Origin of the sequence: Cystobacter fuscus (assembly GCF_044360685.1) — a bacterium.
Classification (GTDB): domain Bacteria; phylum Myxococcota; class Myxococcia; order Myxococcales; family Myxococcaceae; genus Cystobacter; species Cystobacter fuscus_C.
This window is the reverse complement of sequence record NZ_CP043491.1, coordinates 6,034,077-6,091,747: the sequence shown is the minus strand read 5'-3', so window position 1 is coordinate 6,091,747 and position 57,671 is coordinate 6,034,077. Positions and strand designations below refer to the sequence as shown.

At 68.4% G+C, this 57,671-nt stretch carries 44 protein-coding genes (2 of these 44 cut by a window edge); 20 read left to right on the top strand and 24 right to left on the bottom strand.

The genetic code is table 11. The annotated features are described in order from the left end of the window. Together F0U63_RS25030 and F0U63_RS25025 are read right to left on the bottom strand one after the other, a co-directional pair. Positions 1-157, bottom strand: partial view of an imm11 family protein gene (locus F0U63_RS25030; RefSeq protein WP_395833114.1) — the beginning only. Its footprint begins 407 nt before the window's first position; 157 of the gene's 564 nt are visible here — the first part of the coding sequence; its start codon is at positions 155-157; the stop codon falls past the left edge of the window. Between the two features lie 31 nt (positions 158-188). After that, entirely contained in the window at positions 189-1,481 is a 1,293-nt protein-coding gene (locus F0U63_RS25025) for an AHH domain-containing protein (protein WP_395833112.1), read from the bottom strand. Positions 1,482-1,782: 301 nt separating this feature from the next. On the opposite strand from F0U63_RS25025, the gene F0U63_RS25020 reads away from it, so the two are divergent. Continuing rightward, a complete protein-coding gene (locus tag F0U63_RS25020; RefSeq protein ID WP_395833110.1) occupies positions 1,783-2,514 on the top strand; it encodes a hypothetical protein in 732 nt (243 codons plus the stop codon). 1,193 nt (positions 2,515-3,707) lie between these two features. Here the strand turns inward: F0U63_RS25020 and F0U63_RS25015 are convergent. From F0U63_RS25015 to F0U63_RS24975, 9 genes are all read right to left on the bottom strand, one after another. Further along, positions 3,708-4,889, bottom strand: a complete 1,182-nt coding sequence (locus F0U63_RS25015) for an ATP-grasp domain-containing protein (RefSeq protein WP_395833108.1) — start codon at positions 4,887-4,889, stop codon at positions 3,708-3,710. A gap of 43 nt (positions 4,890-4,932) precedes the next feature. Beyond that, positions 4,933-5,667 carry an HlyD family secretion protein gene (locus F0U63_RS25010; protein ID WP_395833106.1) on the bottom strand — a complete coding sequence of 245 codons (735 nt, stop codon included), beginning with the start codon at positions 5,665-5,667 and terminating at the stop codon, positions 4,933-4,935. Between the two features lie 139 nt (positions 5,668-5,806). Further along, positions 5,807-7,345, bottom strand: a complete 1,539-nt coding sequence (locus tag F0U63_RS25005; protein ID WP_395833104.1) for a DHA2 family efflux MFS transporter permease subunit — start codon at positions 7,343-7,345, stop codon at positions 5,807-5,809. 2 nt (positions 7,346-7,347) lie between these two features. After that, entirely contained in the window at positions 7,348-8,586 is a 1,239-nt protein-coding gene (locus F0U63_RS25000) for a hypothetical protein (RefSeq protein WP_395833102.1), read from the bottom strand. A gap of 264 nt (positions 8,587-8,850) precedes the next feature. Then, positions 8,851-9,822 carry an isopenicillin N synthase family dioxygenase gene (locus F0U63_RS24995; RefSeq protein ID WP_395833100.1) on the bottom strand — a complete coding sequence of 324 codons (972 nt, stop codon included), beginning with the start codon at positions 9,820-9,822 and terminating at the stop codon, positions 8,851-8,853. Between the two features lie 23 nt (positions 9,823-9,845). Then, positions 9,846-10,781 carry an ornithine cyclodeaminase family protein gene (locus tag F0U63_RS24990; protein WP_395833098.1) on the bottom strand — a complete coding sequence of 312 codons (936 nt, stop codon included), beginning with the start codon at positions 10,779-10,781 and terminating at the stop codon, positions 9,846-9,848. A 19-nt stretch (positions 10,782-10,800) separates the two neighbouring features. Further along, a complete protein-coding gene (locus F0U63_RS24985) occupies positions 10,801-12,027 on the bottom strand; it encodes an aminotransferase class I/II-fold pyridoxal phosphate-dependent enzyme (RefSeq protein ID WP_395833096.1) in 1,227 nt (408 codons plus the stop codon). Next, complete coding sequence (locus F0U63_RS24980) at positions 12,027-12,932, bottom strand: alpha/beta hydrolase (protein ID WP_395833094.1); 906 nt, start codon at positions 12,930-12,932, stop codon at positions 12,027-12,029. Before F0U63_RS24980 ends, F0U63_RS24985 begins: the two co-directional genes overlap by 1 nt. A gap of 14 nt (positions 12,933-12,946) precedes the next feature. Next, positions 12,947-13,861, bottom strand: a complete 915-nt coding sequence (locus F0U63_RS24975; protein ID WP_395833092.1) for a hypothetical protein — start codon at positions 13,859-13,861, stop codon at positions 12,947-12,949. A gap of 202 nt (positions 13,862-14,063) precedes the next feature. Here F0U63_RS24975 and F0U63_RS24970 point away from each other — a divergent pair, with 202 nt between their 5' ends. The 5 genes from F0U63_RS24970 to F0U63_RS24950 all read left to right on the top strand — a co-directional run bounded on the left by F0U63_RS24970 (position 14,064) and on the right by F0U63_RS24950 (position 20,749). Then, entirely contained in the window at positions 14,064-16,973 is a 2,910-nt protein-coding gene (locus F0U63_RS24970) for a polyketide synthase (RefSeq protein ID WP_395833090.1), read from the top strand. Beyond that, a complete protein-coding gene (locus F0U63_RS24965) occupies positions 16,970-17,506 on the top strand; it encodes a YiiD C-terminal domain-containing protein (protein ID WP_395833088.1) in 537 nt (178 codons plus the stop codon). Before F0U63_RS24970 ends, F0U63_RS24965 begins: the two co-directional genes overlap by 4 nt. After that, positions 17,503-18,495, top strand: a complete 993-nt coding sequence (locus F0U63_RS24960) for an aldo/keto reductase (protein ID WP_395833086.1) — start codon at positions 17,503-17,505, stop codon at positions 18,493-18,495. Before F0U63_RS24965 ends, F0U63_RS24960 begins: the two co-directional genes overlap by 4 nt. A 129-nt stretch (positions 18,496-18,624) precedes the next feature. Then, positions 18,625-19,542, top strand: a complete 918-nt coding sequence (locus tag F0U63_RS24955; RefSeq protein WP_395833084.1) for an NADPH:quinone oxidoreductase family protein — start codon at positions 18,625-18,627, stop codon at positions 19,540-19,542. Further along, positions 19,514-20,749: an acyl-CoA dehydrogenase family protein gene (locus F0U63_RS24950; protein ID WP_395848420.1), complete on the top strand. Its 1,236-nt coding sequence runs from the start codon at positions 19,514-19,516 to the stop codon at positions 20,747-20,749. The genes F0U63_RS24955 and F0U63_RS24950 overlap by 29 nt, the downstream gene beginning before the upstream one ends. Positions 20,750-20,751: 2 nt before the next feature. On the opposite strand, the gene F0U63_RS24945 is transcribed toward F0U63_RS24950, so the two are convergent. Then, on the bottom strand, positions 20,752-21,333 hold the full coding sequence (locus F0U63_RS24945; protein ID WP_395833083.1) for a GNAT family N-acetyltransferase: 582 nt from the start codon (positions 21,331-21,333) through the stop codon (positions 20,752-20,754). A gap of 544 nt (positions 21,334-21,877) precedes the next feature. Between F0U63_RS24945 and F0U63_RS24940 the strand changes: the two genes are divergently transcribed. Together F0U63_RS24940 and F0U63_RS24935 are read left to right on the top strand one after the other, a co-directional pair. Continuing rightward, positions 21,878-23,065, top strand: coding sequence for an RCC1 domain-containing protein (locus F0U63_RS24940; protein ID WP_395833081.1), 1,188 nt, complete (start codon positions 21,878-21,880; stop codon positions 23,063-23,065). Between the two features lie 177 nt (positions 23,066-23,242). After that, positions 23,243-23,737, top strand: a complete 495-nt coding sequence (locus F0U63_RS24935; RefSeq protein WP_395833078.1) for a putative adhesin — start codon at positions 23,243-23,245, stop codon at positions 23,735-23,737. A gap of 185 nt (positions 23,738-23,922) precedes the next feature. Here the strand turns inward: F0U63_RS24935 and F0U63_RS24930 are convergent, their stop codons facing one another. Continuing rightward, complete coding sequence (locus tag F0U63_RS24930) at positions 23,923-24,879, bottom strand: NmrA/HSCARG family protein (protein WP_395833076.1); 957 nt, start codon at positions 24,877-24,879, stop codon at positions 23,923-23,925. Between the two features lie 40 nt (positions 24,880-24,919). Beyond that, positions 24,920-26,221 (bottom strand): SET domain-containing histone-lysine N-methyltransferase, encoded by a 1,302-nt coding sequence (locus F0U63_RS24925; RefSeq protein ID WP_395833074.1) that lies wholly within the window; start codon positions 26,219-26,221, stop codon positions 24,920-24,922. A 1,084-nt stretch (positions 26,222-27,305) separates the two neighbouring features. Here F0U63_RS24925 and F0U63_RS24920 point away from each other — a divergent pair. Beyond that, on the top strand, positions 27,306-27,845 hold the full coding sequence (locus F0U63_RS24920; RefSeq protein ID WP_395833072.1) for an RNA polymerase sigma factor: 540 nt from the start codon (positions 27,306-27,308) through the stop codon (positions 27,843-27,845). A gap of 85 nt (positions 27,846-27,930) precedes the next feature. Here F0U63_RS24920 and F0U63_RS24915 read toward each other — a convergent pair whose 3' ends face one another. Further along, complete coding sequence (locus F0U63_RS24915) at positions 27,931-29,586, bottom strand: PHA/PHB synthase family protein (protein WP_395833070.1); 1,656 nt, start codon at positions 29,584-29,586, stop codon at positions 27,931-27,933. 116 nt (positions 29,587-29,702) lie between these two features. Next, a complete protein-coding gene (phbB, locus tag F0U63_RS24910; protein ID WP_395833068.1) occupies positions 29,703-30,431 on the bottom strand; it encodes an acetoacetyl-CoA reductase in 729 nt (242 codons plus the stop codon). A gap of 222 nt (positions 30,432-30,653) precedes the next feature. Here phbB and F0U63_RS24905 point away from each other — a divergent pair, with 222 nt between their 5' ends. Together F0U63_RS24905 and F0U63_RS24900 are read left to right on the top strand one after the other, a co-directional pair. Then, positions 30,654-31,817 carry a patatin-like phospholipase family protein gene (locus F0U63_RS24905; RefSeq protein ID WP_395833066.1) on the top strand — a complete coding sequence of 388 codons (1,164 nt, stop codon included), beginning with the start codon at positions 30,654-30,656 and terminating at the stop codon, positions 31,815-31,817. A 30-nt stretch (positions 31,818-31,847) separates the two neighbouring features. After that, positions 31,848-32,174 carry a hypothetical protein gene (locus F0U63_RS24900; RefSeq protein WP_395833063.1) on the top strand — a complete coding sequence of 109 codons (327 nt, stop codon included), beginning with the start codon at positions 31,848-31,850 and terminating at the stop codon, positions 32,172-32,174. 73 nt (positions 32,175-32,247) lie between these two features. Here the strand turns inward: F0U63_RS24900 and F0U63_RS24895 are convergent, their stop codons facing one another. Beyond that, positions 32,248-33,957 (bottom strand): hypothetical protein, encoded by a 1,710-nt coding sequence (locus F0U63_RS24895; protein WP_395833061.1) that lies wholly within the window; start codon positions 33,955-33,957, stop codon positions 32,248-32,250. A gap of 179 nt (positions 33,958-34,136) precedes the next feature. Between F0U63_RS24895 and F0U63_RS24890 the strand changes: the two genes are divergently transcribed. Next, positions 34,137-34,448 (top strand): hypothetical protein, encoded by a 312-nt coding sequence (locus tag F0U63_RS24890; protein WP_395833059.1) that lies wholly within the window; start codon positions 34,137-34,139, stop codon positions 34,446-34,448. 109 nt (positions 34,449-34,557) lie between these two features. Then, positions 34,558-35,013: a hypothetical protein gene (locus tag F0U63_RS24885; RefSeq protein WP_395833057.1), complete on the top strand. Its 456-nt coding sequence runs from the start codon at positions 34,558-34,560 to the stop codon at positions 35,011-35,013. 127 nt (positions 35,014-35,140) lie between these two features. Here the strand turns inward: F0U63_RS24885 and F0U63_RS24880 are convergent, their stop codons facing one another. The 4 genes from F0U63_RS24880 to F0U63_RS24865 all read right to left on the bottom strand — a co-directional run bounded on the left by F0U63_RS24880 (position 35,141) and on the right by F0U63_RS24865 (position 44,149). Further along, positions 35,141-35,746, bottom strand: a complete 606-nt coding sequence (locus tag F0U63_RS24880) for a glycoside hydrolase family 19 protein (protein ID WP_395833055.1) — start codon at positions 35,744-35,746, stop codon at positions 35,141-35,143. A gap of 111 nt (positions 35,747-35,857) precedes the next feature. Further along, on the bottom strand, positions 35,858-40,585 hold the full coding sequence (locus tag F0U63_RS24875) for a CHAT domain-containing protein (protein ID WP_395833053.1): 4,728 nt from the start codon (positions 40,583-40,585) through the stop codon (positions 35,858-35,860). After that, positions 40,582-41,793: an ABC transporter substrate-binding protein gene (locus F0U63_RS24870; RefSeq protein ID WP_395833051.1), complete on the bottom strand. Its 1,212-nt coding sequence runs from the start codon at positions 41,791-41,793 to the stop codon at positions 40,582-40,584. The genes F0U63_RS24875 and F0U63_RS24870 overlap by 4 nt, the downstream gene beginning before the upstream one ends. After that, entirely contained in the window at positions 41,786-44,149 is a 2,364-nt protein-coding gene (locus F0U63_RS24865; RefSeq protein WP_395833049.1) for an MFS transporter, read from the bottom strand. Before F0U63_RS24865 ends, F0U63_RS24870 begins: the two co-directional genes overlap by 8 nt. A gap of 81 nt (positions 44,150-44,230) precedes the next feature. Between F0U63_RS24865 and F0U63_RS24860 the strand changes: the two genes are divergently transcribed. Genes F0U63_RS24860 through F0U63_RS24840 form a run of 5 tightly spaced genes read left to right on the top strand, consistent with a single transcriptional unit; the run spans position 44,231 to position 50,448 of the window. Next, positions 44,231-45,532: an OprO/OprP family phosphate-selective porin gene (locus F0U63_RS24860; RefSeq protein WP_395833047.1), complete on the top strand. Its 1,302-nt coding sequence runs from the start codon at positions 44,231-44,233 to the stop codon at positions 45,530-45,532. A gap of 17 nt (positions 45,533-45,549) precedes the next feature. Continuing rightward, positions 45,550-46,305, top strand: coding sequence for a cache domain-containing protein (locus tag F0U63_RS24855; RefSeq protein ID WP_395833045.1), 756 nt, complete (start codon positions 45,550-45,552; stop codon positions 46,303-46,305). Further along, positions 46,302-48,401, top strand: coding sequence for an MFS transporter (locus F0U63_RS24850; protein ID WP_395833043.1), 2,100 nt, complete (start codon positions 46,302-46,304; stop codon positions 48,399-48,401). Before F0U63_RS24855 ends, F0U63_RS24850 begins: the two co-directional genes overlap by 4 nt. Continuing rightward, positions 48,398-49,456 (top strand): hypothetical protein, encoded by a 1,059-nt coding sequence (locus F0U63_RS24845; RefSeq protein ID WP_395833041.1) that lies wholly within the window; start codon positions 48,398-48,400, stop codon positions 49,454-49,456. Before F0U63_RS24850 ends, F0U63_RS24845 begins: the two co-directional genes overlap by 4 nt. Further along, on the top strand, positions 49,453-50,448 hold the full coding sequence (locus F0U63_RS24840) for an ABC transporter substrate-binding protein (protein ID WP_395833039.1): 996 nt from the start codon (positions 49,453-49,455) through the stop codon (positions 50,446-50,448). The genes F0U63_RS24845 and F0U63_RS24840 overlap by 4 nt, the downstream gene beginning before the upstream one ends. Positions 50,449-50,478: 30 nt before the next feature. Here the strand turns inward: F0U63_RS24840 and F0U63_RS24835 are convergent, their stop codons facing one another. Then, the gene (locus tag F0U63_RS24835) at positions 50,479-53,184 is read right to left on the bottom strand and encodes a M1 family metallopeptidase (protein WP_395833037.1); all 2,706 of its coding nucleotides are present in this window, start codon (positions 53,182-53,184) and stop codon (positions 50,479-50,481) included. Positions 53,185-53,352: 168 nt separating this feature from the next. Here F0U63_RS24835 and F0U63_RS24830 point away from each other — a divergent pair, with 168 nt between their 5' ends. Further along, positions 53,353-54,663 carry a DUF4082 domain-containing protein gene (locus F0U63_RS24830; protein ID WP_395833035.1) on the top strand — a complete coding sequence of 437 codons (1,311 nt, stop codon included), beginning with the start codon at positions 53,353-53,355 and terminating at the stop codon, positions 54,661-54,663. Positions 54,664-54,739: 76 nt separating this feature from the next. Here F0U63_RS24830 and F0U63_RS24825 read toward each other — a convergent pair whose 3' ends face one another. Continuing rightward, a complete protein-coding gene (locus F0U63_RS24825) occupies positions 54,740-55,675 on the bottom strand; it encodes a hypothetical protein (RefSeq protein WP_395833033.1) in 936 nt (311 codons plus the stop codon). Between the two features lie 203 nt (positions 55,676-55,878). Between F0U63_RS24825 and F0U63_RS24820 the strand changes: the two genes are divergently transcribed. Next, on the top strand, positions 55,879-56,796 hold the full coding sequence (locus F0U63_RS24820; protein WP_395833031.1) for a zinc-binding alcohol dehydrogenase family protein: 918 nt from the start codon (positions 55,879-55,881) through the stop codon (positions 56,794-56,796). 29 nt (positions 56,797-56,825) lie between these two features. On the opposite strand, the gene F0U63_RS24815 is transcribed toward F0U63_RS24820, so the two are convergent. Then, on the bottom strand, positions 56,826-57,671 hold the end of the coding sequence (locus F0U63_RS24815) for a kelch repeat-containing protein (protein ID WP_395833029.1). The gene runs 4,143 nt beyond the window's last position; the window shows 846 of its 4,989 coding nt (coding positions 4,144-4,989); its start codon lies beyond the right edge, outside the window — the gene reads right to left on this strand; its stop codon occupies positions 56,826-56,828.

Sequence of the window (57,671 nt, the reverse complement as noted above, 5' to 3'; positions counted from 1 at the left end):
CATCCAGTGGAAAGCGGGGAACGCTCTCCAGCTTGAGGAAGCTGCCTTGACGGAACTGCCAGGGGTCGATCTCGTTTCCCTGTTCATCCAGCGGCCCGCCCAGGTGCCAACGAGTATGTGAGCGCCTGTTGTCCTTCAGCTCGTAGAACTTGGTCACGTTTCTGTTCCTTTTCCTCCGCGGCAATCCTTTACCGGGTCGCCAGCCGATGAAGTTTCGACCCAGGGGTGCATACCTCTTCCGCGAGTTGCCGGAGGGCCTCTACCAGCCTTGCTCTACAGTGAGAGACGGTCCGGCACTGTTCCATCGCCGTATCGAGCTTCGTATAGACGGCGTCATGATAGTCCTCGGGATGGGGGCCCTGATGGCGCTTGAGATAGACGAGGTTCTCTGCCGCATCCAAGCTCATGCCCGCCTTGGCGAAGAGCCGCTGGAACAGGGGAGTCCACGGTCCACCCCTCGCCGAGGAGATTTCATTCTTGTCCGTGGCCAGGTGGTGCCACCGATAACCCTTCTTCCGCATGGACCCATCGTCGCAGGCGCTTCCTACCGCGGAGCCCGCGGCCCCCAGGGCTGCGCCTGTCAGAACAATGGTGCCATCTGCCACCACATGCGCCGTGGCCGCGGACTGGACTGATCCTCCACCCGCGAGAGCGAAGCGCGGAGGGCCCAGCAGCGAGCCGAGTCCCCCTGGAGGCACGTTGGGCAGGGATCTGGCCACGCCGAAGCTAGCGGCGGTGACGAGCACGCGCAACGCAGTGCCTCCCATCGCGCGGCCGAACCGCTCGGCGGCGGCTTCCACATCCATCGTCGTCCTGGCGGCTTGTACCTCTCTGTAGAACCGCACGAAGGACAACGCGATGGTGCGCAGTTCCAGCAGCCCCACTACGAAGGCCAACCTTGCCGTGAGCGTGGCGGCGAATGCCTTGGAGAAGAGGGGCTCGGGCAACACCCAGGCGGAGAAGTACACCAGGATCGAGAGGGTGACGCTGGTCAGGAAGAGGGGCGAGCGAAACAGCTCGAGAGCCGCGTCGCGGATGCCCGGCGCCATGTAGCGAGGTGAGAGTCTGAGGGCCATGAAGAGTGGGCTGCGCTCCAGGGACTTCGGCAGGGGCAGCCAGCCCGGGCCGTACCGGGCGAGAAACTCCGCCCGCAGCCGCGCCTCCCCAGATGAGGCTCCACGTGTGGATGAAGCCATCGCGGGAACCACGGGGAGGAAGTATGGGTCCGCGGCGCACTCGAGGAACTCGGCAAGCAGCTGACGGGCCTCCTCTGTAGGGAGCACCTCCTGGGCTGCCCGAAGGGGAGCAGGCTCGAAGTCGAGCTGAAGCTGCTCTCCGGGCAACACGGTCGCTTGCACTGAGAAGGGCGCAGGCTGAGGTCGCTCTCCTCCGGGCAAGGTGGGGCCGGGAGTGGCACACGAGGATGCGAGGACGAAGCTTGAGGCCGTCAGCAGGCGCAGGAGGACAGAGGCGCTCTTCATGTCTCCTGCATCATGTACCAGGGGGCAAGTTACGTCCCCTCCTTCCCGTCCGTCCCCTGTCGTCCCACGCAGGTGCGAAGAGGGTGGTCGTTGGAGTGGGTTCGACTTGAGGCGGCGGGCAACATCTAGCGGAGGCGGTGAATCGACCCCGCTGCTTGGCACTCCCAGAGCGGGCCTGGCGGAGTCTCGCGGGAGCCTGGCGGTAGCGTGTGCCCTGGCGAGGAGTGGCTGGGAAGGGGCAAGCTGCGCGGCACGATTCGCGTCCAGCGGTTCGCCGTCCCTGTCTCCTGGAGTCCCATCCATGTCCCTGCGTCACCTCGTCTTCCCTGGTTGCGTGCTGCTCGTCTGTCTGTGGACCTCGTGCGGCCGTGACTCCATGTCCTCGTCGGCGGTGGCCAGTCCGTCCTATGAGGACCCCCCCCACGAGCTCCCCGCCGTGGAGGAGGGGCTGCAGGTGCGCCCGGACGTGCTGGTCATGTCCTTCACCTTCCGGCAGGAGGCCGAGGTGCTGGAGCAAGGGCTGCCGAAGCTGAAGGCGGCGGTGGACCAGTACGTACGCGACACGACCGAGGCCACGAGGGCCAGCAAGGTGGAGGTCTCGGTGAAGATGCGGGGCTTCGGCCGGGAGTACGGCAAGCGCATGAGAGGCGCCGCGGCCGTGACCAGTGGCGAGCTGGAGGTATCCCTGCCCGAGTCCATGGACTTCTGGGCCCGTGCGGCGCTGGTGGCCACGCTGACACGCGTGGGCGGCGAGCTGACCGCCGCCTCGGAGAAGGCGAACGCGGGGTCGCGCGTGACGTTCGGCTTCCCCACGGCCCAGGTGAGGGACCCCGAGGCGTTCCGGGCCGAGTTGATGAAGCGCTGGGTGGAGCGTGCGCGAGGCTTCATGGCCCTGGCGCAGTCCGAGCGCGCTCCGCTCCAGGTGGTGAACTGCGAGCCACCCGGTGAGGTGAAGCAGCAGGAGGTGTCCGTGGATGAGGTGGTGCTGTCCCTGGCGGTGAGCTGCCGCCTGGACGCCGTGGGTGCGAAGTAGCACGCGCGGCTACAGGGGCTCGGAGGGGCAGGGGCCTCGGTATCCTCTTCCAGGGCGCGCCAGAGCGCGGCGGTGCCGTCCCTCAGGATGGGGCCGCCGTGCGCGAAGCCGAGTTCCCCCAATCGGGAGCGGAGGAGGCGAGCGACAAGCCCCAGTCAGCTGCGAGGCAGGAGAGGACAAGACTAGGCAATACGGGTAATTGGCGCGAACTGCAGCGAACCGAGAGTGAGAAGGGCTCGACCTCTGCGATGGAGAGCGCCCCTTCTCCATCCAGTTACTGTGGCTGTATATCAAAATCTAGACAGGCGTCGATGCCGAAGGAACGCAGTTTGGCCCTAACCTCGTTCATTGGGCCATTTTGGCGCCAGCCATTCTCAATAGATTTGCGCACGTTCGCGGGAAGGTCGCTGAATGCGAGTCTGGAGTACTCGAAGTAAGTTGCCTCGGAGGTATCGCGGCGCCACGCAACCTCATATGTGGGGTCGCAGTGAATCTCCCCGATGTGCAACCACACATGGGTGCGCCAACGCTCAGGGGATGGTACGCCCCAACTCGACGGCAGTAAGGCAACGCCGTAGACAGCGCGCGCATCGATGCCAGCCTTGGCTAACTCTGGCAGGAGGATTAGGCAGTTACTCTCACAGTGCGACAAACTGGGCTGTCGGTAGTTCTCCGGGCAGCTCGGGTTTGGCCGGCCCGTCATGGTGGTGATGACATCGTGGATCGGCTTGGGCAGTGGAGAAGGGTGGACTTGGCGTAGCCCAACGTCGGACGGGTGACGGTAGGGTGCATCTCGCATGTGTTGTTCCTCTGCAAGGGGATGCACTACCTATAGCGAATCGATCATCGACAGCAGGATCGAGCAAGAAAAGCCCGGCCTCCGAGGTGGTGACCGGCAATTTCTCGATCACGGAATATTACAACGCCAGCGGACGGAAGCCTTCACCTTCGCCGCAGCGGTGAGGTTCTTCCCCCCAGCTGAACAGCAGGTGGAAATGAAGCTGGTGGCCCTGTGCGGCGGCCGCGTGGCCACCCCCACGCGTCATCGGGCGGGTAGAGCTGGCCTCTGCCTGGCCAAGTAGAAATGGCCGGTCGGGTGGGTAGGGCGCTGCCGAAGCGGAGCCCGCGGGAGCTTCATCCCCGCAGCGCGGATGCCCGAACTCATGCAGCGCTGACCCTGGCGCGGGGACCCCTCAAGCGGTCGTGAGTACGAGCCGCTGACTGACTTCCTGGCAGATCTCCATCGCCTGTGAGGCCGTCGGTCCCTGGGCGATGACATAGCCCGCGCGGTCCACGGACTGCATGGCCGGAGGAATGGTGGCCCCCACGTCCACCGTGAGCGAGATGTCCACGACGCCCGGAAGCCGCCGCAACGCCTGCATGCCATGGAGGTGCTTGAGCCGGCCGGGCGGCGGAGTGAAGTATTGGATGGCCGCACCGCCGCGCGGGACGGGGTCGGCGTCCAGGGGCTTCAGCGTCCCCATGGCCCACTGGAGCGTCATGTCCACCAGGTCGTACCCGGTCGTCAGCCGGATCAAGTCCCACAGCCGATCCCCGCCCAGCCGCGTGTGCGTCTCCACGATCCGAGGGCCGCGCGAGGTGTACTTCAGCTCCGTGTGCGTGGGCCCCTCCTGGATCCCGACCTCATCCAGGAAGCGGCGGATGAATTCCCGCACCTCGTGGTCGCGCTCGGGGCTCATGGGCGCCGGGACCTGATGCGCCACCTCCAGGAACGCACTGCCGATGGGGCCTGGGTTCTTCGTCTCCTCGTTGATGCCCAGGATGAAGTGGCGCCCCGAGAAGGAGAAGCAATCCACGGAGTACTCGGGACCGTCCAGGTACTCCTCGGCGATCCAGGCCGACTTGCCATTCAGCACGCCCTCGAGATCCGCGGCGGAGCGAACCAGCCGCACATCGACGCTGCCCACGCCATCCACGGGCTTGAGGATGAAGGGGTAGCCCATGCGCTCGGCGAAGGCCGTCGCATCCGCGAGCACCTTCACCGCCGCCCAGCGCACGGGGGAAAACCCTCCCGAATCAAGCACGCGCCGCATGGCTGTCTTGTCGCGCGTCTTCTCCACCAGCTCCACGGGCGTTCCCGGCAGTCCCAACGCCTGGTTGATCCTCGCGCAGGGCAGCAGGGCCTCCTCGGCGATGGTGATCGCGCTCGTGAAGGGGGTGATCGCATGCGCGGCCGCCAACATGGGGATCAAGGCCGGGTCCTCGTAGGACATGAGCAGGACGCGCTCGGATTGCTTGTTCACCCAATCCTCCGAGCGCTCCGGGTTCTGGATGATCAAGGGCCGGGCCCCCAACTGCCAGGCCCGCTCGGCGATGAAGGGCCTCGCGCCCAGGAGGATGATGTTTGCTGCCATGGTTGGTTCTCCTTTGTTTTGCTTCAGGGGACGAGCACCGCGGTCACGGTGACTCGCTGACATCCACGCGGACTTCCGCCGTCATCCCGGGCCGCAAGGTCACCTCGGGAGGGAGCTGCTCCCACGCCACCTTCACGGGGACGCGTTGAGTCACCTTGACGAAATTGCCGAGCGAGTTGTCCGGAGCCAGCACCGAGAACTTCGAACCGGTGCCTGGCTTGATGCTCTCCACCCGCCCGCGGAGCTTGACGCCAGGGTAGGTGTCGACCGTGACGGTGACCGGCTGGCCTTGCCGGATCCTGGCCATCTGGGTCTCCTTGAAATTGGCGACCGCGTACGTCGAATCCGTCACGAGCTCGGCGACGCGCTGCCCGGCCAGGACCAGCTGCCCGGGAGACAGCTCCAATTGGGCGACCGTTCCATCCTCGGGCGCGGCCACCGTGGTGTACGTCAGCGCGAGCCGTGCCAGCGTCAGCGCGGCACGCGCGGAAGTGATCCGGGCCTGGGCGAGCCGTGCTTCGGACTGCGCCGCCTGGGCCTCGGCCGCCGCCAGCTCTCCCTCGGCCTGGAGGAGCCGTGCCTGGGCCTCGGCGGAGTCGAGCTCGATCAGCACGTCCCCCTTCTTCACCCGGGCATTGTCGGCGACCCTGACGGCGGCGATCTGCCCTCCCACGCGGAAGGACAGCGGAATGACGCGGGCGTCCACGGCCGCGTTGTCCGTTTCCTCCACGGGCGCCCCCAGGGTCCTGACCGCCCCATAGACAGCCAGCACGAGCACGAAGACTCCGCCAACGGCCAGAAGCGCCCTGTGTCCGGCCCGCTCGCGCAAGACCTGGCGCGAATGGGCCGTCCGCGGCGACTGAGCAGTGGGGGAGGGCGATGAATCAGCTCTGGAACTCAGTGAGGACATATGCGTGCTAGACCTCGGGAGGTTCGACCTTCAATGCGTCCGCCGGTGCCTGTGGAGCACGGATGAACCAGACGAACAGCAGCAGCAGCGCGTAGAGGACCGCGCCGAGCATGAACGTGTTCTGGAAGGCGAGCAGCCGGCCCTGCCGGACGACCTCCGTCGCGAGCCCATGCGCCAGATCGAGCTGTCCAGGCTCGACCGCCGCCAGCCGCTCCGGCGTCAACTGCCACGTCAACGACGCCTGCGCCACCACCGCGGACCGTTCCAGCACCGTGGCCAGGACGGCGAGTCCGGTGGAGATGCCGACCTGTCCCAGCAGCGCCGCCAACCCCGCCGCGTCCCCCAACTCCTCCCTGGGTATCCGGGACAGGGACAGGGTGCTCAATGGGACGAGCACCAGGCTCATGCCGAGCCCCTGCAACACGAGCGCTCCGATCACCTGGTGGGCGTTGGACTGGAGGGACAGCTTCGCGAGCATGAGCTGTCCCAGCACGGTGATGGCCACGCCCGTAAAGACGAACACGCGGGGTGGGACACGGTTGTAGAACCGGCCCACCAGGGGCATCGCGACGATCATGACGAGCGTCCGTGGAAGTTGCGCCATCCCCGAGTGCATCGCCGTGTAATCGAGCAACTCCTGCATGAAGAGTGGCAGCAGGAAGGTACCGGACAACAGGATGGCCGTGGCGACCGCGCTCATGAGTGAGCCCACGGTGAATGTCGGGTCGCGGAAGACCCGCAGGTTCACGGCGGGGGAGGGCGCCGTCAGCTCCCGGATGACAAAGGCGATTCCCGCGAAGAGCGCGGTCACCAGCAGCACGACGAGGATGGGTGACTCGAACCAGTCATAGCGCGGCCCCTCTTCGAGCACGAACTGGAGCGCGAGCAGCGTCACCCAGAGGAGGCAGATTCCCAGCCAATCCATGTTTCCGCGCTGCTGCTCGGCGGCTTCAGCCGTCGGGCGCTCGTCCGGAGGAACGAACCGCGCCACCATCAAGAACCCGGCGAAGCCCACCGGGACGTTGATGAGGAAGATCCACGACCAGTGGAAGTTGTCGACGATCCACCCTCCGAGCGAGGGGCCGAGCGCGGGCCCGACGCCCACCGCGACACTGAACACTCCCATCGCCATGCCGTGCTCCTCTGGAGGAAACGTCTGGCGGAGGATGGCCTGCTCGGTGGGCTGCAACGCTCCAGCCCCCAATCCTTGCAGCGCACGGAACACCACGAGCCAGGCGAAGCTCTGCGCGACGGCGCACAGGGCGGACCCGACGACGAAGAGGGTCAGACAGGACAGATAGACGGTCTTCTGCCCATACACGCGGCCGAAAAAGCCCGTGAGCGGCATCACGAGCACCGTCGCCAGGACGTACGCCGTGGACAGCCACGTCACCTCTTGTACCGTCGCCCCGACCGCGCCGCGCACGTTGGAGAGCGCGACATTCATGATGGAGGAGTCAAGCGCTCCCATCATCGTCCCGAAGGTCACCGACAAGGCGATGAGCCATCGGGTCCGGACCATCCGCCCCGCGTCCTCGCGCTTCATCGTCAGGCCTTCTGGCCTCGCGCTTGACGGACGAGGGCACGACGCCCCTCCTCCGAGACGACGAAGGCCCAACCCAGCTTGCCCCCGCTCGCGATGTTGACCACCTTGGAGGTACGGCTGCCCCGCACCAGGAAGCCATTGGGCTTGCTGCCATAGGAGAACAGGCCCAGCACCAGCTTGTAGTCCACCGGCTCCGTGTCATGGGTCGCGCGCAATGCGACCGTCTCCGCTTCGACGAGACGCTGGCAGATCCACCGGTCAACGCCAGACTCGCGAAGCTTCCGCTCGAGTGTTTCCGCGGGCCAATCCACCCCCATCATCACCCCGCTTCCACCATAGGAGGCACCCGCGTCCCATTTGAAGACCAGCTCGTCCTTGTTTCGCAGGGCGGACGCGATGTTCTCCTCGCTCAACGAGAAGGCATGCGGCAGGTGGGCGCGGATGGCGGCGACCTCGTCGTCGCTGAACAGCGCCTGGTAGCCGGGCTCCCACAGCATCGCCAGGAAGCGCTTGCTCATCCGCAACTCCGGTTCGAAGCCGTTGGTCAGCACCGCCCCGCTCGCCCACAGCTTCTCGCAGAACGCGAAGTCGTCGGTGACTTCATCATAGGTGAACATGCGGTGCACGAGCGTCTTCTCGCCCTCGCCGCGCGTCAGCCACTCCTTCGGATAACGAACCTCGTCGAGCAGCTCGACTTCCAGGCCCGGGTTCGCCTCTTGAAGATGCCGCTTCAAGAGCTCCTGGCGAGGAAACCCGAGCTGCGAATGCGCGGTGGAGTCCAAAATGACGACCCGGCGCAGGCCGCGCTTCTGGCATTCCGCGGTGTAGAGCGCGGCGAGCTGCTGAAGCGGACAGCCCGTGAGCCCCACCCGGGGATAGCCGAACGATTCGAAGTACGCGTTCGCTCCCGCGTACCCCTCGCCCCCTCCCACTCCGGGGAAGATGTTGAACTCGCAGAAGAAGTACCCGTCGCGCGTCGGGACGATGTCCATCCGGCCGATCGTCGCATCGCCGCGCTGCAGGTTGTCCCAGTTGATGAACGCGGCGAGCCGCCGCGGCATCCGGAATTGATCGAGCACGCGCTCTCGCGACTGGGTCTTGAGCAGGTGCCGGATGATCTTCACCTGCGCGGAAAGCAAGGCATTCGACACACGCCCCAGCTCGTTGAACTCCGCCTCGTTGAACAAGAGCGGATGCTCGAACAGGCTCTTCTCGTACTTCGGCGAGCCAAGCCACCTCATCAGGACGGCGGACTTCTCCTGCGCCCTGGCCTCGCCGGCCGGATCCCGCCTCTCATTGAGGGCGGCGATAAACTCTTCGTTGAATTCACTGATCATGGGACTGACGCGACTGCGTAGAATGTGTTGGAGGATGGTTGAGAGGATATATCAATCACATCTCATACTTCAAGACTGCCATCAATTCATGCACGGCGCTTCGAACACGAGGGTCCGCCACCGCGTCAGTCCCGCCCGAGTGCACCGAGCTGGTCCCGGGACCGGGGCTCACCCCTGCTTCGGCACGGTGCCATCCTGGCCGAAGAGCGCGTTCATCTTCTGCAGGGAGAAGTTCTTGTAGATGACGGGCTCATACTTCGCAGGGGTGTTCTCGCAGAACTTGGGAAAGCACTCGATCAACGCGTCGTCGTTGGCGAGCTTGAAGAACACGATGGACTGACGCTCCTCTCCGGACAGCACGACGCGATGGGGAGTCGAGACATACTCGTCATTGGACCACCGGGCCATCAGGTCGCCGATGTTGACGATCAGCTGATCGCGCCCCCCCAGCCTGGGGGTGATCCAGGTCCCGCTCCTGTCCTTCACCTGGATGCCAGGCCCGGTCTGCGCCAGGATGGTCAGCAGCGTTCCATCCGTGTGTTCCCCCATGCCCTGATCATTGGCGAGCTCACGGCTGAGTCGCGGGTAGAGCAGGGAGCGGAGCGAATCATTGGAGACGGACGTCCTTCGCACGAAGAAGTCCCGAGGGAGATCCAGGGCAATGCTGAAGAGCTCGGCGAGCCGCTCCGTGAATGACTCGCACGCCTGGAAGTACGTCTTCAGCGCCGTGCGGAACCGCCGCCCCTCCGGGTCGCCGTTGAACGGCAGTGCCATTCCATCGTCGCAGACCAGGCGGCCCGTGCTGAACTTTTCGACGTAGTCGCTGGGCAGCCCCTTGCGTCCCGTATACGCGAAGGCATTCTCCTCGAGCATGCCGCTGTAGCCGTAGGGCGTGTAGTCGTCCGCGGCCATGGTGAAGCCCGAGCGCAGCCTGCACTGGTTCTTCACCTCGAAGGGCAGGCGGAAGAAGTCCCTCGAGGTCGCGTACGCCTCCTCGAAAACAGCCGGGGGGATGCCATGCCCGCTCAGGGTGAAGAATCCCACCTCCTTGCACGCACGGTCGATCTCGAACGCCGCCCGGCGCTCGGCTTCGGATCCCCGTGTGGCGGACGTCAAATCGATTCGGGGTAACTCAGTCATCTTCTTCTCCTCCATGTCATGAATCATGTCTTGCCTCGCGCCCCACCCAGCTCCCGCAACAGATGAGCGGTCGTGATGACGTCGAGGAAGGCGTGGCCCGTTGAGCTGAAAATCGTGCGGACCGCCCGCAGCGGCCCGCTTTCCTTCTGGACGAGCTGGCCCAGGGGGATGGCGTGAGCATGAACCTCCCCGGCCTCGGCGATCGCCGTCGGCAGGTCCTCCACGATCAGTGTCGACGCGCGCAGCAGCGCGTGCGGCACCTCTCTCGCGTCCACCGTGTGCCCGCCCATGCAATTGATATGCACCGTGGGCGACAGGTCCGAGAAGCTGGCCAGCGGCGTCTTCGATGACGTCGCGGTGCCAATCACGTCCGCGGTGCGAATCGCATCATCGAGGGACTCGCACACGAAGACGCGCACCGCCCCTCCCAGGGATGCGCGCACCTCCGAAGCGAACGCGGTGCTTCGGGGGGCGCTCCGTGCCCAGATCCGGATTTCCTGGATGGGCCGGACCGAGCAGACCGCCGTCACCTGCTGACGGGCCTGCACGCCCGTCCCGGCGATGGCCAGCACCCGGGCCTCCGTGGGTGCACAGAGGTCCGTGACCAGCGCCGAGACCGCGGCACACTTGAGGTTCGTCACCGCCGCGCCATCGAGCATCGCCACCAGCTCGCCCGAGCGGACCGAGAACGCCGCGACCACGGCGTTCACGGTGGGCAGCGGGTCCGTCGCGGACCGCGCGAAGATCGTCGCCACCTTGTTGATGTAGATGCCGAAGTGCTCCGACACCGCCGGCATCGACACGAACGCGGCACGCGGGGAGTCGAGCGAGACCACCTCCCGCATGGGCACCTGCATGCGCTCGTGCTGACCCTCCGCGAGGGCCAGCTTGAGCTCGCGCATGAGCCGCGGGAGGTTGCCGTGCTCGGCAACGACACTGTATGGGTAGAACGTTGCCATCGCGCGGTCTCTTTCCCCACTACAGCGTGGCGAGGACTTCCTTCAGGTTGTCGATGAACGACTGGACCATCTCGGTGGACAGGTCGCCACGCAGCATGAGCCGGATTCCGGCGCGCCCGACGGGCACGATGGGGAAGAAGACCGCCGAGCAGTAGAAGCCTCGACGGTACAGTTCGCGCGAGAGCTTGACGGCCTTGTCCTGCTCTCCCACCTCGACGACCTTGATGTGGAGCCCGTCCCCCCGCTGCGCCGTCTGGATGTGGGAGTCGAACAACGCGATGTTCTTCTTGAGCTGCTCCTGGCGCCTGGCCAGCTCGGGGCTGCGGTGCACCTTGATGCTGCCGAGCGAGGTTCCAATCGCGGCCGTGCGCAGACTCTGCGACCAGCCCATCGGACCCGTCCGGTAGAGGAAGTCGTAGTGCTTGCGCGAGCCGAGCATCGCGATGCCGCCCGTGCTCCCGAACGCCTTGGCGATGGAGGCGATGATCAGCGTCCGATCGTTCAGCTCGCGAAGCCTCGAGCGGATGTACCCCTCGCCGTTCTTGCCCTGCGTCGACAGCGAGTGGGAGTCATCGATGTACAGGAACAGCCCGTACTTCTCCTGCAGCGTCAGCAGCGCCTCGAGGTTCGTCACGCCGCCCACGGAGTAGACACCGTCGCACACGTACGCCACGCGCGGGTACTTGCGGCAGACGTCCTCCAGGAAGTTCATGTCGTTGTGCGGACTGGTCAGCACCGTCGTCTCGTCGGCGACGATCGGCTTCACGAACGCCATCGAGAAGTGCGCGAACTTGTCGAACACCATCACCAGCGGCTCGCTGTCGGTGAGGTGTCCCGAGCCGAGCACCGGCAGGATCGCCGCCGTGAGCGCACTCGAGGTGACCGCCGGCAGCACCGGTCCGCCGAACAGGTCCGCCAGCTGCTGCTCGAGCTCCTCCATCAAACCCAGGCGGATGCGGAACTCGGCCATCGACAGTCCGGTGACCCCGGCGCGCTGGAGGGCATCGATTCCCCCCTGCAGCACGTCCGGGTGACTGTTGAGCCCCAGGTAGGAGCAGGAGCACAGGTTCGCGAACTCGTGCCCGGTGTCGATCTCGCGCATGCGATTCTGACTGCCGTTGAGTTCCACGCGGATGCCGAGCATGTTCGCGTCCTGGGCCACTCGCCAGGCGTTCTCGCTCACCGGTACCATCTTCTGATTGTTGCGGTGCACGTGGGGTCCCACGACCGCGTCGGGCTGTCTCATCACTTCCGGGCTCCTGTCTTCTCGATCACGAAACGGCCAATCCGTTCGATGGCTTCACGTCCGCTGGACAGCCGCGGGTAGTGCAGGTGCCAGACGTGCACCATGCCGGGCCACTCCTCGAACGTCACATCCACTCCGTGCGCGCGCGCCTTCTTCGCGAGCGCCTCGGAGTCACTGAAGAGGATCTCCCGCTCTCCCACCTGGACGAGCAGGGGAGGGAAGCCGGTGAGGTCCGCGTGGATCGGCGAGGCGGTCGGCGCCCGGGGATCCTGCCCGTTGAGGTACAGCCGGATGACCTGGTTCACCACCTTGCGCTGCACGAGGGGATCCACGCTCTCGCGCGTGCGGTAGCTCTCGCCGGTGGCCTCCAGATCGACCCACGGCGAGAGGCACACCGCGGCCCCCGCGAGCGGCAGGCCCTGGGACCTGCAGGCCACCAGCATCGCGAGCACCAGCCCACCGCCCGCCGAGTCCCCCGCGATCGTGATGCGCTCGGGCGTGAGGCCCCGCCGCAGCAGCCACTGATAGGCGGTAACGGCGTCCTCGACCGCCGCCGGGAAGGGGTGCTCGGGCGCCCGGCGATAGTCGAGTTGCAACACGCGGCAGCGCGCGGCCCGGGCCACCTCGGCGACCATGCCTGCATGGCTCTTCAGCGAACCGAAGACATACCCGCCCCCGTGCAGATACAGGAGCGCCCGGTCCGCGTCGCTGTCCGGCGGGGTGAGCACCTGGGCGTTCACCCCCTCGATACTGACCTGCTCGATCCCGATGTCGGGTGCGATGGGCGTCCCGAGCGCGTCATAGTGCGCCCGCGCCTCGTTGACACCGTCCGGCCAGGGCCTCGTCTCGAGGTACGCGAGCAACGCCTCCATCTCGGCGGCGTTCCGCGCTGCATTCGTTCGCATCGTCAGGTCGTTGCTCACGCCGAGACCTCGATGACATGCGGAAACGGGTTGAGCTCGCCGCGGTGGTAGTGCGAGACGGTGATGTCCCCCTTGTGGTCGTCCGCCTTCAGCAGCGTCAGACCGTAGTGGTCGTACCAGCGCTTGAGGTCGTCCGCGCCCGCGACCTGGTACTCGATGTGGCGGATCGGCCGCCGGGCGCTCCGCCCGGCCTCGGCGAGCACGGGCTGGGTCGCCGCGTGGGCAATCCCTCCGGTGACCTCGTTGTGGAGGACGATCATGACGACGTCGTTCTCCAGATCGAGCTTGAGCGCGAACGAGTAGTTGGCCAGCAGCTCCCCGTAGAACTCCTGCTTCACGGCGACGTTGTAGTTGTTGGGGATGTTCTCAACGAGCGACTTCGGGTCGATACCCTTGTCCTGGCAGAACCTGCGGGTGTCACAAATCATCGGCAGCCCGCCGCTGATGTTCTGATTCGGCCCGTACAGATTGGCGATGAAGGGGGTCGCCGCGTCGAAGTGGATGCACTTCGTCGTCACGAACTCCCGGCTCTCGGTGTGGTCGCTGTTGGGCGTGAAGCTCTTGTTCTTGTGGTAGCCGTCGACATCCATCTTGGCGATGCGGTCGTAGGCGACCTCGACCGGGCTGTGCCGCGACAGATCGAATCGTGCCGTGGCCGCACGGAAGAGGCCTTCCAGGAAGCGACGGGCCAGCTCGGCTCCGGTCTCGGTGCGGATGTCCAGCTGGCGCGCCGCGAGCACCTTGTTCGCTCCATAGACGACCGCGAACCCGTTCTTCTTCTCGACGGCCTCGGCGATGGCGTCGACCAGCGCGCTGCCCGTGGCGGCGAGGTCTCCCTCCCGCCACTCCGTCGGGAAGGTCGAGACGTCGATGAGCGACTCCTTGATACGGCTTGGATCGAGATGCTTCATGGGCTCTCCTGACCGCCAATGCAATGGGTTGCCACCCGCCTCGGGATGAGAGGGCGGTGCCGTGCACTGGGCGGTCGTGATGGGTTTGAAAGCCTATACCGTGGGCAACGATTCCCGTCAATCGCAACACCAAAATCAAACACCATCCCCAGGCAGTACATGAAAGTATTGTCATCTGCATACACCACATCAAACATAACGTATGTCAACAGAAGCGGATCGCAATCAATTGCTGTCGGGGTATGGACATCCGGCAATCATTGCCCTACAGTCCCTGGCAATGTTGAGCGCACCTCCGATTCGAGCCCTCCCGGTAGCTATTGTTGGCTTTGCGTTCGCCCTGCCAGGCGCACGTACGCCCAAGGAATTGGCCGAGGTCTTCCGTCTGGGAAAGAAGACGTATGGAGTCTGGCCTCCGGACCGTATCTCTCACGCGACGTATCTCGATCCCTCGTCGTCCGTGGGGATGGCCAGGATGTACACGGCGCTGGGCGGAGTCATTGAAGAGCGAGAGCACTCCAATGACGCATCGGATCGCTCGAGGGTCCCCCACCGCTGGGTCCTGGATGCGACCCAGCGGGCCCTCGCCTCGGCGAAGTTGTCCGCTGACGCGCTCAGCGGCCAGCCAGCTCCCATCTTCCTCGCCCATTCACGAGGAGGCGGTCACGGCCTCTATGACTCCGCGGTCCTCGCCGTGGCGAAACGGCTCCTTCCCTACCTCGTTCACGGCGCGCACCCGAAAGAGTTCACCCTGCAAGAGCTGACGAGCGTCGCGGAGAAGGTGCAACGCGAGCTTCGCGACTCCTTCAAACCGCGCTTCATCACCGAGCCTCGAGAGCGTGCCATCTACCGCCTGGCGAGCGTGGTCGCGGAGGCCCTGGGCACCACGGAGAAGGCGCTGGTCGTCGATGGCAACTGCACCGGGGGGCTCATCGCCGTCGAGCTCGCGGCTCGGGAGATCGCCAGAGGTTCTCCGTGGGCGGTCGCGGGCGCGTTGTCGTACGTCGATGTCGTCAATCAGGTCCTCTATTCCAACTCACGCCTCCTGTCGGCCGAGGGCTGCTTTCCCTTCGCCAGGAAGGGCAACGGCACGGTGATATCCGATGGCGTGGTCATGTTGGTGCTCACGAGCCTGGAACGGGCCCGGCAGGAGGGTCTTCCCATCCACGGCGTGGTGCGTGGGGTGGGCGGCGGCAATGACGGCGCGACCGAGGGATACATGCTCGTGCCAAACCCGCGAGGGCATGAACATGCCATCCGGCGTGCCCTCGAGCAGGCTGGCACCTCCCCCTCGGAGCTTGGCGTGCTGTTCGCGCATGGCACCGGCACCCGTGCTGGCGATGCCGTGGAGGCGAAGGTCTTCAGCCGCGCGTTGATGATGCACGGGGAGGCCGGGCGCCCGCCGTCACCCGTGCCCGTGCTGTCGATCAAGGGACACGTCGGCCACGCCAAGGAGGCCTCGGGCCTCGCGAACCTCGCCGCGCTCCTCACGCTGTTCGAGACCGAGAACATCCCAGGCCCGGTCCAGGACGGCGAACCCGGGGCGATGCTCGCATCGGATGGGCTCGTCGAAGTCGAACGGACCGCCCGTCCATGGCCGGCCGGCGACACGCCGCGCATCGGCGGCGTCAGCGCCATCGCGAGTGGCGGACAGAACTATCATGCGGTGATCGAGGACCGGCCCACCCCCGCCCGCATGCGGGCCTTGCTTCGAGGCCAGCAGAAGGCCACGGACTGGGGGGACGAGCCCATCGCCATCGTGGGCATGGCCGGCACGTTCGCTGGCGCTCCCGACCTCGCCACGCTCTGGACGAACCTCCTCGAGGGGCGGCAGTCCTTCCAGCGGGTCTCCAATGGATTGCGCCATCCTGGCCACGAGGGCGAGCTCTCCTCCGAGTACGGAGCACCCCTCGAGCTGAACGAGGCCCGGTTCACCGACAACGCCCGCCACCATGGCGAACGCCCTTCCGACATCCTGCGTTACGATCCCCTCCATTTCCTGCTCGTGGAACTGGCACGGCGTGCAGCCGCGGGAATCCATATCGAGGCGGGAAGCAATGTTTCCGTCGTCGTGTCCGCGGAGCACTGCAGCGAGTACGGGCTGCGCCAGGTCGCGGCGGCGCGTCTGCCGGAGATCGAGGAGCAGCTCCTGCGCGCGCTGCGCGCGACGGGGAAGGAGTCCAAGGAGGTCGCGCGCACCGTGCGTGCGGTGATGAAGCAGCTCTCGAAAGACCTGCCCGAGCTCTGGGCGGGCAGCCTGTTCAACCTCTCTCCCAGCTTCATGGCCGCGCGGATCGCCCGCGCCTTCGATCTGACCGGCCCCACCTGCGCCATCGAAGCCGGAGCCGCCGCGTCCTCCATGGGTGGTCTTGAGGTTGCCTGCGGCCGCCTCGCGGCCCGAGAGGTGGACGCGGCCTTCTGGGCGACGGCGGACATGCGCCTCGGGTTCACGCGCTACGCCGATGAGCGCGCGATGGAGCATCTGTCGCGCCGGGACCGGCCGACCGCGCTCGACGCTTCCTCTGACGGGTATCTTCCCGGTGAAGGCGCCACGGTGTGTCTGCTGCGCCGGTTGTCCGATGCGCGCGAGCGCGGTGAGCGGATCCATGGGATCATCCGCTCCATCGGGAGCGCCTTCGGACAGCTTCCCGACCACGGCCTCGTCTCCGAGACCGCGATGAGCCTGGCCATTCGCCGTGCCTACTCACGGTGTGACGTGTCGGCGGATGAGCTCGCGTTCGTCGAGTGTTTTGGCAGTGGGCACCCCGCCAGTGACGTCGCGGAGACCGCCGCGCTCGGACGAACCCTCGCCGCCGCGCGCGCCAGACCCCTCCCTGTTGGCGCCATCATGCCCAACATCGGTCACACGGGAGCCGCGGCGGGTGCCGCCAGTCTGCTCAAGGCGCTCCTGATGCTGAGGACGAAGCAGCTTCCGGCGACGGTGGGCGTGACGAGACCGCTTGTCGGCGCGGACACGAATCTCCGTGTCATCACCGAGCGCCAGGAGTTGAAGGAGGCGCGATTCGCGGGAGTCAACGCGGCGGGTGCCGGTGGGACACACTATCATGTCGTGCTGGAACTCGAGCCCGGGGCGACGGAGGTGGGCTCATGAGCGCGCCCGCGAAGCACTCGTCCACCGGGCGAGAGCAGATGCTGGCCCTGCTGACACGAGGGCTTCAAGAGCAGATTCCCATGACGAAGTTCCTTGGGATCTCCTTCGTGGAGTTCGAGCCCCAGCGCATCGTCCTCATGGCGCCGCTCGGCCCCTCACTCAATCACCGGGGCACGGCTTTCGGCCCGGGTGTGTTCACCGTGGCGGGGCTCGCGCCCTGGCTGCTGCTGGTGCGGAAGACCTGGTCGGAGAGGCTCGCCGTGCGGATCCTCCTGCGCCGCTGCGAGTTCGCCCTCCACCAGCCGATCACGAGCGATTACCGCGCGCACTGCGACTCATTGCCCGCCTTGGATGCCGACGCGCTGCACCGCGAGGGAAAGGCCCGGGTCACCGCCACATCGCACGTTCTCTCCAAGGAGGGAGGACCCGCCGCGACCTACACGGCGCACTACACCCTCCTCACTCAACCTACCCCTGATGGCACGGGAGAGGGAGACCTGCGGTTGCCCTTCCCCGAGGAGTGGCGGACGTGATCTACCGCAAGCTGGGCAATCGTGAGGTGTCTGTCTTCGCCCTCGGCGCGGCGAACTTCGGTGGCATTGGAAGCGCACGTCGGCTGAAGGGGAGGGGAGAGACCGAAGCCGAGGCGCACGCCCTGATGGATCGCGCCGTGGAGATGGGAATCAACCTCATCGACACGGCGGGCACCTACGCGGAGGGCGCCAGCGAGTCCATCATCGGTTCCTGGCTGGCGTCGCGAGGAAGCGCGATGCGCGAGAAGGTGTTTCTCTCCTCGAAGGTGGGAATTCGCGGCGGTCTTGGCCGAAAGCATGTCTTCGAGGAGATCGACCGCTCACTCACTCGTCTTCGCGTCGACACGCTCGACTTCTACCTGTCGCACGTGCCTGATCCCGCGACCCCCTGGAATGAAGTGCTCGAGACCTTCCAGGCCCTCGTCAAGAGCGGGAAGGTTCGCCAGATCGGCCTGTCGAACGTGTCCGCGAGCGATCTCTGGAGCTCCGCCATCCACCGCGCGAGCGGCACCGAGAGCGTGGGGTTCGGCTGGGTGCAGAACCGGTTCAACCTGCTCGAGCGGGACGACGAGCACAGCGGGGTCCTCGAGGCCTGCCGGAAGCTGGGCCTTCAATACACTCCCTATTCGCCACTGGCGGGCGGCTTGTTGAGCGGCAAGTACACCCTCTCTGGCGAGATTCCGGAGGACACGCGGGTCGGGCAACGCCGGGACCTCTATGCGAAGGCCTGGAGTCCGGTGAACGCCTCGCGTGTCGAGTGGTTGAAGACCCAGGCCTCCGCCCACTCGCTTTCACCGGCGGGGCTCTCCCTCTGGTGGTTGGTCCATTGTGATTTCGTGACCTCGATCCTCGTCGGCGCGCGCCGCCCCGAGCAAATGGAACAGCTCGTGACCGAGGCCTTGAGGCTGCCCGCGGACGACAAACTCTGGCGAAGCCTCAGCCACTTTCAACCCCCTGGGGAGGTCGCATGCACCGGCGAACCGGGCTGAGCGCCTTTGAAACCTCCTCCACTTCTCCCAGGAGACGATGACGTGCGAGCGATCGTTTGCCGGACGTGGGGCGGACCCGCGCAGCTCACCCTCGAGGAGGCGCCGGAGCCCGTTCCGGGAGAAGGCGAGGTGAAGATCAACGTTCATGCATGCAGCGTGAACTTCGCCGATCTGCTCATGATCGGTGGAACCTATCAGACCCGGCCGCCGCTCCCTTTCATTCCGGGGCTCGAGGCGGCGGGCACGATCGCGAGCGCTCCAGCAAGCTCCGGGTTCCACGCGGGAGACCGTGTCGTGGCGTTCTTGTGGCACGGGGGCTATGCCGATCAAGCCGTGGCGGCGACTCGAGAAACCTTCCTGATACCCGCTGGTATCTCGTTCGAGGTCGCGGCGGTGTTGACCAGCGCATTCGCCAGCACCGCGCTGGCGCTGCATCGCGTCGCCTGCTTGAAACCGGCACAGTCGCTCCTCGTCCTCGGCGCAAGCGGAGGTGTGGGGCTCGCGGCTGTGCAGATCGGCAAGGCGATGGGCGCAACCGTCATCGCGGTCGCGAGCACGGCGGACAAGCTCGCCATGTCGCGCGAAGCGGGCGCGGACCATGTCATCAGCCACGGCGACCCGGACTGGAAGGACCAGGTCCTCGCCGCCACGGGGCCGTCAGGCGTGGATGTCTGCATCGACCCTGTCGGCGGTCCCCTCTTCGATCCGGCGCTCTCGACCCTTGGCTGGGGTGGACGGTATGTGCTCGTCGGATTCGCCGCGGGGCAGGTTCCCCAGATTCCAGCCAACCGGCTCCTCGTGAAGCATCGCTCGGTCCTGGGCTCCTCGCTGCGCTACTTCCGCTTCCACGATCCCTCGGCCTTGAGGGAAACGTTGGAGCAGCTCTTCGAGTGGTATGAACAGCGGAGAATCACGCCGCGAATCACCGGCCGGCTGCCCCTGAGCATGACCTCCGAGGGGCTGCGTGCGCTCGCGGAGCGACGCGCCACGGGGAAGATTGTCGTCTGCGTCCGTGACGATGGGCGCCAGCCGCCATCCGGACCCTGAGCATTTGTTGGAGCCGTGCGAACCCTTGATCACAGAGGTCCATCACATGAGAATCTTCAAGAACCCAGATGATACCCGGGAGGCCATCCGCTCGTCCGTGCGGGCTTTGTGTGCGAGGTTTCCTCCGAAGTACTGGCGGACACTCGATGCGCAGCGCGAATACCCGCACGAATTCGTCAATGCCCTGACGGAAGCCGGGCTGCTGGCCGCGCTCATTCCGCCCGAGTATGGCGGAACGGGCCTCGGGCTGCTCGAGGCCTCGACCATCCTGGGTGAGATCAATCACTTGGGCGGAAACGCCTCGGCCTGTCATGCCCAGATGTATGTCATGAACGTGCTCTTGCGCCACGGCTCGCAAGAGCAGAAGAACCGGTTCCTCCCCGAGATCGCCGCCGGCCGCCTTCGTCTACAGGCGTTCGCCGTGACCGAGCCGAATTCAGGTTCCGACACCACCGCGATCGAAACGTCCGCGGTCAAGTCCGGTGATCGCTACATCGTGAACGGACAGAAGATCTTCATCTCCCGAGTCCTTCAGTCCGATCTCCTGATCCTGCTCACGCGGACGACCCCCCGGGCGGAGGTCCGCAAGAAGACGGATGGGATGAGTGTGTTCCTGCTCGACCTCCGGACCACGAAGGGGCTCGAGGTCCGGCCGATCCGGACCATGCTCAATCACGCGACGAACGCGCTCTTCCTCGAGAACGTCGAAGTGCCGGCCGAGAATCTGATTGGCGAAGAAGGGAAGGGCTTCTCCTACATTCTGGACGGAATGAACGCGGAGCGGGTGCTCGTCGCGGCGGAGGCCATCGGGGACGGCCAGTGGTTCATCGAAAAGGCCGCGGCGTATGCCAAGGAGCGCGTCGTCTTCGGCAGACCGATCGGCGCCAACCAGGGCGTGCAGTTTCCCATCGCGAAGGCGCACACGGCGCTCAACGCGGCGGCGCTGATGACCGAGAACGCCGCGGTCCTCTTCGATTCCCACCAGGCCTGTGCCGCCGAGGCGAACATGGCGAAGTATCTGGCCGCGGAGGCCGCCTGGGAGGCCGCCAACGTCTGCATGGACACCTTCGGAGGTTACGGCTTCGCCGAGGAATACGACGTGGAGCGCAAGTTCCGGGAGGTGCGGCTGTTCATCAACGCACCGGTGAGCCGGAACATGGCCCTGGCCTACATCAGCCAGCACGTCCTGGGACTGCCACGGTCCTGAGGCTACTCCCGTGCGCCCCCGCGCAGGCCCAGCACGATGACGGCCCACTCGTCCGTGGCGTCCCGGTACGTCTCGATGTGCTCGAAGCCGACGCGGGCGTGCGCCCTCATCGAGCGCGTGTTGCGCGTGGCCACCTCCGTCACCGTGAAGTCGAAGCGCGCCCCGTAGCTCGCGCGGTGCTCGCGGTAGAGCGCGTCGAACACCCCCTGGCCCCGGTACTCCTCGGCCACGCACACCTGGCCCATGACGTAGTACTGGTACTCGCGCAACGGACGTCCGCGCCAGCTCAGCTTCTCCAGGAGCTGGAACATGGGTTCCAGGACGGGGACGAAGGTGCGCGCCTCCACCGGCATCACCAGGGCGTAGCCCGCGAGCCTCTCCCCAGCTTTCGCGATGACGCTCGGTGTGCGCGCGTGCATCCGCTCCAGCACATCCAGCGTGTGGGCCACGGTGACGAAGCCCTCTCGCGCGGCCTGAGCGGGGGAGACGTGGTCGCGCAGGTTGGCCGCCTGGAGCTGGAGGATCTGCTCCAGTTCCTCCCGGCGAGTGACGAGGCAGGTTCGAATCGGCGTTGACGAAGTCATGGTGACCGGCAGCATACCGAAGTACAATTCTCCGGCTATACTGGACCAGTTCGGAGACTCGAATGACCTGTCGCCGCGCACTGCGGGGAACTCCTCCACTGTCCCGGGGACAGGCTGCCGCGGACCCGAGTGGCAACGGCTCGCGGTGTGGACCTGCCCTGAGCGGGCCGCGATCAACAAATCAGCGTCCGCCGCGCTTGCGGGGCGCAGCCTTCCTGCCTGAAACGTTCAGCGCCACGGCCGCGCGGATGAGCGTCCTCAGGGCCATCGATCTCCTCGCCCTCGTGGATGTCGATGGATCCGTCGCACGTTCCCAACCGTGACTTCTGGCACATGTGCTCATGAAGATAGACATATAGACTGGAGGAGGCTCGATGTGTGGCTTTCCCTGGAAGACAGTCTGAGCGCTCTTCATGGACACGCCAACGTCGAACTCTTCAAGTTCCTCTCTTTATTTTGGTGATGGATTGAATTACCACGTGGAGGGGCCGTCCCTCCATCGCGGAGGAGCACGGCCGCATCCCCTTTGATCAGGAGTCATGCAATGCAAGGCAATACAGGAAGATGGATGTCCAGACTGCTGGGAGTCTGGCTCGGAGTGCTGATGGGGGTGGGCTGTGGTCAGCCCACGGTCGAGCCGGGGGAGCACGCGCGGCTCGGCGCTCCTCTGTGGGCCTCGCCGTCGCGAGCCCGTCTCTCGGCGAGCGAAAATCATTCTCTGGCATTGCGCCCGGATGGCACCGTCTGGGCCGCGGGCGCCAACTTCGCCGGACAGTTGGGAGATGGCACCACGAGCAACCGCTCGGTGGCGGTGCCGGTGCAGGGGCTGAGCGGAGCGGTCGCGGTGGCCGCGGGCGAACTGCATTCGCTGGCGGTGCGTCATGACGGCACCGTGTGGGCCTGGGGCGACAACTCCTACGGCGCGCTGGGGGATGGCACTGGGAGCAACCACAGGGTGCCGGTGCAGGCGCAGGGGTTGAGCGGGGTAGTGGCCGTGGCCGCGGGCTCCTACTACTCGCTGGCGGTGCGCTCGGATGGCACCGTGTGGGCCTGGGGCTACAACGCCGCCGGCCAGCTGGGGGATGGCACCACGAGCGAGCGCTTCGCGCCGGTGCGGGTGCAGGGGTTGAGCGGGGTGGTGGCCGTGGCCGCGAATTACCACCATTCGCTGGCGGTGCGCTCGGATGGCACCGTCTGGGCCTGGGGCGACAACTCCTCCGGCCAGTTGGGGGATGGCACCACGAGCGCGCACTTCGTGCCGGTGCAGGTGCAGGGGTTGAGCGAGGTGGTAGCCGTGGCCGCGGGCCCCCTGTATTCGCTGGCGGTGCGCTCGGACGGCACCGTCTGGGCCTGGGGCTCCAACGCCCACGGTGGGCTGGGGGATGGCGTTGGGAGCAACAGCCTGGTGCCGGTGCAGGTGCAGGGGTTGAGCGGGGTGGTGACCGTGGCCGCGGGTTTGAACCATTTACTGGCGGTGCGTCATGACGGCACCGTGTGGGCCTGGGGCGCCAACTACTACGGCCAGCTGGGGGATGGCACCACGAGCTGGCGCCGGGTGCCGGTGCCGGTGCAGGGGTTGAGCGGGGTGGTGGCCGTGGCCGCGGGCTACCACCATTCGCTGGCGGTGCGCTCGGACAGCACCGTGTGGGCCTGGGGCGACAACTCCTCCGGCCAGCTGGGGAATGGAGGAGTTCCCACCTACTCAACCACCGCCATTCGCTCGTTGCTGTAGCATGCATTGCCCCCCTCGGTGAGCCCTGGCTGTCCGCACGCGGCTCGCGCTTTCTCATCATGGCACGGCTCGTGCCGGAGGAGGGAGCTGGATGGAGGCTCTTCACAACCTCGAAGGCGGCGCGTCTTCCCGGAGCAGGGACAGTCTCTGCGTTCAATCCCCTCGAAAGGAAGCTCCATGCCGAAGTCCTTGAACGATGTCTCCAAGCTCGCCACCCCCATCCAGACGACCGCGGCGGACGTGATCATCAGCGGCCACGGCGCGTACAACCACAGCGGCGAGACGACCATCCCCGATGGCTTCGAGCTCTGGGTGCTCGGTCCTCCGGGCGCCTCCATCTCGGATCCGCTGGGCGGCGCGCTCGAGTCGGGTACGCGCATCACCAAGCTGGGCATCCAGAGCCCCACGACGCACGAGTGGAGCCCGGTGGGGCCCACCGTGTACGCCGCGGGGACGAAGGCGCCGGACTACTCGCTCTACGCGCCACGCGGCCTGCAGCTCAAGCCCGGCGGCCCCCACCTCATCGGCGTGGAGGGCGCGGGAGGCCAGAAGCTGTCCACCCTGTGGGCGCGCGTGCACACCTTCGCCCAGCCCGGTAAGACGGTGCGCGTCTTCTGGGCGGCCTGCAGCGCCATCGCCGGCGCGCAGAACCCGGTCGTCTGCCACCAGTAGTCCTCGCTCGAGGCCAGGGAGGGGCGCGGCTTCGCGCTGCTCCCTGTTGGCCCCTCCGCCGCCTTCACGACACGGACATGCCGCGCATCCTGGGTGCCGAAAGGTGCACGCCAGGATTCACGCGCGGGCCGATGCCTGGCGGGCCCGGCTCCCCACCACCGCCACCCGGGCCCTCGCCCGTGACGTCAATCGTGTGCCCCGCGGGCATGCCGCCCCTTGTTACGCGAGATCCACTCGGCGAGCGTCTGTAGTTTCGGGTTCAACTCGCGCGAGAGGACGGGATCCCGGGCGGCACAGTACTGTTGCTCGAAGTCGCGCATGAACTGGAACATGTTCGCCAGGTCGCTGGCTCCAGGGAAGTTGAACGTCCGGTACACCTCCGGCGGCATGCTGCTGTAGTCGACGTCCTGTCCGGTCACCTGTTTCAGCGTCGCGGCGATCTGCTCGCCTGTCAGGTGCTCGCTCGCGAGGCCCACCGTCCTGCCCGCCATGCCGGTGCCACGTTTGAAGATGCCGTGGATGCACTCGCCGATGTCCTCCATGGCCATGCCCGGGAGCTTCTTGTCCTCCATGGGCAGCACGAAGGTGAGCTTGCCGTGGGGGTCCCGCTTCTCGCCCATCCCGAACAGGAACAGGTTCTCCCAGGAGAAGGGCGTGAGGAGGAACGTCGTCGGCACCTGCAGGTCCGTGAAGTGGCGATCGCTTTCGCCCTTCGCGTCGAACTGCGGAACCTTGTACCTGCCCTTGAGCGTGGGCATCCGCGAGTCCTCGAGCGGGATCAGGCGGCGCGTGTCCTCCTGGGTCGACCAGATGGTGTGCTGCACGCCCGCGTCCCGGGCGGCCAGGGCCATCGTCCGGGCTTGCTTCACCTCCTTCTCCGGCGTGGACTGCTCCCAGAAGTTCGTGACGCAGAAGGCTCCGTAGGCGCCCGAGAACGCCGCCAGCATGCTCTTCGGGTCGTTCACGTCGGCCGCGACGACCTCGGCGCCGAGCTTCGCCAGCTTGCGCCCCAGCTCGGAGTTGGGCTTGCGCGTGAGGGCACGCACCGTGAACTCCCCGTGGGGGTTGGCGAGGATGGCGCGCACGAGCCCTCCTCCCTGCTCTCCGGTTGCCCCCACCACCGCGATGATCTTCTTGTTCATGAGCGTCTCCTCGTGTCGTTGTTCCGCGTTGTCCATGGGCTCACGGGCACTCGCCCTCCGCCTCGGCGGAGTCATCGGGCGGGGCGCTGCTGCGCGGCGGCAGGAAGGTCCGCGCCAGCCCGGCATACGCGAGCAGCAGCCGTTTCTCCCCCCGCAGCAACAGCAGACAGTTGCGCTTATTGCGCGAGAGGTTCTCCTCCAGGAGCAGACGTTCGTCCTCCTCCAGCGTCGTCTCGAAGCCCGCGAGCCGCGCTTCGCAGAGCTCGCCGAGGGCACCGAGGACGCGCTCCTCGGTGGCCATGCTCAGGGGCCGCACCAAGCCGAGGCCCTCCTCCATCTTGGCGGCGACGGTGAGGTGGGCGAGCTCCTCGGTCCCCGCGTACGCCACGCGCAGGAAGGAGAACATCGCCGCGGTCGCCGCGTGCTCGTAATGCAGGGGCACATCGAAGCGGCGCCGGGCGGTGGGGTTGGAGAGCGCCAACAGCTCCCGCTTCTCGGCCGCCCAGGGGTCGTCCTCGGGAATGCCCAGGTAGAGCACCAGCTCGTCGTCCGCGTTGTGCTCGGGCACGAAGCCGTAATTGAGCAGGAAGCGGTAGTTGGGTTTGACCCCGTAGCTGATGTGGATCTCCTCGCCGGCGGGCACGTCCTTGAGCGCCACCAGCACGAAGGCCGCTCCGTCCTCCGACATGCCCCACGCCGCCTCGGGCGACTGCCGATGGTTGAGCATGTCCGCCAGCGGGACGAAGCCCCGGACGAACTGGCCCTCCAGCGTCAGGCCAAAGGTGCGGCTGAGCAGCGTGAACTGTGCCCAGAGAAAAGCGTCGGGGGTGTAGCGCGAGAATCCCGGGACGCGCTCGATCAGCTGGGCGTACTTGCCCAGCAGCAGCTCCCTCCACCTCGCGACCTCCCGCAGCATGGCGGAGCCCTTCAAGAGCGAGAGCTCCTCCTCGGTGAAGAAGAGGGGCAGGTGGGAGAAGTCCTTCGGGAGGAGCTCGAGATAGGGCTTCCAGGTGGAGTCCTCCCGCTCGCGCTCCTGGAGGAGGAAGGCGGCCAGGTAGGATTCCTCGTCCGTATGGGGTGCGTGGGCCTCGATGAGGCGTCCGATGTCCGAGGCCCTGGCGCGCTCGAGCGTCAGCAGGCACTGGCGCGGCACCCGGAGAAGCTCCTCACCCGGCTCGATGTCCGCCCGGGCGAAGACGCCGCGCTCGCCTCCCTCCAGGTGGCCGATGCGCAGCTTGGGGAAGCTCGCGCCCGCCCGTTGGAGCCAGTCGAGTGCGTGCCGCTCCTTCTGGAGGTTCTCGTCTACGTGGTTGTCCAACTCGCCTTCGAGGTACGCGCTCATCAGCCCCGCCCAGCATGTGGTGGTGTGCGTGGGAGAAGACGCGGCAAGCGGACGCGCTGTGATTTTCGGCTCTTATTGTCGAGGCAGCCAACCCAACACGCCGGGAAGTGGTGACAGGGCCCCATGGGTCCATCACGGACGGTGAAATGGAGGAGCGGGCCAGTTCCTGGTCGTCAGCCCGCCCGGGAGAGGGGAGGCTTCACGCGCCGGGGCACATTCCACTCGGGACCTTCAACGGAGGCTGTCGTGAAGATGGAGCGCGGCGACCTGGGAGACATGCATCTCCCGTCCTGCCCGGCGGAGTCCATGCCCGCTTCCCTGGTGCTCCCCGTGCTGCAAGGGGAGGGACTGCCGTCTTCCGTCCGCGTGCGCACCTGCGCCTGGAAGCCCTGTCGGCTCGCCTTCTTTCTCTGCTCGCGCTGCAACCGGGGCAACCTGTACTGCTCGCGTGTCTGCTCGCAGCAGGCGCGGCGCCTGCGCCAGAGGGCCGCGGGGCAGCGCTACCAGCGCAGCCGCAAGGGCCGCTTCAAACATGCGGCCCGTCAGGCCCGTTACCGCTCCCGGTGCCGTGCTCTTCAAAAAGTGACGCATCCCTCTACACAGCCAGTGCGGCGTCTCGGCAATCTGCTCGCATCGACGGAGGGCTCGGTCCACTCACCCATAACGCCTCCCGTCATGAGAGACCATGCGGAGAAATCTCAGGCGTTTGGCGGTGAGCGAATGCGGGCCGTTGCCCGGCCCGGCGGGCAGGGGAGGTTGGAAGAGGGCTTGTCGGCGCGGGCTGGCACCGCCCTGAGTGGGTCGCCGCACCCATGGCACTGCATCCGCTGCCGGCGTTCCCTGAGCGCGCTGTAGCAGGACCCTGAAGCGCGAAGACGCCGACGAGGTCCCCCGGTTCAGCTCTCCATGCAAGCGCCTTCCTCCGGCCCGAGCCCCTCATGGGTGCGGCGGGCTGACAGGAATTGGCACATTCATGTCAAACGCTCGAGCGGATTTGCTTGTGAATACTTCATTTGGGGTGAAAGTCATTTCACAAACACGGAGCCGGTTCGTCTACAGGGGGCATCCTTCAGGCACTGGAATCGTGAACCATCCACCGAACTCGTCTCCGTTCTGGCAGGTCTGGCTGCAGCACAAGGACCATCTGCATCAACAGGGCCTCCGCCTGATGGGAGGGAACGCGGCCGATGCCGAAGACGCGGTGAACACGGCGATGCTCCGGGCCTTCCAGCGGTTTTCGTCCTCCGGCGGAGAGATTCTCAACGAGCGGGCCTGGTTGAGCCGGATCCTCCACAACATCTGCATGGACCTGCACCGGGAGCGCCGGCGCCGGGGCGAGCCCGAGGAACTGGTGGAGGGCACGGAGGCGCTGGAGGCCTCGTCCCCGGAGGCGCTGCCCGACGAGGTGCTGCTCGAGAGCGAACGCGCCGAGAAGATCCGGGCCTGCATCCAGGCGCTCCCGCCCAACCTGCGCAAGCCCTTGATGATGCGCTTCCTGCAAGACATGTCCTATGCCGATATCGCGCTGCAGTTGGAGCTCACCAACTGCAACGTGAGAAAGCGCATCCAGCTCGCCTACGGCATTCTTCGCACCACCCTGTCAGACGCGATCCTCGCGCGCTGAGCCGTTCCCCGGGCACCGCGCCGCACCTCCTCGTGGAGGCCGGCCAGGTGCCCGAAGCGTGTCGGGCCCTGGCCGGGACTTCTTCTCACTCCGGGAGGATGCGCTGCCGGACGTAACGTCCCGGCGCCGGCTCGATGGGACGCAACGCGCCGTCACCCGGCAGCCGCGCCGTCACCTGTTCCCCCGAGCGTCCGGACAGCCACACATCCCAGTCCGTCCACCACGAGCCAGGGCGTTCCTCCGCGCCCGCGAGCCAGGTGTCCACATCCGGTGCCAGCTTCTCCGGACCGGAGGAGACCCAGTGGCGGTACTTCTTCGCGGCGGGAGGGTTGATGACTCCGGCGACGTGACCGGAGCCCGCGAGGACGAAACGCACGGGCCCGGAGAAGGACCGCGCTCCCCGGTACACGGAGCGGAAGGGGGCGATGTGGTCTTCCCGGCAGGCCTGGACATACAGGGGAATGCGCACCCGGCCGAGGTCGAGGGGCGTGCCATCGAAGGAAAGCCCTCCCGGCTGGACCAGCAGGTTGCGCAGGTACATCCCCCGCAGGTAGGTGGCGTGCGCGCGCGCGGGCAGCCGGGTCGGATCCGAGCTCCAGTACAAGAAGTCGCTCGGCGGTGGCTCGCGGCCAAGCAGGTAGTTGTTCACCACGAAGGACCAGAAGAGATCCTTCGCGCGGAGCAGGTTGAAGGTGCTCATCATGTCGGCGCCATCGAGGTAGCCACGCTCGCGCATGCGGGCCTCCAGCCGCTCGAGCTGGGGCTCGTCGATGAAGGCGGCGAGGTCTCCCGGCTCGCTGAAGTCCACCTGCGTGGTGAGCAGGGTCGCGTTCTGGATGCGCTCGTCTCCCCGTGCGGCCAGCCAGGCCAGCGCCGCGGACAACAGGGTGCCGCCAATGCAGTAGCCCAGCGCGGAGACCTGCTGCTCCCCCGTCGCACGGGTGATGGCCTCGAGCGCGGGAAGCAGCCCGCGCAGCAGGTAGTGCTCCAGGTCCACGTCCGCGTGGCGCTCGTCCGGGTTCACCCACGAGAGGAGGAACACCGTGTAGCCGCGCGCCACCGCCCAGCGGATGAACGAGTTCTCCGGGCGGAGATCCAGGATGTAGTACTTGTTGATCCACGGAGGCACCACCAGCAGCGGGCGCCGGTACACGGTGGGAGTGGTGGGCCGGTATTGGATGAGCTGGAAGAGGGAGTCCTCGTGGAGGACCTCGCCCGGTGTGATGGCGAGAGTCTTCCCCAGCTCGAAGGTCCGGGTGTCCGTCATCCGCGGGGCGGGCCATCCCTGTCCGCGTTCGAGGTCCGTGAGCAGTGCCTCCAGGCCGGACAGCAGGCTGCGGCCACCGGACTCGCGTGCGCCGCGGAGCACCTCCGGGTTGAGGGCGGGGATGTTCGAGGGCGAGAGGGCCTCGGTGAGCTGGCGGGCGTAGAAGCGGGCCTGGTGCGCCGTGTGCTCGTCCACACCCGGCGCATCCGCCACCACCTGCTGCAGCCAGTCCGCGCCCATCAGGTACGAGCGGCGGACGAGATCGAAAAAGGGGTTCTCCACCCACGCGGGATCCCGGAAGCGGCGGTCCTCCCGTGCCGACGGTTCGGCGCGGGAGTCGCCCGGGGTGAACCACAGGCGCGCGGAGCGCTCCCACAGCGCGCACCCCGCGGCCATCATCCTCTGGGGGTCCGTGGCCCGCCGGAGGAGCACTTCCACGAAGGCGCGTCGCATGGGTTCCAGGGAGTCATTCATGGTCTCTTCGCCTTTCCTCGACTCGAACCATCGCGCTGTCGCCTGGCAGGCCCGGAGCAGGGTCCGTTCCAGCCGCCGCGCGTCTTCATCACGAGCATCCATGGACGCGTCCGCGCTCAGAACATGTGCTGCCCACCGTTGACGGTGAGCGTGGAGCCCGTGATGAAGCCGGCCCGGTCGGACGCGAGGAACGTCACGGCCCGGGCGATCTCCTCCGCCCGTCCGAACCGCCCCACGGGGATGCGGGCACGGATCTTCACGAGCTCCTCGGGGGGCACGGCCTTCACCATGTCGGTCTCGATATAGCCGGGGGCGATCAGATTGGCGGTGATGCCCTTGGCCGCGCCCTCGCGCGCCAGCGCCAGGGTGAAGCCATGCATGCCCGCCTTGGCCGCCGCGTAGGCCGTCTGGCCGAGCTGGCCCGTCTGCCCGTTGATGGAGCCAATGTTGATGACGCGCCCGAAGCCCCGCTCACGCATCGAGGTCATCACCACGCTGCTCATGTTGAAGCACGAGGTGAGGTTGGTCTGGATGACCTCGTTCCACTGCTCGGGCGTCATCTTGTGCAGCATGGCGTCCCGGGTGACGCCGGCGTTGTTCACGAGGATGTCGACGGGACCCCCGAGCGCCTCGACGATCTTCTTCACCCCCTGGACGCAGGCGTCGAGCTTGCTCGCATCGCACTGGAACGCCGGAATGCCCGTGCGCCCGGTGAACTGCTGCGACATCTGTTCGTTCGCCAGGTAGGTGACCGCCACGCGGTAACCCAGTTGCTTGAATGCCTCGGCGCTCGCGGCGCCAATTCCGCGCGTGCCTCCAGTCACCACTACAACGCGTCCGCTCATCGTGATTCCTCGGGTTGGGAAGAACTGCGCCTGGAGGACGGATGCGCCGCCCGGCTTGTGAAATCCCCGGGAAATGGCCCCGCGATTCACAGCCAGCCGTGCCCGGACGTTCCTTCCTCGCTGTCCCGTGGAGAGGGGAGCTGTGCAGGGTGGGATTGGGAGACGTCAGTACCCCTCTCCGCGGGGCCGCACCACCCGTGCATCACCCCCGAGAGGACACACATGACACAGCAGCAGACCACCCAGACCCGGCCACAGGTCATCACCGTCTTCCAGGGCGGGGGCGCGTTGGGCGCCTACCACGTGGGAGCCTACCAGGCGCTGGAGGAGGCCGGGCTTCACCCGGACTGGGTCTCCGGCATCTCCATTGGAGCCTTCACCGCCGCGCTCGTCGCGGGAAACCGCCCGGAGAAGCGGCTCGAGCGGCTGGAGGAGTTCTGGCGTGAGGTGTCCTGGCCCGGCAGCGAGTGGGGCTCCCTGCTCAAGGGTCCCATGCGCCGGCTCTTCAACCTCGGCAGCCACATGACCGGCCTCCTGTTCGGCCAGCCCGGCTTCTTCTCCCCACGGGTGATTCCTCCGGCGCTCGCGCTTCCCGGCACGCCCGAGGCCATGAGCTTCTACTCCACCCGGCCCATGCACTCGACGCTGCGGCGGCTCGTGGACTTCGAGTACATCAACTCGCGTGCGACGCGGCTGAGTCTCGGCGCCTCCCGCGTCAGTGATGGTCAGCTGGTGTTCTTCGACAACACCCGCGACACCCTTGGCCCGGAGCACGTGCTCGCCAGCGGCGCGCTGCCCCCCGCCTTTCCCCCGAGCCGCATCAACGGTGAGCTCTACTGGGACGGGGGGTGTGTCACCAATACACCGCTCAATGCCATCCTCGATGACCCGCCCAAGCGGCGCACGGTCGTCTTCATGATCGATCTGTTCGACGCCCGTGCGCCGGAGCCGCGCACCCTGGAGGAGGCGAACTGGCGCATGAAGTCCATCCAGTTCGCGGGCAGGTCGAGCGGCCACGTCGATCAGTTCGCGACCGTGTGGAACCTGCGCCAGACCGTGAGCCGGGTGACGCAGCAGGCGTCGGCCTCCTCTCCGGTGGCCTTCAGCGACGCACCCGAGGCGCCGCCCGCTCCGCGATTGGACATCATCCATCTCACCTACCAGCGCGGCGAGCACCAGATCGACAACAGCGACGCCGAGTTCTCCCGGGCCTCCATCGCCGAGCGCCGGGCGGACGGCTACCGCGACATGAAGAAGGCCCTGGAGACCTTCCCGTGGACGCAGCGGACGGCCCCCGAGGGGATGCCGCAGGCGTTCAGCGGCGATGACGGCGACGAGGGCGCGGTCGTCCACCGGCTCGGCGGTGAGAAGACCCACGGAAGGTGAAGCAGCCGTAAACCCAGAGGAGACGAGCCAATGGCCGAAGACACGAAGAGAGATGCGTACGGAGCCCTGTTCGACATGGGGCGGGTGTTCCTGCAGCAGGCGACCACCGCCCAGCGCTCCGTGCTGGATTACTACCGGCAGTTCACGGAAGGCGAGGGCGCCGGGCGCTCGCTGCGCGCGTACCAGGAAGACCTGGTGCACAAGACGCTGGAGGGACTGGAGCCCTTCTTCGCGCTCGAGCAGTCGACGCGCCAGCAGGTGCTGAAGGCGCAGGCGAGCCTGTTCGAGCTGTACGACGAGACCCTGCGAGGCGTCGCGCGCTCCACCGCGGAGCAGCGCACGCCCCGCTCCACCTGAGCCTCGTTGTTCCAGCGGGCGGCCCCGGGCGAGACGTCCTTCGCCCGGGGCTTCGTCTTGTCAGCCGTTGCGCTCAGCCCCGCTTCGCGCCGAGGTGGGCCACCAGGGCTTGACGGCCCCCCTCCAGGAAGAGCTGCTCCCACTGTTGGAGCTGCTCGGGGCTCACCCCCAGCTTCTGGGCGAGCTCCAGCCGGTGCGACGCCAGCTCCAGCACCGCGAACTCGAGCTCCTTGGCGTCCTGGGGCGCACGGGGCGGGGTGGGGGCCACCGGTGCCGGCGCCTCCGGGGACAGGGCGGGCAGGCCCAGGGACGAGGGGAGGGTGCGCTCGAGCGCCGGCTGGGCCAGCGGCAACTTCACCGCCGGATCTCCCAGGAGGACGTAGCCGCTCAAATCCTGGCGGAGCATCCACAGATGGGCCCGCTGCAACGGCTCCACCTGCGAGGGCCGCCCGGCGCCGCGGGCCTCCTCCTCCACGTCATACAACGTGGTCAGCTCGAGGTTCGCCTGGTTGAACCCGCGCATCAGCCAGCCCATGCCCAGGCCGGCGCGGCGGCCCCGCGCGAGCTGCTGGAGCGGCTCGAGGAAGCGGGACACCTTGCCGCGGCGGCTGTCGCGATCCTGGAAGCCATACGTCCAGGCCAGGTCCACGTGGCCAAAGACAGCCAGCGGCCCGTTGGGGTTGGCCAGCGCGGCTTGCGGCAACGCGGCGACGAAGGGGCGCTCACCGGGCTGGGGGAGCGAGGCCGTGAGGGAATCGAGCCTCCCGCTGAACTGGCCTCCCGCCTGGAGCTGCCGCAGCCAGTGCTGGAAGGCGCTCCGCGACGGGGTGCCCGCGCCGAAGCAGGCGAAGAGGAACCAGATGCCGCCGGGCAGGAAGGGCCGGTTGGCCAGGGCCGCGCCATCCAGGTGCTGTCCCTCCCCGAGGTTGAGCGCCCCCTGGAGCGCGAGCCGGGTGTCGGCATTGCGCCACCCCGCGCGCGGGCTGCCGAGCCCATGGCTCATGGAGAAGAGGATCGAGGGCTGTGCACGCGCGGCCTGCTCGAACAGCGCGCCCACCCCAGGCTCTCCGGGCCCACCGAGCTCCCTCAACTCCCGCATGGGGAAGCGGCCCAGCTCATGCGCCTGCCGCGCCGAGGCGATGCCGGGTGCCACCAGCGACTGGTAGCCCGTGGTGGTGGCCGCGGTGCCGTCATGGACGGTGAAGAAGAGCGTGCGCGCCTGCTCCTCGGTGGAGGGCTTGTTCTCCCAGCGCAGCACCTTGTCCACGTAGGCCTCGTAGTCCTGCTCGCGCCGGAAGGCCAGCCGCCCGACGAAGGCGCTGCTGGCCGCGCACTGCTGCAGCTCGAAGGGCACCTGGTCGAAGTCCCCGAGGAAGAGCAGGTAGCGCGGCCGGTCCGCCACGGGCACCGACTCGTCGTCGAGCACGGTGCGCACCCACCGGGAGAAGTGCTCCAGGCTCCGCGCCTCCGCGGCCAGGCCCTGCTTCACCCGGTAGACGCGCACGGGGTGTCCCTCCTGCTGCTCCTGCCGCCGCTGGCGCAGGGGCTCGATGAGCGCGAGCAGCCGGTCTCCCTCGGGCCCCTCCGGAGCGACGAGGCCCCAGCGCTGCGCGGGCAGCGAGTTGGGATCTTCCCCGTCATCCCATAAGTGACTCTCCTCGTGGGCCTCACGGGCTTCATCGCGCGGGGCCTGGGCCGCGGCCTCCGCGGGCAGTCCCTCGGGCGTCACCGGTTGGTGGGAATCCGCGTGGACGAGTAACAGCTCGACGTTTTTCGTACTCATGACAGGTCCTCTCGTGTGGGCCCGGGATGCGGGCTCCCCACGGAGGACGCGATGGGCCCGACGGTGTGAGTGGCGCCAGGGCTTTTCCATTGCGTTGTCATTCACACACATGGCTGTCCCCCGTCCTGAGAACGTAGTGCCCGGCATGATGCCGGTTAACCCAATCCCGGGAGGGATTCATGCAATCCGCAGCTCAACTCTCCACCTATATCATCGCCTTCGCGGGCGCCGCACGCACCGCTCAGCGCCTCATGTCGTCGGGCATGGATCCGATGACCATCGCCGAGTACTACTTCGAGGTGAACCTCACCGCCGACTTCGAGGTGAAGAGCGAGACGGAGGTCTCCCTCAACATCTGGCGCATGAACATCAAGGAGAAGCTGACGCTCGACTACAAGGAGCACATGGGCATCACCGTGAAGTGCACCATCAAGCCCGCGGCGGTGCTCGCCGCCCAGGCCAGCGGTGGTGGTGGCGGCGGGGCGGCCTAGCGCATTCCCCCGTCCTGATCTGCAATGAATGACATGCGGCGCCGCCGGTGCCCTTCACCGGGCCCGGCGGCGCTGACATGCCCCTCACCCCTCATCCCATCTCCCACCCATGGCACGACCCAATCCCACTCCTGATCACGCCCAAGTCCTCATTCATGACCTCATCCTGGCCGTCCAGTCGTCGCTGGACATCGCCGAGGAGACGGCGCGCAAGCACTACTCCTTCTCGGTGGTCGAGCTGGAGGTTTCCGCCAGCTTCGACTTCGAAATGACCGAGCAGGACAGCGATGTGCCGGAGGACAAGCCCCAGCCCAAGCGTTGGTTCTCGCTCTTCGGTGGCGGTGGCGCCAAGAAGGACCTCACGACCGCGCGGATGCACGACGTCAACGAGAAGGACTCGAGCAAGCTCACCGTCCGCATGCTGTTCCGTCCCGGTGGCAAGCACCTGGCGCAGGAGACGTCCTCGTCTGAGTCGTCGGAGAGCTCCTCCTCCCCGGCCGAGGACACGTCGAGCCAGCAGGACGCCTCCACTCCCGCCACCGCGCCAGCGAAGCGCTCGAAGTAGCCACGAAGAGACGCCAAGAGCTCGCGGCCCTCGTGGGCCGTGGGCTCTTCGTCGTTTCCGCGAGGGCCGGAGGAGCGTCTTGGGGGGGAGGCCCTCCACGAGAGCGGAGGGCCCGCGCGGTGACCGCTCAGTCGCCCAGCACCTTCAGCGCACGCTGGTAGTACGCGTCACGGGAGGCCTTGCCATTGAAGCCGCCGTTGATGCGTTTGGTGATGGCGTCGAAGTCGCCCTTGTCCGCGTACTTGTTGAGGTTGTGGCTGTTCCAGAACCAGGCGGCCGTGCGGAACCCCACGTCTGGATCCGCGGCGCGCGTGGGGTTGTTCTCCAGGTCGATGTTCAGCGCCTTCCCCGCGGCCCGGTAGTTGGCCCGGCCGGTGATCTGGATGGGACCGCGGCCCTTGTAGCGCACTCCGTCTCCCGGGTGCGTGTTGCCGAGATCCACCCGCCGCTCGTAGGCGCGGCCCGAGGCCAGTTCCTCGAAGTAGCGGAACTCGGCGCTCTCGTGGGCGAGCTGCGCCAGGAACGCCGCCCGCCGGCGCGAGGTGTCGATGCTGGACTCGGCCATGGCGTCGTTGAGGTGCGGCAGCAGCTCCTCGGCGCGCGCCTGCGCCAGCCTGGTCATGATCGAGCGGAGCTGCTCCACCGTCACCGCCTTGGCGGAGTCCTGGGTGGACTCCTTCTTGGCGGGCTCGGAGGACGAGGAGGACGAGGAACCGAATCCAAACAAAGACATGGGGCATCTCCTGTGTGGCGGCCACGGCACGAGGTGGGCCTGGTGGATGCCTGGAAGACGTTCGATATGGAACGGTTGTGAGCCGGGCCGGTGTCCGTTTTCTGTCTGTCTTCACGGCGGGGCCGCGGGCGGAGTCCGTCCGTGCAATCGCTCACAGGCGGTGGTGGCCTCCTGGGCCTGAGCCGGGAGATCTCCCAGGTGGTTCTGCCGCTCCCAGGGCGTCAGGCAGGCCGAGCTGGCCGCGTGGAGCCGCTCCTGGAGTCTGTCGATGGGCAGGGGCTCGCGCGGACGCCAGAGGCGGGCGGTCCCATCCGTGGATCCGGTGAGCAGCCGCACCTGGTCTCCGCGCGGGTTGAACGCGGCCGACGTCACCTCACCCTCGTGCGCGGCGAGGACGAGGTACGGCTCCTTCGTGTCGCTGGCGAGCCAGAGGCGGGCACGCGCGTCCGCGCACGTGGTGATGAACCGGTTCCCCTCCGGGCTCCAGGCGGCCCAGGTCACCGGAGCCTCGTGCCGGGCGACGGCGCGGACGCCCCGCACCTTGCCGCCCTCGATGAGCCAGATGCGCGCCGTGCCGTCCTGCGAGGCGGTGAGCACCTGCGTCGGATCCTTCGGGTGGAAGGCCGCCGAGAGCACCCAGTCGTCATGCCCGTAGAGCGTGGCGAGCAGCTTGCCCTCCGCGCTCCAGATGCGCGCCGTGCCGTCCTGCGAGGCGGTGAGCAGCCGGCGGCCATCCGCGCTGAAGGACACGGAGCGGACCTGGTCACCATGGCCCTCGAGCGCAATGGCGGGCCGCGAGCCGTCCACGCTCAGGATGCGGGTGTCGCGGGGGCTCGAGGCGAGCGCCACCTGCTGTCCGTCCGGGCTGAACGCGGCGCCGAAGATCGGCTCCTGCTGTGACAGGCGGCCGGACTCGCGCCCGTCCGAGGGCCACAGGCGCGCCGTCCCGTCCAGCGAGGCCGTCAACAGCCACTGTCCGTCCGGGCTGAAGACCACCGAGCGCACGTCCCGCGTATGTCCTCGCAGGACGCGCAGGAGCCTGCCGTCCTCCGACCAGAGGCGCACCGCTCCCTCCTGCGAGGCCGTGGCCATCGTGCCCTCCGGGCTGAAGGCGACGGACCAGACGAAGCCGCCGTGCTCGTTGAGCGGCAGCGAGTCCCTCGGGGTGTCCAGTCTCCACACGCGCGCGGTGGCGTCGATCGAGCCCGTGACGGCCTGCTTTCCGTCCGGACCGAAGGCGCCCCACAGCACGGTGGAGCGGTGCCCGCGGAGGATTCTCGGGGGCTCGGCCTCCTGGGTGGACCACAGCCGCGCCGTGGTGTCTGAGGAGACGGTGAGGAGCCACTCTCCCAGCGGACCGCCGAACGTGGCCATGCGGACGGGGCCTTGGTGGCCGCGCAGCACCCGGGGCTCGCCTTGCCCATCCGCTCGCCAGAGCCGCGCGGTTTCATCCAGGGACGCCGTCACCACCCATTGCCCATCCGGGCTGAAGCGCGCGGTGGTGAGCTCCCCCTGGTGCCCCTTCAACTGCACGGGGCCTTCCGCGCCCGAGATGGGCCAGATGCGCGCGATGCCGTCCCGGGCGATCGTCAGCACGCGCGTTCCCTCGGGATCGAACGTGGCGGAGGTGACGGGGGCGGGGTGGGGCAGCTCGCGAGGGTTGTCCGGCGCATCCAGGGACAGGAGGCGCGCCGTCCCATCCTGGGAGGCGGTGACCAGCTTCTTGCCATCCGGGCTGAAGGCCACGGTGTGCACGGGGCCCTGGTGCCTCAGGACGCGCGGCTCGTCCGACGTCTCCAGCGACCACACCCGCGCGAGCCCATCCCGCGAGGCCGTGGCGATCCACCTCCCGTCCGGGCTGAAGGTGCCCCACTGCACCACGCCCCGGTGGGTGAACACCCGCAGTAGGTGCCCGTCGGACGTCCGCCACAGCCGCGCCGTCCCATCATGCGAGGAGGTGAGGACGCTTGAGCCGTCCGCGGGGTTGAAGGTGGCGTGGTAGAGCGGCCCCTCGTGGCCCGCGAGCACGAGGGCGTCCCCCTCGCCATCCGTCCTCCAGAGCCGCGCCGTGCCATCCCGCGAGGCCGTCACCACGCGCTGTCCGTCCGGGCTGATGTCGACGTGCACCACGGCCTCCTGGTGGCCCCGCAGCAGCGCCCGGCTCAGGGGTTGTTGGAGGACCTCGGTCACGTCCTGCGCCCAGCCCTGGAGCCGCGCGGGCTCGCGAATCTCACGCAACATGAGCAGCGCCAGCGTGGGGTTCTCGTGCAGCATCGTCCGGGCCACGCCCAGCCGGATGAGATCACTCGCGCGCAGGGCGTAGTGCTGCGCCTCCCGCCGCTCGCGCTGCTCCCGCGCCTCGTGCTGCTTCGCGTTCCACGCCAGCCCCGCCATCACCGCGGCCACCGCGATGGCCGCCATGAGCAGTCGCACTAGGCGCTGGCGCGCGGCCCGGTTGCGGGACTCGGTCCGGGCCACGCTGGCCTCGAGGAGTTGGAGCACGTCCTCGCCCGGATCCTCGCTGTAGCGCTCCAGGACGTCCTGCGCGTACCCCAACCGGCTGCCGGAGAGCAGGTAGGGCACCCCGCCATCCGGATCCTCACGGTGTTCCAGCCACGTGCGTGCCCAGGCGCGCAGTTCCCGGAAGTGCTGGAGGCGCTCGCGGTCCGCCCGCGCCCACTCCGCGAGCACGGGCCACGTGCGCAGCAGCGACTCATGGGAGAGCTGCAACCACTCCTCGCCCGTCTCGTCCTCGTCCCGCGTCAGCAGCCGGGCGGTGAGCAGCGTGCCCAGCACCCGATCGAAGCCGCCCCGGGCCTCCTCGAGCGTGGGGCGCACCTGCTCGAGCCGCACCCGTCTGCGCGTGCCCGGCGAGGGGCCGTACTGGAAGTCCACCAGCTCCACCAGCAGCCCGCGCGCCTGGCGCTGCTCCTCGGGGGACAACGCCGCGTAGAGACGCTCGGCCGCGCGTGTCAGTGCCCCGGCCACTCCGCCAATGGCCGCGTACGCGCGGTGGGTGAGGTGCTGGCCCTCGCGCTCCTCCCAGAGCTGGTCCAGCGCGTACTGCAGGAGCGGCAGCGAGCCGGGCTCCTGGCCCACGTCCTGGAGGAGTCTGTCCACCAGGCCGGGCTCGAAGCTCAGCCCCACCTTGTGCGCGGGTCCCTCGATGGCCGCGCGCAACTGCTCGCCCTGCAACTCGGTGACGAAGAGGCGGTGGGCGTCCGAGTACATCACCGCGTCCAGGCGTGTTCCTTCCTCGTCCACCACCAGCTCGCCGCACCGCCCGAGATAGTCCACCCGCAGCGTGGCGAGCACCACCACCCGCCGCTCCGGGTCTCGCGAGAGGCTCCAGAGGGCGGTGGCGAAGGCGCGCCGCGCCTCGGGCTCCATCAGGGTGAAGAGCTCCTCGAAGGGGTCCACGAGCAGCAGTTGCCGGCGCGTCGTGGACGACTGGCGCAGCTGCTGGAGCGCCTCGGTGTGTCCCTGTCCCGGGCGGAGCACCCGGATGTCCCAGTCGGAGGCGGGGAGTTCGTCGTGCAACCCGGCGAGCGCGAGCGAGGACTTGCCGCTGCCCGATGCTCCGGCCAGCACCTGGAAGCGCGGACGCCGTCCTTCCTCGGCCTCGAGGATGCGCTGGAGGAGCTCCTGCTGGAGCCGCTCACGTCCGAAGAAGAACCGGCGATCCGCCTTCTGGAAGGGCAGCAGGCCGCGGTAGGGCCGGATCGCCACCGGGCGCGTATCACTCCCGTGCTCCGCCCGGGCGTAGAGCTGGAGCGAGACATGGTCCAGCGACGAGGTGTCGAGCGCCAGCTGCCGCCGGGCATGCCCCACCGCCTCCTCGAGCGAGCAGGGCTCGGCGAGCAGGGACTGGTAGAGGCTCTCGGTGAGCACCACGGAGCCCGGAACGGAGAGGGGGAGCCGGGAGGCCACCACCGCGGGGAGGCCCGCGCGGTGGAGCGCCTGGGCCACGCCGCCCAGGTGGTTGTCCGTCAGGCCCACGCCACTCTGGCACGCGGAGAGCACCACCAGCCGCAGTGTCTGGGTATGCGGCAGGAGGAGCTGGCGCAGGGTAGCGCCGTCCACGAGCTCGGGCTCGCCTCCCTCCCACGAGGCATTCCAGAGCAGGCCATACGTCTGTCCTCGCCGGCTGCCGTGGCACAGCACGTGGAGGATGGAAACGGGCTCGCCAGGGCGCGCCAGCGCCTCCGCGAGGGATTGGAGCGAGACGTTCGGAAGCACATCCCGCGACGGCTCGAAGGGGTATGCGCCCTGCTCGCAGGCCCGGCTCAGCGCGCGCAGGTGCGCCTTGTCCGGGACATGGCCCCCCGCCGCGGACCAGGCGTAGAGGATCCGCCCTCCGCGTGAGGTTCCGAGCGGAGGCACGCCCTGCGAGGAGGGCCACTCGTAGCGGATGAGGACACCCGGGAGCTCGGCCACGGTGCGCCCGGAGTTCCCCAAGGTCAGCAACTCCCAGGGCAGCGCATACAGTTCGGCCGCGGCGAAACGGAAGGTGAGGTGCACCGGGAGTCCCTGCTCCACGGCGGCGAGGATGTCTCGCGCCTGGGTGTCCCAGCCCACCTCTTCCAGAAAGGCCCGGAGCCGCTCTCCCAAGCGCTGCACCACGCTCCGGTCCGGCTGGAGCCGCTCCAGCTCCGCCAGGTCCGCCAGCAGCGCCGGCTCCCACGAGAGCGCCGCGCGCGCGTAGCTGCCATTGGCCCGGCGCAGCAGGTAGTCCTGGGGCACCCGCCGGAAGTGGAAGGGATCCTCCGCTTGCTGGCCGCGCACCAGCTCGAGGAGCAGCTCGAAGGGGACGGGTTTGCGGTTCGCTGGAGAAGTCATCGCCGGGGATCGGAGTGTGTCTGGACGGCCTGGCCCTCCTGGCGCACGAGTTCGCCGTGCGAGTCGTAGACGGAGCTGGCCAGCTCGAGGAATTGGAACGGAATCTTCAGGTCGAGCTGGCGCGCTCTCCGGAAGTGGATGGCCAGGTCTGGCGGGGAGATGACGCCCATGGGCAGCCGCGACGCCGGGAGCCTCGCGTTCAGGATGTCCAGCACGTAGAGGGCGCTGAGCTGCCCGGCGCTCTTGAAGGGCACGCCGATGGACATCACCGCGCTGGCATCTCCCTCGCGCACCACCTCGCGCACCGAGCCGAGCACCGGGATGTTGTCGGAGAGCCGGTCGATGTGTTCCAGCTCGTCGTACGCGGCCGAGGAGGTGGTGAGCCAGAAGAGGCTGTGCCGTGCCCCTGGATCGATCTGCCGCATCGCGCGAGCCATCCGGGGCATCTGCTCGGCGAGGATCTTCCCCGCGGTGGGCTTGCCGTCCACGGCCAGCTCCAGCAGCAGGAAGCCATCCCGCGCCGCCAGCCGGCGCATGGCCTCCGCCTCGACCTCGACGGTGCTCTGGTTGAGGCGGTCGTACACCACCGTCATCACCTTCAAGGGGCCCAGCAGCTCCTGGAGGTAATGCAGCTGCACGTCCGGCGAGATGGACAGCGAGACGAAGGCCATGTTCGCCGGCCTCGCTTGCTGGGAGGCGCCCTCCTCGAAGCCGAGCCACAACTCCGGATCCTTGCTGAGGGCCACCACCGGCGTGGGCTGGTTGCCAAAGCGGTTGTAGAGGAACCGCGTCGCGTCCGAGCCCATGGCGATGATCAGATCGAACTGCCCCGAGTCCGCCAGGGCCAGCATCCGCTCGTGCTCCTCGTGGCTCTTGTCGAGCTTGTAGAGCGTGAGCTCCACCCGGAAGTGCCGGTCCCGGAAGACGGGCAGCATGCCCTCGAGGATCCAGTTGAGACTGCTCTGCGCCACCGTGAGCAGGACGAGCACCTCGCGTGTCTGGGTAGCGGAATCCGCGGGGGAGTCCGGCGAGATGCGGATCCGCTCCGCCGACGCCTCCACCTTCCAGCCCCGGCGCGCCTCGGCGGGCAGGGAGATCCACGTGGAAAGGTCCTCGGTCTGCGCATGACCCGCACCGGGTACCGCCAGGAGCAGCAGCAGGCCCAGCAGCCACCTCACGCCTCGAGCACGACTCAGTTCTTCACACATGACGCACCTCGTGTCCGCGCGGGCTCCGGCTCGTCCAGGAGAAGCAGGCGCCGAGCAGGAGCGCCATGACGCCAAGCCCGCCGAGGGCCTGGGACGGCTCGGGCTGGACGAGCAGCAGGGCGCTGACGAGCAGGGGGCCCAGGCTCTTGCCGAGAGCGCCGATGAAACGGTTGAGGGAGAGCGAGGCCCGCTTCGCGGAGACTCCGTCCTGGACGCTGACGAGGTAGTCCTCGAGGGGCGCGTGGATGAGGCCCTGGGAGAGCCCCAGCAGCGCCACGGCGAGAGCGGCCAGGGTCTCCGGGCTCACCCACGCCCCGAGCGCGTTCACGGCTCCGAGCGCCAGCAACCCCAGGCCGCTGCCCGCCATGCCGCCCTGCAGCAGCCTCCGCGTCCAGCCGCTCCCACGGGGCAAGGCGGTGAGGAGCTGGTTCGAGAGCAGCACGCCCAGCGCGTGGAGCGCGAGAAGGTGGCCGATCCGGTCCGGGTCGTATCCCTTGTTCGCCAGCAGCAGGGGCACCGCGAAGCAGATGGCGCCACCGCGGATCAGCATCGTGGGGAGCCCGACGAACAGCGTCGCCTGGTGGTGCGCCCACGCCCTCCACGTCCGAGCCACGCTGGGCACGCGCACGAGACTGGCGCGGCGGAGCAGGGGAGTGGTGGGCTTCTCCAGGGCCTCGAGCGGTGGCAGGAGCGTCAGCGCATACGCCAGCGCGATCAGGCCGCAGGCGCCGCCGAGCAGGAAGACCTCGCGCGAGCCCAGGTGCGTGGCCAGCAGCGCGCCGATCGCCGTGCCGCAGAACAGGCCGCCGTATTGTGCCGGGTTCAACAGGGAGGTGCCTCGCGGCGGATGTTCCGGACGGAAGGCCGCGACGAGGTAGGCCTGCGTCGCGCCGGCGAGCACCCCCTGTCCGAGCCCCGAGAGGCAGCGCAGCAGCAGGAGCAGCCGGAGATCTCCCGTCAGCGCCATCAGGAACACGGGGACGGAGGACAGCCCCAGGGCGGCGACCAGCAAGCGCTTGAGTCCCGCGCCCCGGGCGTAGTGCTCGGTGGGCAGGGTCGCGAGCGCATAGGTGCCCCAGAAGGCGATGGTGAGCAGCGCGGCGCTCCCGGGCGGCAGGCCTTGCCGGGCACCGAGCGACTCGACGTACCCGGAGAGGAAGGTGAGCTGGAGCCCCTCGAGGAAGCACCCGAAGAAGGCGAGGGGACGGAGCCGGGCCACGGCGCGGTGCTCGAAACCCACCTGCCTCGCGCCGGGCCGTGGCAGGGCCGTGAGCGCGTTCAGGAGGAGCAGTCCCAACAGGCCCAGGGAGACGAAGAGGAGGAGGAAGTTGCGGCAGCTCCGCCAGAGCCGGACGTGGAGCGCGCCCGTCGCCGCGCTGACCTCCAGGCGGACGGGGGTGTTCCAGGGACCGTCCGTCAGCTCCAGGTCGATGGCGTAGTCGAAGCGCTCCCGCGCGGACTCCCGGCGCGCGCCGCTCTGGCTCGCGTCGGTGTGGATGAGGACGCGCTCGTCCGCGATGAGCGCGAGCGAGCCGAGATCTCCATTGGAGCGTTGGTACTCCCGCAGGAGCGTGTCGAGCCCCCGGACATCGGCGAGCGTGAGGCCCAGTCGCGCCGCCTCGTTCAGCCGCCGCGCGAGCGAGTGGGCCCGGCTGCTCGTCCCCTGCCGGAGCCCCTCGGAGTAGATGTCCGCTAGCGCCAGGGTGGTGACGAGCGCCATGCCCAGGAAGCTGACGCCCAGGAACAGGCCGAGCCAGCGCCGGGCGCGCCTCAGCCACAGCCGCTGGGTGGCGTAGAGGATGACGCCCTGGAGCAGGATGCAGGCCCCGAGCAGCGTGAAGAGGGGCTGGAAGCGCTGCTCCACCCGCTGGGTCACCACCTCTCGGGGCAACACCAACTCCAGGTGACCCACCGTCTCGAAGCGGTCCTCGAGCGGGAGCCTCACGTGGAACGAGCGCGCATCCTCCAGGATCTCGATGCGCTTGTTGGAGAAGATGGGCGCACGGTCCTCCACTGGCTGGCGGGAAGGGGGCTCGGAGAAGAGGAGATTGCCCCGCGCATCGATGATGCGGATCCGCTCCAGGGCGGGATCGGCTTCGCGCAGCGCGCGGGCGAGGTTCGTGAAGCCCGTGAACTGCTCCAGGGCCACGCCCACGCGCAGCAGCATCTCCACGGGTCCCTTGATGATGGCGCCCTGGGCCGCGAGCCGCTCGAACTGGAGGCGGGCATAACCCCGGCAGGCCTCGTGGAACCCCACGTAGACGACTCCCCCCAGCGAGACGGACAACACCAACAGGATGGAGCCGAGTCGGGCCAGGCGCAGCCAGCGCCCGGGCCAGGGTGGATGAGCAGACATGTCCGGAGGACGGCTCCGCGGTCCTCCATGTGAAGCCTTTCAGGAATTTCACAACGGTGCGCGTGGCCGCGTCGTCCAAGCATGAACGAACCCCGCGGGCGCTCCCTCTGCTCCATATTTGTCTTTGTCATCCTGTTGCTCCAGGCGCGGCCCGCCTGGGCGGACGCATCCGCTCCGCCCGAGTCCGGCCAACCACCGGAGTCCGCTCCGAAAGCGCAGGCCCCGAGTGGCGCCACCGTCCTCCAGAGCCGTGACGGCCGGGACTCCTTGAAGCTGGGCATGAGCGTCCAGGCGGATCTGCGCCTTCCCCAGTCCGGCTCCGGACTCGAGAGCACGTTCCTGGTGCGTCGCGCCCGGCTCGGGCTCACCGGCACACTGGCCTCGGCCGTCGACGCGCGGCTCATCGCCGACTTCGGTCAGGGCTCCACCCCCATCTTCCAGGATGCGTGGCTCGATCTGCGCTTCACCTCCTGGCTGCGGCTCCGGGCCGGGCGGCTCAAGGTGCCGGTGGGCTACGAGTGGCTCGAGACGTCCTCCAACTACCTGGACTTCGTCGAGCAGTCGCTCGTCTACTCGCTGCTGCTGCCCCGATACGACAACGGGGTGGCCCTCCATGGTGAGTTCGCGGACCAGCGCGCGGAGTACTGGCTGGGTCTCTTCAACGAGGCCAGCGGCAAGGTGCGTGATGAGGACAGCGGCAAGATGGTGGCCGGCCGTCTCGCCGTGTCCCCGGTGGAGGGCGTCTCGTTCGCGGTGAGCGGCACCCACGCACTGGGCGACAACCTGCCCGAGGAGGTGCGCAAGACGCTGCCCACCGGCCTTGCCATCCTGGCCGACCAGGACACCCTGAAGTACGCGGGGGGCACCACGGGTCTGTACGTGGTTCCGCCCGAGTGGCGCCTGGCCGCCGAGGCCATCTCCTACCTGGGGCCCACCTCGCTCAAGGTGGAGTACTCCCGGCTCCACTCCCCCGCGCGTGACGGCTGGCTCCGCGCCTCCGATGTCGGCGAGGACGACAAGCGCGTCCAGTTGCCGGGGCTTCGCTCGCAGGCGGTGTACGCCTCGGGGACCGTGGTGCTGACGGGGGAGAAGCGGACGGACAAGGGCGTGGCTCCCGCGCGGCCCTTCGATCCCGCCGCTGGCCACCTTGGGGCGGGCGCCTGGGAACTCACCGCGCGCTACGGCTTCGCCCAGCTGCGCTTCGAGCGCGGCCAGACGGAGCAGGACGTGCCCGCGGAGCAGCACATCCACGAGCTGACGGCCGGTCTCAACTGGTACCTCAACTCCTCGACGCGGTTCATGTTCAACGTCAGCCGCTACTCGTTCCTCCGCGACAAGCCTCCCTTCCACGAAGTCCTGATGCGGGTCCAGTGGACCTTCTGAGGCGGGAGCCCGGGGATATGAGTCTCTTCTTCAAGCTGGGCGCCGCGATCGCCGCCATCCTGTGTTTCTCCATTGCCCTGGTCGTCGTCCTCAACTTCGCCAAGTTCGAAAGGACGCTCGTCGAGCTGCAACAGTCCCGGTTGCGCGTGCTCGCGCTGGATGCGAAGGCCTCCACCGAGGCCGCCATCGACCTGGGCCTGGCACTGCCCTCGCTGCGGGACGCGCAGCGGATCATCTCCCAGGTCTCCGCCATGGATCCGGACATCCAGGGCGTGGTCATCCTCGATCATCAGGGCAACGTGCTGTTCCAGAGTGGCCTGCACGCCACCACCCACCTGCCGGGCTCGGCGAGGGGGCGGGCGGCGTGGTTCGAGGAGGCGGGGCGGGCGCGCGGTGGCGCCTGGAGCCACACGAACGCCAGCGCCCTGATGGTGGGCGCGCCGATCCTCAATCCCTTCAACCAGCCCGTGGGGCTGCTGTTGATTGCCTATGATCGCCGCGCCATCGACGAGCGGGCGCGCGAGTTCCTGTACACGTTCGCCCGGCAGGCGCTGTGGCCCCTCGCCGGTGGTTTCGCGCTCGTCTGCGCGCTGATGCTGGTGTTGCTCAAGCCGCTGGGCCAGCGGTTCCAGGAGCTGGAGACGGCGCTGCGCCGCACCGGGGATCCCGCGCACGCGGCTCCGGCCGACGAGAAGCTGCGTGCGTTCCAGCACCAATACCAGGAAGCCTCCGCGGCCCTGTCCCGGGCCGAGAAGTCGGTGGAGGGCTCATGACTCCGACCGGTGATGGGCCCCTGTCACGGGGCCGTATCTGGCAGGTCAGCCTGCTCTCGTCCCTGCTCATCGTGGCGACGTTGGTGGTCGCCTCCTACCAGGCCTCGCGCCTCTTCGATGCGTCGCTCCGCCCCGATCTGCGCTCGAAGGCGGAGACGCTCGCGGAGACGGTCGCCCTGCAGTTCCGCCGGGCCGCGAACCTGGGCATTCCCTTGTCGCGGCTGCGCGCGGTGGACGAGTTCCTCGACGACGCGACGGCCGGTCACGAGGAGATCCGCTACATCGGCTTCGCCTCGCCGGAGGGCCGTCTGTTGTTCGCCTCCAGCGTGTTGAAGCAACAGACGCCGGGCTTCTTCGATCAGGTGGGGGTGGCCCACTCGGAGGAGGAGGAGCACGGTCTGGCGCGCCTGGAGGGCGTGTTGGACCTCGCCTATCCCATCGTCACCCAGGGCCGCCTCGTCGGCCGGCTCCACCTCGGAATCGACGCCACGTATGTCGAGCACCGGCTCCAGGAGATCCACACCGACATCCTCATCACCCTGCTCGTCGCGGCGCTGGTCACCATCGAGGTCCTGATGGCGTTGATGGGGTTGCTCGTCGCCCGGCCGCTGCGGCTGCTCCACCGGCTGTTGGAGCTCGGCGGCACGGGGGACTTCACGAGGCAGGTCCGCACGAGGCTGCATGACGAGGCCACGCGGGCCCTGGCCGCGGCGGGGCGGCTGGTGCGGGCCCTGAATGTCCGCCATGCCGCGCTGCTCGAGCGCGCCGGGCGGGACCGGCTCGCCGGCCGTCTGGGCCAGGCCGCGGAGGAGTCGCTCGCGTCGCTCGGGCAGCGGTTCCGTTTCGGCAAACCGGGGACACCCGCGCCGCTGGAAGAGCCCGAGACGGGCGACCTGCGGCTTCCGCTCTTCGTCTACCTCTTCGGCTCCGAGCTCTCGCGCTCGTTCTGGCCGCTCTACGTCAAACGGCTCTACCAGCCCGTGCCGTTCCTCTCCGAGAGCTTCATGGTGGCCCTGCCCATGTCGCTGTGGGTCACCGCCATGGTGCTGTTCACGCCCATGGCCGGAAGGCTCCTGGGAGCGCGGGGCAGCCGCACGGCGATGCTGATAGGGATGGTGCCGAGCTGCATCGGCCTGGCGATGACGGGACTGTCCTCGAGCCTGCTCCAGCTCTTCTTCTGGCGGGTCGTCACCGCCGCGGGCTACGGCATCGTGACGGCGACCGCGCTGCTCCACGTGGCGCGGACGGCGAAGCAGGGACACAGCGCCCGGAGCATGGGCATGTTCGTGGGCGCCTCGACGGCCGCCAGCGTCTGCGGCACGGCCATCGGAGGCATCCTCGCGGATCGCCTCGGCTACGGAGAGACCTTCCTGGTCGCGGCCGGGCTGGTGTGCCTCGCCATGCTGCTGGTGGGGCTGCTGACGCCGGACACGGGGCCGAACTCCTCGCGAGACGTCCAGGGGCGTTCGGCGTCGGCCTACCTCGGCGTCCTGCGGCGGGGCCGGGTCCTGCTGTTCATCCTGTTGGCGGCCATGCCCACGCGCCTGGTGCTGACCGGGTTCCTCTTCTACCTGACGCCCCTGCGCCTGCACGAGCTGGGCTTCAGCGAGGCCGCCATCGGCCGGCTGATGATGGGCTACTTCATCTCCACGGTGTTCGCCACGCCGGTGGTGTCCCTGCTGACCGACCGCTATGGCTGGCATCGGGCGCTGATGCTGCTGGGCGGCCTGTGCTCCGGCGTGGGTGTGTTGTTGTTCGCCGCGGCCGGGGGCACCTGGTTGCTGATCACCGCGGTGTTGCTGGTGGGGCTCGGCCAGGCGCTCGCGGCCACGCCGATGCTGGCCTGTGTGCCACCGCTCTTCGCCGAGGAGTGCGCCGGGTTCGGGCTCGACACGTTGTTGTCCGTGTTCCGCATCATCGAGCGGGTGGGCAGCCTCGCCGGCCCGCTGCTCGCCGCCGCGCTGCTGGGTGCCAGTGGGTTCGTGCGGAGCACCCACCTCATCGGCACCGGAACGCTCGTGCTCACCGCTGGACTGGCCGCCTACTTCTTCTTCCGTTCCCTTTCCACGTCTTCCCCTACACCGAGAACTCCATGACGTACCCTGTCCGAAACCTGTTGAAGCTGACGGATGCTCAGCGCGAAAGCCTGAATGTGCTGTTCCTGGCGCAGTACGCGCCGGAGCCCGGCTCTCTCCGTCCCGAGATGCACCCGGAGCATGGCGTGCTCCCGCGCTACAACCACGAGCTCTTCCATGTGCTGGCCGGGCTCGGGCTGCGCTGCACGCCCTGCCGCGAGCTGGAGACGCTCGTGCGGAGCGCACGCGGCCACAACTACGTGTTCACCCTGCTCAACCGCGCGCCGTTCCGCAATTCGGAGGTCTTCACCTCGGCGGTCTGTGAGTGGTTGGGTGTGCCCTACCTCGGGGCGCCGCCGAACGTGCGCGCCCTGGCGGAGGACAAGCACCACACCAAGCTGATGGCCCGGTCGCTGGGGATTCCGACGGCCCCGTGGATCGTCTGTCCGGCGGATGGGCCGCTGCCTTCCGCGCCCGGCTTCCCCGGGCCCTGGTTCGTCAAGCCGAGGTTCGGGGCCGCGTCCGTGGGCATCTCGCAGGACTGCATCCAGGAGACGGAGGCGGGGCTGCACGCGCGCCTGCGCGCCTTCCAGGACGAGGGCCAGGCGTGCCTCGTCGAGACCTTCATTCCGGGCGTGGACTTCACGGTGCCCGTGCTCGGCGGGGCGGAGCCGATCCTCCTGGGCGTGGCCGAGGAGATCTCCGCGATCCCCCAAGGGATCGTGACCCACCGGCAGAAGCGCTTGCTGGATGGAGGGCGCGAGCGCCGGCTCCTGGCTCCGGGGCCGCTGGCGGAGCAGCTCCGGGAGCAGTCCTCGCGGCTGTGCGCGGCGGTGAAGGAGTTCGACTACCTGCGCATCGACTTCCGCCTGCACCGGGAGACGGGCGAGCTCTTCCTGCTGGAGTTCAACATCGGATGCAACCTGGGCAGCCATGCGGCGGTGATGTTCACGGCACGCCAGGCCGGGTTCGAGCAGCAGGAGGTGGTCGAGCACATCCTCCGTCACAGCCTGGACCGGCAGCAGCGGCGGTGGTCGCTCGTGTCCGAGGGCCAGTCCGGGGGAGATGCGCGATGAGCCGCTCGAGGCTTCATGGGATGCTGGCCCTGGCCGTGGCCGTGCTGCTGGGGGGTGCGCCCGCCGCGTCCGAGCCGTACCGCGTCTTCATGGTGCTGCATCGGTCCGGGACGGAGACGGACCAGGGCTTCAAGGACTACCTGTTCAGCGCCGGGTTGGACGTGGAGTTCACCGTGCGCAACATCGATGGCGACGCCACGAAGCTGCCGGCGATCATCGAGGAGATCCGCGCGCGGCGTCCGGATCTCGTCTACGCCCAGAGCACGCTCGTGACCGAGGGCATCGTCGGCCGGCTGGGAGAGGTGGACCCGGCCCGGCACATCACCGACCTCCCCGTGGTGTTCTCCATGGTGTCGGATCCGCTCAGCGCGGGCCTGGCCTCGTCGCTGGAGAGCTCCGGACGCAACCTCACGGGCGCCGTGCACGTGGCCTCGCTGCCGGTGCAGCTCAAGGCCATGCAGTCCTTCATGCCGCTCAAGCGGTTGGGGCTCGCGTACAACCCCTCCGAGCTCTCTCAACGCATCATGTTCGAGAAGCTCTCGCAGCTCACCGCCCAGGCGGGCATCGAGCTGGTCGCGGCCCATCCGCTCGACCCGGACGGGAAACCGGACCCCGCGCGGCTCACCGCGATGATGGCGAAGCTGGCCGCGCACAAGCCGGACCTCGTGTACGTGCCCCCGGTGAACTTCTTCGCGCCGTACAGCAAGTTCTTGATGGACGAGGCGATCCAGCGCGGGTTGCCGACCTTCTGCGCCATCCAGGTGCAATTGGACACGGGTGGCATGATGGGCCTGGTGGCGCCCTTCTACAACGTGGGGAGCCTCGCCGGTTACAAGGCCACGCAGATCCTCCGGGACCGCCGGGCCCCCTCGGAGATTCCCATCGAGACGCTGTCGCGCTTCTCCTTCGAGGTGGACATGCCCACCGTGCACGCGCTCGGCCTGTATCCGCCCATGCACATCCTGCGGTACGCCCGAATGCGGGAGCGGTAGCACGGCGGACCGCCCCAGCCCGGGGCCCGCCTAGGGAGCCGCCTGCCCCCGCGCACGCAGGAACTCGCGCACGCTGGGCGCATGGCGCGCCTCCGAGTCCACGCACAGCGAGATGGACTCGAGCGCGCGGGCGAGCGCGCGCGGTCCTCCCTCGATGCGCTTCACCCGTGGGCCAAGCAGCGCCTCGGCCTCCGCGCGCTGGGCGGGGTCGCAGAGCACGCCCACGTCCTCGATGAGTTGGCCGAGCTCGTCGGAGCGCATCCGCTCCGCGAGGCCGTCGAAGTTCTCGCGGTAGAAGGCCCACGCCTGCGCCCGCGATTCCGCGCCGTGGAGGGCCGTGCTCAGGATCTCCACGGTCTCGCGCACGTCGAACTCGCTTCCGGCCACCAGGCCCAGCGCCTCGCCCAGCAGCGCCCGATCCTCGAAGGAGCCGAGCACGGTGAGCAGCATCGAGCGCTCGCGGCGGTCCTTCGCGCCGCGCGCCTGCGTGAGCAGCGTGTCGAACAGCGCCCGGTCGCCTTGCTTCGCGGCGATCCGCAGCGCCACCCGGGCCACGTCCTCCTTCACCGCGTCGCGGTCCGCGAGCCACGCCCGGCCCAGCCGCGCGGCCTCCCGGCTCAGCGCGGGGTCCTCGCCCATGCCCGCCGCCAGCGACAACAGCAGCAAGCGCAGCAGCTGCTGGCTCTCGTCCTCACCGGGCCTGGCCACCCATCCGAGCGTCCGGGCCCGCGGTGCATACAGGCCGCGGATCCACGCCCGGTAGCGGGCGCGGTCCTCCTCGGAGAGCCGATCCACCCGCACGCCCCCGAGCAGTTGCATACCGCGCTCCACGACGAGCCGGCTCGGGTCCTTCGCCGTGGCGGGAACGGCGCGCAGCGCCTCTCCCCTGAGCAGGTCCCCACGCGAGACACTCGCCCGCACGTCGGCGAGCAGCGCGAGCCGCTCGTCCTCGCTCAGCGTCCCCACGGGAGCCCCGAGCAGGGCGTCCAACTGCGGGCGCGCGTATCCGGAGTGGTAGTAGCCGCGGCCATCCGCGTTGAGCAGCACCCAGCGCGGGCAGCCGGGCGCCTTCAGCTCCAGCTCGCCCTCGGCCCGCGTGAGCAGCGTGCAGCCGCGCTCGGCCTGGCTTCCGGTACCAGCGCGCACGCACACCGGCACCGCCCACGTCTGACCTTGCTCTCCCTGGGAGCCGGCGGGCCAGAAGCGCTCCTGGCGCAGCCGCAGCCGCGCGGGGGTGCCGGGCTGGCACTGAAGCTCCCCCTGGATGCGTGGGACGCCGGGTTGATCCACGAAGCTCTTGAAGACACGCGCGGCGTCCGCTCCGGCGACCTCGCCCAGCGTCCGCAGGAAGTCGTCCGAGGTGGCCGTCTTCCAGGCGTGGGTGCGCACGTGCTGGCGCATCACGTCTCGCACGCGCTCCTCGCCGAGCCACGGCTCCAGCATGCCCAGCACGGCGGAGCCCTTGTAGTAGGTGGTTCCGTTGTCAAACGCGCCAATGATGTCGTCGTTGCTCGCCACCGGCTTGCGCACCGGGGGTGTGTTCACGAGCGAGTCCGTGTCCATCGCGAACGCGAGCGCATCCGCGCTGAACTCGCGGCCCAGTCCCCAGGAGGGCGCGAAGCCGTCCATCGTCTTGCGATCGAGCCAACTGGTGAAGGACTCGTTGAGCCACACGTCGTCCCACCAGCGGCAGGTGACGACGTCGCCGAACCAGTAGTGACCCAGCTCGTGCCCGAGGATGGTGGCGTAGCGCTGGCGCCGCTCGAGCGTCTCCTGGCCGGGCGTGATGAGCGTGAGGGGCTGGCCCATGGCGACGATGCCCGGATGCTCCATGGTGCCCCAGAAACGCGGCACCACGGCGACGTCCAGCTTCTCGAAGGGGTAGGGCTGGTCGAAGAAGTCCTCCAGCACCGCGACGATGCGCGGCGTGACGCTCGCGGCATACGCGGTCTCCGGCCCGCGCCCCCTGGGCACGATGAAGCGCAGCGGCACCGGCGTGCGGCCCACCGTGCCGGCCTCCACCACGTCGAAGGGCCCCACCATGAAGGCGACGAGGTAGCTCGGCATGGGCTTGCTCTCGGCGAAGGTGACGCGCTTGAGGCCGCCGGGCAGCGGCTCCTCGCGCACGGTCGGCGCGTTCGCCGCCGCCACGTGCGACTCCTTCACCGTGAAGGTGAGCTGCCACGGCACCTTGAAGGTGGGCTCATCGAAGCAGGGGAAGGCGCGGCGCGCGTCGAGGGGCTCGAAGAAGGTGTAGAGGTACGGCTCGCCGGCCTCCGTCTCCCCGTACAACCCCTGGCTGCGCGTGCGCTCCACCCGCCCGGTGAAGCGCAGCACCAGCCGCGCTCGTCCCGCGGGGAGCTCCTCGGGGAGCAGCAGCCCAAGGCGCCCCGTGTCGGCGGTGGTGAGGCGGGCCTCGAAGCCGTGGCCTTCGCGCTCCACGCGCGCCGAGGAGACCTCCACGTCCTGCGCGTGCAGCCACACCTGGCGCACTGGCGCCCGCACCTCCACGTCGATGCTCACGGTGCCAGGGTACGTCGCCTCCTGGGGCAGCAGGGTGAGCTCCAGCGCGTAGCGCACCGGCCGCACCGTGTCCGGGAGTCTCAGCGCGGGCGGCGCGGGCTCGGGATACGCAGCGGTCGCCGGGGCGGGAGCGGAGCCCGCGGGTGCGGCCGGAGGTGCATGGGAGCAGTGCAGCAGAGCGAGGGCGAGGAGCAGCAGCGGGAGTCGACGCATCCCGCCACGCCAGCCTCCCGGGGCCGCCGTGTCAACAGCGATGGGCCGCGCGGCTCTGCGGCGCTGAGCCGCGGAGGCAACAAGGACTCAGGGGCTCACGAGAATCACCGATACCCCTGATTCCTGGCCCGGGAACTCCTCTCCCCGGGCCGCCTGCTGGAGTGCGTCATGAGTCCCCGCGTTCACGCCGTCCCCGCCTTCTTGCTCGTTGCCCTCCTCACCCGTTGCGCTCCCCCCGAGTCCGTCCCCGAGCAGGAGGAAGTCCTCCCGGTTCAAGCCACCCAGGCCCTCACGCCCGGCGGAGGGCTGCGGTTCATGACGTACAACATCAAGCACGGCGAGCTCAGCAGCCTCGAGGCCATCGCGGGCGTCATCAACGCGCAGGCGCCGGATCTCGTCGCGATCCAGGAGGTCGACGTCCTCACCGTGCGCTCGGGCAAGGTGGACCAGGCCACGCGGCTCGGCCAGCTCACCGGCATGTCCGCCGTGTTCGTCCCCTCGTTGCTCAGCTACGACTCGGGCCAGTACGGGCTGGCCCTCCTGTCGCGCTACCCCATCCGCTCCTCGCAGCGCATTGCCCTGCGCTCCGCCGCCGAGCAGCGCATCCTCGCGCTCTACACGGTGGAACTGGATGCCCAGCACCTGCTGCCCGTGGGCGTCACCCACTTCGGCACCACCGACTCCGCCGAGCGGCTCAACCAGGCCGCGGACGTCAAGGCGGCGCTCGCGGGCAAGCCCTGGGCTCTGCTCGGCGGTGACTTCAACGCCACACCCTCCGAGGCTGGCATCTCCAGTCTGATGCAGCAGTTCACCGATGCCTGGAGCCGGGGCGGCTCGGGCAGTGGCTACACCAGCTCCGCGGGCTTTCCCACGCGGCGCATCGACTACCTGCTGCTCGGCTCCGCGTGGACCTCGCCGGTGTCCGCCACCGTGCCCGGGGCGTCGTCCCAGTCGGATCACCGCCCCGTGGTGGCCACCCTCATCCTGCCGTGGAGTCAGAGCCTGCTCGGAGACCGCGTGCCGGGCACCCCCGTCCAAGCGGACACGAAGGCCGTCGAGGTCGGCGTCCGGTTCCGGAGCAATGTCGCGGGCAGCGTCACCGCGCTCCGCTTCTACCGGGGCACCGGCAATGCCAACGGCTACGTGGCGCGCCTGTGGACCCTGTCGGGAACGCTGCTGGCCCAGGTCCCGGTCCGTGACGGCCGCCTTCCCGGCTGGCAGGAAGCCACCTTGTCCTCGCCCGTGCCCATCACCGCGGGCACGACCTATGTGGTCTCCTACTACTCGTCCAATGGCCAATTCGCGCGGGACGTGGATGGGTTCGCGAGCGCGCTCGTCAGCGGCAATCTCACCGCCCCCGCTAGCGCGAGCGTGGGGGGCAATGGTGTCTACGTCTACGCCACGGGTGGGGGCTTCCCGACGAACTCGTACAAGGACACCAACTACTGGGTGGACGTCAGCTTCACCCCCGCGCCTTGAGCCAGGCGGGACACACCGGGCGGATGACCTTGGACGAGGCGCACCAGGGCTCCCGTCGCTCCCCCTCGCGGAGCCGTCAGAGCGAGAAGATGTGGACCATCTCGTCCTTGTTGTTGCACTCCGCGGGCTGGGTGTCCTTCATCGCATCCGACACCATGGCGAGCTGGTTGGCGGACAGGAAGGTCACGCCCTCGATGTTGCAGTAGTCCGACGACGGGAACTCATAGACGGTGCCCGAGTCCAGGAAGGACCAGCTCGTCGCGCTTAGCCTGCCCATCCACAGACGCTTCGACTCCTGTGACGTCACCGCGACCAGGGAGGTTCCGTCAGCCAGGGGGCGGAGCGCGATGTCCGAGAAGTCCGCGAAGTTGATGCCCGAGGGCAGGTACAGCGTCTGCTCGGTCACCCACGACGTGCCACTCTGCGCGAGGACCTTGATGGCGCCCGGGAGCGTTGCGCCGGTGGTGCTCGTGCACGCCTGTCCTTCGCACAGGCCCAGGAGATAGTCGTTGCCGTTACGGCGCAGCCAGCTCACCCCCTCGAAGCCCTTGTTGCTGTCCGAGAAGCTGACGTCGGTGGGCTCTTCCGTGGCACTGTTCCCGCTGGCGGCGGAGTCGTACCGGATGACGCGTCCGCGCGAGGAGCCCTCGGCGACGACGTAGAAGTGCTGGGTATTGTTGTCGTCGTAGGTGATGCCCTCGTACTGGGACTGCTGGGTGGAAGAGCCTCCGCTCGCATAGCTCCCGCTCGTGAGGGCCGGAGAGAGGATGCCGATCTTCGTCATGCCGTCGAAGACGACGTAGAGGGAGCCATTCTGGAGATGGACGCCGCTGGCCTCGTAGTCCGTGATGCCGGGGAGGGGGATGAGGCGCGAGATCTTCACCTCCCGGTCGAGACGAAGCGTCGAGAGCCCCTGGGCGCGCTGCGCCGATTGCTCGGGGGACTCATCGACGGGGGCATTGCAAGCCAGGATGACGGTGGAAAACGTGGTGAGCAGGATTCGGCGGGACATGGTTTTTCCTTGGAGGGGCAGGGAAGGGCACGTCGGGTGCGAGCCCCTGGCAAGAGGCATGTCGGTGCGGCTGGCGCGGCGTCTTCTCTCGGAAGGGGCCAGGGGATGTGTCGCCTTAGCGTACCCGCCACGCGCTCGCGAGTAACCGACAGTTGGAGCAGGCTGTCCTCCGGAGTGTGCACGACCCACGGAGAGAGAGGCAGATGGCCATGGTGATGAAGTCGCGAGCAGTCGTGATGCGGCGGACCGGTCCGCCAGAAGTCCTCGCGGTCGAGGAGCTCGCGCTCGTGCCGCTCGTCCGCGGCGAGGTGAGACTGCGCTCGCTCGCCTCGGCCATCAATCACTCGGACCTCGAGATTCGCGTCGGCAACTGGCCCATCCTGAGGAAGGCGCGCTTCCCCTACGTGCCAGGGCTGGAGGTCGTCGGGGAGGTCGTCGAGGTCGCGGACGACGTGAGTGGGTTCGCCATCGGGGAGCGCGCTTGGACGACGATGCAGGGCCTCGGCGGCGTGCGCGCGGAGCGTGACGGCGGCTATGCCGAGTACGTCACCGTCTCGGCCGACGTGCTCGCGCCGTTGCCGGCCGGTCTGGACGCAGTGGAGTTCGCCGCCATCGGGCTCGCCGGCGTGACGGCGTTCGAGGCCATGCGAAGGCTCGGACCGCTTGGTGGCAAGACGCTCCTCGTCTCGGGGGCGACGGGCGGCGTTGGTGCCGTGGCGGTAGGGATTGGCCGCGCGCTCGGCGCGGACGTCGTCGCGTTGGAGCGAGGCTCTCCGCCGCCTCGGCCCGAAAGCGCCGACGCGGTGCTCGATGGCGTCGCGGGGCCGCTCTTCCCGACCCTCGTCTCCGCGCTTCGCCCCACCGGCCGGTATTGTCTCGTCGGCGCGGCGGCCGGTGGCCAGGTCTCCTTCGACGCCTGGAGCCTGCTCGACGGGCGAGTCCTCACCGGCTACTCGACGGAGACGCTCGACGGAAACGTGTTGCGAGCGGCCACGCGCGAGCTGCTCGCCCTGCGGCTGCCTCCTCCTCCAACCACTGTGCTCCCGCTCGCCGAGGCCGCGCGCGCCCACGAACTCCTCGAGCGACGAGAGGTTCGAGGGCGCGTGGTGCTCGTGCCGTAGGCCGCGGCGGCGGGGACAAGCCCGCGGGCTCAGCGCTTGGGCGCCTTGCCCGCGGACTCCGTGACGAACTCGACGCGGCGGTTGGCGCGCTGTCCCTCGGGAGTGCTGTTGTCCGCCACGGGGCGGCTGGACCCGTACCCCTTGGCGGTCATGCGGGAGCCCGCGATGCCGCGCTCGATGAGGTACTCGCGCACCATGTCCGCGCGCTGCTGGCTCAGCGTGAGATTGAGCTCCTCGGGACCCGTGCTGTCCGTGTGCCCCTCGATGCGAACCGACAGCTCCGGGTGCGCCTTCAGGTAGTCCGCGATGTCATCCAGCTGCCGCTTCTCTTCCTCCCGAAGGGTCGACTCTCCCACCGGGAAGAGGACATGATGGTCCGTCGGCGGTGCGGTCTGCTCGGACGGCGGCGGCTCGCGCGGCGGCGGCTCCTCGCGCGGGGGCTCGGCGGGGGGCGCCTCGGTGGGCTTCTCCTCCTGGACCGGGCAGCCGCGATTCGCCTTGACGCCGGCCTCCTGCGGGCAGGCGTCCTCGTCGTCCGCGATGCCATCCCCGTCCGCGTCGGGGGCGGGGCAGCCCTGGTAGCGCGGGAGTCCCGGCTCGGAGGCGCACCGGTCCTGGCGATCCACGACGCCGTCCCCGTCCGAGTCACCATCCGGGCAGCCGCCGTTGTCCACCGAGCCGGCCTCGAGCGGGCAGCGGTCCTGCGCGTTGGCCACCGAGTCCCCGTCGTCGTCCTGCTCCGGGCACTGCTCGGGCGTGTGGGAGCGGCCCTCCTTGCAGACGTCTTCACGGGCAGAAGTCGCGTGGGGGGCCCAGGCGATTCCCGCGGCCACGCGCAACGAGGGCGTGCCCGGAATGTCCGTGAAGCCATGCCC

Coding starts and splice junctions, on each gene's coding strand:
- F0U63_RS25025 (WP_395833112.1), bottom strand. CDS start 1,481: ATGAAGAGCGCCTCTGTCCTCCTGCGCCTGCTGACGGCCTCAAGCTTC.
- F0U63_RS25020 (WP_395833110.1), top strand. CDS start 1,783: ATGTCCCTGCGTCACCTCGTCTTCCCTGGTTGCGTGCTGCTCGTCTGT.
- F0U63_RS25015 (WP_395833108.1), bottom strand. CDS start 4,889: ATGGCAGCAAACATCATCCTCCTGGGCGCGAGGCCCTTCATCGCCGAG.
- F0U63_RS25005 (WP_395833104.1), bottom strand. CDS start 7,345: ATGAAGCGCGAGGACGCGGGGCGGATGGTCCGGACCCGATGGCTCATC.
- F0U63_RS25000 (WP_395833102.1), bottom strand. CDS start 8,586: ATGAGGTGGCTTGGCTCGCCGAAGTACGAGAAGAGCCTGTTCGAGCAT.
- F0U63_RS24995 (WP_395833100.1), bottom strand. CDS start 9,822: ATGACTGAGTTACCCCGAATCGATTTGACGTCCGCCACACGGGGATCC.
- F0U63_RS24990 (WP_395833098.1), bottom strand. CDS start 10,781: ATGGCAACGTTCTACCCATACAGTGTCGTTGCCGAGCACGGCAACCTC.
- F0U63_RS24985 (WP_395833096.1), bottom strand. CDS start 12,027: ATGAGACAGCCCGACGCGGTCGTGGGACCCCACGTGCACCGCAACAAT.
- F0U63_RS24980 (WP_395833094.1), bottom strand. CDS start 12,932: ATGCGAACGAATGCAGCGCGGAACGCCGCCGAGATGGAGGCGTTGCTC.
- F0U63_RS24975 (WP_395833092.1), bottom strand. CDS start 13,861: ATGAAGCATCTCGATCCAAGCCGTATCAAGGAGTCGCTCATCGACGTC.
- F0U63_RS24970 (WP_395833090.1), top strand. CDS start 14,064: ATGTCAACAGAAGCGGATCGCAATCAATTGCTGTCGGGGTATGGACAT.
- F0U63_RS24965 (WP_395833088.1), top strand. CDS start 16,970: ATGAGCGCGCCCGCGAAGCACTCGTCCACCGGGCGAGAGCAGATGCTG.
- F0U63_RS24950 (WP_395848420.1), top strand. CDS start 19,514: ATGGGCGCCAGCCGCCATCCGGACCCTGAGCATTTGTTGGAGCCGTGC.
- F0U63_RS24945 (WP_395833083.1), bottom strand. CDS start 21,333: ATGACTTCGTCAACGCCGATTCGAACCTGCCTCGTCACTCGCCGGGAG.
- F0U63_RS24940 (WP_395833081.1), top strand. CDS start 21,878: ATGCAAGGCAATACAGGAAGATGGATGTCCAGACTGCTGGGAGTCTGG.
- F0U63_RS24935 (WP_395833078.1), top strand. CDS start 23,243: ATGCCGAAGTCCTTGAACGATGTCTCCAAGCTCGCCACCCCCATCCAG.
- F0U63_RS24930 (WP_395833076.1), bottom strand. CDS start 24,879: ATGAACAAGAAGATCATCGCGGTGGTGGGGGCAACCGGAGAGCAGGGA.
- F0U63_RS24925 (WP_395833074.1), bottom strand. CDS start 26,221: ATGAGCGCGTACCTCGAAGGCGAGTTGGACAACCACGTAGACGAGAAC.
- F0U63_RS24915 (WP_395833070.1), bottom strand. CDS start 29,586: ATGAATGACTCCCTGGAACCCATGCGACGCGCCTTCGTGGAAGTGCTC.
- phbB (WP_395833068.1), bottom strand. CDS start 30,431: ATGAGCGGACGCGTTGTAGTGGTGACTGGAGGCACGCGCGGAATTGGC.
- F0U63_RS24905 (WP_395833066.1), top strand. CDS start 30,654: ATGACACAGCAGCAGACCACCCAGACCCGGCCACAGGTCATCACCGTC.
- F0U63_RS24900 (WP_395833063.1), top strand. CDS start 31,848: ATGGCCGAAGACACGAAGAGAGATGCGTACGGAGCCCTGTTCGACATG.
- F0U63_RS24895 (WP_395833061.1), bottom strand. CDS start 33,957: ATGAGTACGAAAAACGTCGAGCTGTTACTCGTCCACGCGGATTCCCAC.
- F0U63_RS24890 (WP_395833059.1), top strand. CDS start 34,137: ATGCAATCCGCAGCTCAACTCTCCACCTATATCATCGCCTTCGCGGGC.
- F0U63_RS24885 (WP_395833057.1), top strand. CDS start 34,558: ATGGCACGACCCAATCCCACTCCTGATCACGCCCAAGTCCTCATTCAT.
- F0U63_RS24880 (WP_395833055.1), bottom strand. CDS start 35,746: ATGTCTTTGTTTGGATTCGGTTCCTCGTCCTCCTCGTCCTCCGAGCCC.
- F0U63_RS24875 (WP_395833053.1), bottom strand. CDS start 40,585: ATGACTTCTCCAGCGAACCGCAAACCCGTCCCCTTCGAGCTGCTCCTC.
- F0U63_RS24870 (WP_395833051.1), bottom strand. CDS start 41,793: ATGTGTGAAGAACTGAGTCGTGCTCGAGGCGTGAGGTGGCTGCTGGGC.
- F0U63_RS24865 (WP_395833049.1), bottom strand. CDS start 44,149: ATGTCTGCTCATCCACCCTGGCCCGGGCGCTGGCTGCGCCTGGCCCGA.
- F0U63_RS24860 (WP_395833047.1), top strand. CDS start 44,231: ATGAACGAACCCCGCGGGCGCTCCCTCTGCTCCATATTTGTCTTTGTC.
- F0U63_RS24855 (WP_395833045.1), top strand. CDS start 45,550: ATGAGTCTCTTCTTCAAGCTGGGCGCCGCGATCGCCGCCATCCTGTGT.
- F0U63_RS24850 (WP_395833043.1), top strand. CDS start 46,302: ATGACTCCGACCGGTGATGGGCCCCTGTCACGGGGCCGTATCTGGCAG.
- F0U63_RS24845 (WP_395833041.1), top strand. CDS start 48,398: ATGACGTACCCTGTCCGAAACCTGTTGAAGCTGACGGATGCTCAGCGC.
- F0U63_RS24840 (WP_395833039.1), top strand. CDS start 49,453: ATGAGCCGCTCGAGGCTTCATGGGATGCTGGCCCTGGCCGTGGCCGTG.
- F0U63_RS24835 (WP_395833037.1), bottom strand. CDS start 53,184: ATGCGTCGACTCCCGCTGCTGCTCCTCGCCCTCGCTCTGCTGCACTGC.
- F0U63_RS24830 (WP_395833035.1), top strand. CDS start 53,353: ATGAGTCCCCGCGTTCACGCCGTCCCCGCCTTCTTGCTCGTTGCCCTC.
- F0U63_RS24825 (WP_395833033.1), bottom strand. CDS start 55,675: ATGTCCCGCCGAATCCTGCTCACCACGTTTTCCACCGTCATCCTGGCT.
- F0U63_RS24820 (WP_395833031.1), top strand. CDS start 55,879: ATGGCCATGGTGATGAAGTCGCGAGCAGTCGTGATGCGGCGGACCGGT.